The 57,671-nt window shown below is 57.6% G+C and carries 43 protein-coding genes (2 of these 43 running past the window's edge); 24 read left to right on the forward strand and 19 right to left on the reverse strand.

All coding sequences use genetic code 11. The annotated features are described in order from the left end of the window. A protein-coding gene (locus G359_RS07835) for a ParA family protein (RefSeq protein ID WP_045835661.1) crosses the window boundary here: on the reverse strand, nucleotides 1-442 show its 5' portion. Its footprint begins 221 nt before the window's first position; 442 of the gene's 663 nt are visible here — the first part of the coding sequence; its start codon is at nucleotides 440-442; its stop codon lies off the left edge, out of view. Nucleotides 443-869: 427 nt separating this feature from the next. On the opposite strand from G359_RS07835, the gene G359_RS07840 reads away from it, so the two are divergent. The 6 genes from G359_RS07840 (at nucleotide 870) to G359_RS07865 (ending at nucleotide 8,645) form a co-directional block, all read left to right on the forward strand. Next, complete coding sequence (locus G359_RS07840) at nucleotides 870-2,129, forward strand: hypothetical protein (RefSeq protein WP_156150706.1); 1,260 nt, start codon at nucleotides 870-872, stop codon at nucleotides 2,127-2,129. Between the two features lie 71 nt (nucleotides 2,130-2,200). Continuing rightward, the gene (locus G359_RS07845) at nucleotides 2,201-3,358 is read left to right on the forward strand and encodes an NAD(P)/FAD-dependent oxidoreductase (protein ID WP_045835663.1); all 1,158 of its coding nucleotides are present in this window, start codon (nucleotides 2,201-2,203) and stop codon (nucleotides 3,356-3,358) included. A gap of 547 nt (nucleotides 3,359-3,905) precedes the next feature. Beyond that, on the forward strand, nucleotides 3,906-5,423 hold the full coding sequence (locus G359_RS07850; RefSeq protein WP_045835664.1) for a polysaccharide biosynthesis/export family protein: 1,518 nt from the start codon (nucleotides 3,906-3,908) through the stop codon (nucleotides 5,421-5,423). A gap of 247 nt (nucleotides 5,424-5,670) precedes the next feature. Next, the gene (locus G359_RS07855) at nucleotides 5,671-6,801 is read left to right on the forward strand and encodes a UDP-galactopyranose mutase (RefSeq protein WP_245280120.1); all 1,131 of its coding nucleotides are present in this window, start codon (nucleotides 5,671-5,673) and stop codon (nucleotides 6,799-6,801) included. Beyond that, a complete protein-coding gene (locus G359_RS07860) occupies nucleotides 6,770-7,654 on the forward strand; it encodes a DUF707 domain-containing protein (RefSeq protein ID WP_052699252.1) in 885 nt (294 codons plus the stop codon). Before G359_RS07855 ends, G359_RS07860 begins: the two co-directional genes overlap by 32 nt. Nucleotides 7,655-7,910: 256 nt before the next feature. Then, nucleotides 7,911-8,645: a glycoside hydrolase family 16 protein gene (locus G359_RS07865; RefSeq protein WP_052699253.1), complete on the forward strand. Its 735-nt coding sequence runs from the start codon at nucleotides 7,911-7,913 to the stop codon at nucleotides 8,643-8,645. Nucleotides 8,646-8,720: 75 nt separating this feature from the next. On the opposite strand, the gene G359_RS20905 is transcribed toward G359_RS07865, so the two are convergent. Continuing rightward, on the reverse strand, nucleotides 8,721-9,422 hold the full coding sequence (locus G359_RS20905; protein WP_245279959.1) for a glycosyltransferase: 702 nt from the start codon (nucleotides 9,420-9,422) through the stop codon (nucleotides 8,721-8,723). A gap of 766 nt (nucleotides 9,423-10,188) precedes the next feature. Next, the gene (locus G359_RS07875) at nucleotides 10,189-11,106 is read right to left on the reverse strand and encodes a glycosyltransferase family 8 protein (RefSeq protein WP_045835666.1); all 918 of its coding nucleotides are present in this window, start codon (nucleotides 11,104-11,106) and stop codon (nucleotides 10,189-10,191) included. Between the two features lie 517 nt (nucleotides 11,107-11,623). On the opposite strand from G359_RS07875, the gene G359_RS07880 reads away from it, so the two are divergent. The 4 genes from G359_RS07880 to G359_RS07895 all read left to right on the forward strand — a co-directional run bounded on the left by G359_RS07880 (nucleotide 11,624) and on the right by G359_RS07895 (nucleotide 18,005). Continuing rightward, nucleotides 11,624-13,060 (forward strand): lipopolysaccharide biosynthesis protein, encoded by a 1,437-nt coding sequence (locus tag G359_RS07880; RefSeq protein WP_045835667.1) that lies wholly within the window; start codon nucleotides 11,624-11,626, stop codon nucleotides 13,058-13,060. A 381-nt stretch (nucleotides 13,061-13,441) separates the two neighbouring features. Next, nucleotides 13,442-14,659 (forward strand): glycosyltransferase, encoded by a 1,218-nt coding sequence (locus G359_RS07885; RefSeq protein WP_082072867.1) that lies wholly within the window; start codon nucleotides 13,442-13,444, stop codon nucleotides 14,657-14,659. Nucleotides 14,660-14,670: 11 nt separating this feature from the next. Continuing rightward, nucleotides 14,671-16,485: an exopolysaccharide transport family protein gene (locus G359_RS07890; RefSeq protein WP_197077550.1), complete on the forward strand. Its 1,815-nt coding sequence runs from the start codon at nucleotides 14,671-14,673 to the stop codon at nucleotides 16,483-16,485. A gap of 155 nt (nucleotides 16,486-16,640) precedes the next feature. Then, nucleotides 16,641-18,005: a hypothetical protein gene (locus tag G359_RS07895; RefSeq protein WP_156150707.1), complete on the forward strand. Its 1,365-nt coding sequence runs from the start codon at nucleotides 16,641-16,643 to the stop codon at nucleotides 18,003-18,005. Nucleotides 18,006-18,019: 14 nt separating this feature from the next. On the opposite strand, the gene G359_RS07900 is transcribed toward G359_RS07895, so the two are convergent. The 5 genes from G359_RS07900 to G359_RS07920 all read right to left on the reverse strand — a co-directional run bounded on the left by G359_RS07900 (nucleotide 18,020) and on the right by G359_RS07920 (nucleotide 22,966). Beyond that, entirely contained in the window at nucleotides 18,020-19,102 is a 1,083-nt protein-coding gene (locus G359_RS07900) for a glycosyltransferase family 4 protein (RefSeq protein ID WP_082072868.1), read from the reverse strand. Between the two features lie 80 nt (nucleotides 19,103-19,182). Beyond that, nucleotides 19,183-20,034, reverse strand: coding sequence for a glycosyltransferase family 2 protein (locus tag G359_RS07905; RefSeq protein WP_197077551.1), 852 nt, complete (start codon nucleotides 20,032-20,034; stop codon nucleotides 19,183-19,185). Between the two features lie 171 nt (nucleotides 20,035-20,205). Beyond that, nucleotides 20,206-20,871 (reverse strand): PIG-L deacetylase family protein, encoded by a 666-nt coding sequence (locus G359_RS07910; protein WP_045835671.1) that lies wholly within the window; start codon nucleotides 20,869-20,871, stop codon nucleotides 20,206-20,208. After that, on the reverse strand, nucleotides 20,868-21,674 hold the full coding sequence (locus G359_RS07915; protein ID WP_045835672.1) for a glucose-1-phosphate cytidylyltransferase: 807 nt from the start codon (nucleotides 21,672-21,674) through the stop codon (nucleotides 20,868-20,870). Before G359_RS07915 ends, G359_RS07910 begins: the two co-directional genes overlap by 4 nt. Next, nucleotides 21,671-22,966 carry a class I SAM-dependent methyltransferase gene (locus G359_RS07920; protein ID WP_045835673.1) on the reverse strand — a complete coding sequence of 432 codons (1,296 nt, stop codon included), beginning with the start codon at nucleotides 22,964-22,966 and terminating at the stop codon, nucleotides 21,671-21,673. The genes G359_RS07915 and G359_RS07920 overlap by 4 nt, the downstream gene beginning before the upstream one ends. Nucleotides 22,967-23,448: 482 nt before the next feature. Between G359_RS07920 and G359_RS07925 the strand changes: the two genes are divergently transcribed. The 5 genes from G359_RS07925 to G359_RS07945 all read left to right on the forward strand — a co-directional run bounded on the left by G359_RS07925 (nucleotide 23,449) and on the right by G359_RS07945 (nucleotide 29,643). Further along, a complete protein-coding gene (locus G359_RS07925) occupies nucleotides 23,449-24,282 on the forward strand; it encodes a sugar transferase (RefSeq protein WP_305809677.1) in 834 nt (277 codons plus the stop codon). Nucleotides 24,283-24,989: 707 nt separating this feature from the next. Then, entirely contained in the window at nucleotides 24,990-25,583 is a 594-nt protein-coding gene (locus G359_RS07930; RefSeq protein WP_052699256.1) for a response regulator transcription factor, read from the forward strand. A gap of 434 nt (nucleotides 25,584-26,017) precedes the next feature. After that, nucleotides 26,018-26,971, forward strand: a complete 954-nt coding sequence (locus tag G359_RS07935; RefSeq protein WP_045835674.1) for a glycosyltransferase family 2 protein — start codon at nucleotides 26,018-26,020, stop codon at nucleotides 26,969-26,971. Nucleotides 26,972-27,193: 222 nt separating this feature from the next. After that, nucleotides 27,194-28,306, forward strand: a complete 1,113-nt coding sequence (locus tag G359_RS07940) for an NAD-dependent epimerase/dehydratase family protein (RefSeq protein WP_082072871.1) — start codon at nucleotides 27,194-27,196, stop codon at nucleotides 28,304-28,306. Nucleotides 28,307-28,656: 350 nt separating this feature from the next. Next, entirely contained in the window at nucleotides 28,657-29,643 is a 987-nt protein-coding gene (locus tag G359_RS07945; protein WP_045835675.1) for a class I SAM-dependent methyltransferase, read from the forward strand. Between the two features lie 42 nt (nucleotides 29,644-29,685). Here G359_RS07945 and G359_RS07950 read toward each other — a convergent pair whose 3' ends face one another. The 5 genes from G359_RS07950 to sfsA form a co-directional block, all read right to left on the reverse strand. Next, nucleotides 29,686-32,805: an efflux RND transporter permease subunit gene (locus tag G359_RS07950; RefSeq protein WP_045835676.1), complete on the reverse strand. Its 3,120-nt coding sequence runs from the start codon at nucleotides 32,803-32,805 to the stop codon at nucleotides 29,686-29,688. Between the two features lie 3 nt (nucleotides 32,806-32,808). Continuing rightward, nucleotides 32,809-35,949 (reverse strand): efflux RND transporter permease subunit, encoded by a 3,141-nt coding sequence (locus G359_RS07955; protein WP_045835677.1) that lies wholly within the window; start codon nucleotides 35,947-35,949, stop codon nucleotides 32,809-32,811. Continuing rightward, a complete protein-coding gene (locus G359_RS07960; protein WP_045835678.1) occupies nucleotides 35,946-37,292 on the reverse strand; it encodes an efflux RND transporter periplasmic adaptor subunit in 1,347 nt (448 codons plus the stop codon). The genes G359_RS07955 and G359_RS07960 overlap by 4 nt, the downstream gene beginning before the upstream one ends. Before the next feature lie 631 nt (nucleotides 37,293-37,923). Continuing rightward, nucleotides 37,924-38,424: a peptide-methionine (R)-S-oxide reductase MsrB gene (msrB, locus tag G359_RS07965; protein WP_045835679.1), complete on the reverse strand. Its 501-nt coding sequence runs from the start codon at nucleotides 38,422-38,424 to the stop codon at nucleotides 37,924-37,926. A gap of 105 nt (nucleotides 38,425-38,529) precedes the next feature. Next, nucleotides 38,530-39,252, reverse strand: a complete 723-nt coding sequence (sfsA, locus tag G359_RS07970; RefSeq protein WP_045835680.1) for a DNA/RNA nuclease SfsA — start codon at nucleotides 39,250-39,252, stop codon at nucleotides 38,530-38,532. A 78-nt stretch (nucleotides 39,253-39,330) separates the two neighbouring features. Between sfsA and G359_RS07975 the strand changes: the two genes are divergently transcribed. Further along, a complete protein-coding gene (locus G359_RS07975) occupies nucleotides 39,331-40,086 on the forward strand; it encodes a competence/damage-inducible protein A (RefSeq protein WP_045835681.1) in 756 nt (251 codons plus the stop codon). A 61-nt stretch (nucleotides 40,087-40,147) separates the two neighbouring features. Here G359_RS07975 and G359_RS07980 read toward each other — a convergent pair whose 3' ends face one another. The 3 genes from G359_RS07980 to G359_RS07990 all read right to left on the reverse strand — a co-directional run bounded on the left by G359_RS07980 (nucleotide 40,148) and on the right by G359_RS07990 (nucleotide 43,795). Next, complete coding sequence (locus G359_RS07980) at nucleotides 40,148-40,762, reverse strand: hypothetical protein (protein ID WP_045835682.1); 615 nt, start codon at nucleotides 40,760-40,762, stop codon at nucleotides 40,148-40,150. Between the two features lie 274 nt (nucleotides 40,763-41,036). Beyond that, a complete protein-coding gene (locus G359_RS07985) occupies nucleotides 41,037-41,972 on the reverse strand; it encodes a hypothetical protein (protein WP_045835683.1) in 936 nt (311 codons plus the stop codon). Between the two features lie 197 nt (nucleotides 41,973-42,169). Further along, complete coding sequence (locus G359_RS07990; protein WP_045835684.1) at nucleotides 42,170-43,795, reverse strand: inorganic phosphate transporter; 1,626 nt, start codon at nucleotides 43,793-43,795, stop codon at nucleotides 42,170-42,172. Between the two features lie 304 nt (nucleotides 43,796-44,099). On the opposite strand from G359_RS07990, the gene G359_RS07995 reads away from it, so the two are divergent. Together G359_RS07995 and G359_RS08000 are read left to right on the forward strand one after the other, a co-directional pair. Further along, on the forward strand, nucleotides 44,100-44,366 hold the full coding sequence (locus G359_RS07995; protein WP_045835685.1) for a hypothetical protein: 267 nt from the start codon (nucleotides 44,100-44,102) through the stop codon (nucleotides 44,364-44,366). A gap of 227 nt (nucleotides 44,367-44,593) precedes the next feature. Beyond that, nucleotides 44,594-44,932 carry a GIY-YIG nuclease family protein gene (locus tag G359_RS08000; RefSeq protein ID WP_045835686.1) on the forward strand — a complete coding sequence of 113 codons (339 nt, stop codon included), beginning with the start codon at nucleotides 44,594-44,596 and terminating at the stop codon, nucleotides 44,930-44,932. 314 nt (nucleotides 44,933-45,246) lie between these two features. Here the strand turns inward: G359_RS08000 and G359_RS08005 are convergent, their stop codons facing one another. Further along, a complete protein-coding gene (locus G359_RS08005) occupies nucleotides 45,247-49,008 on the reverse strand; it encodes a vitamin B12-dependent ribonucleotide reductase (protein WP_045835687.1) in 3,762 nt (1,253 codons plus the stop codon). A 685-nt stretch (nucleotides 49,009-49,693) separates the two neighbouring features. On the opposite strand from G359_RS08005, the gene G359_RS08010 reads away from it, so the two are divergent. Beyond that, nucleotides 49,694-50,092, forward strand: a complete 399-nt coding sequence (locus tag G359_RS08010) for an NADH:ubiquinone oxidoreductase subunit NDUFA12 (protein ID WP_045835688.1) — start codon at nucleotides 49,694-49,696, stop codon at nucleotides 50,090-50,092. A 159-nt stretch (nucleotides 50,093-50,251) separates the two neighbouring features. Continuing rightward, the gene (locus tag G359_RS08015; RefSeq protein WP_045837800.1) at nucleotides 50,252-50,773 is read left to right on the forward strand and encodes a DUF2155 domain-containing protein; all 522 of its coding nucleotides are present in this window, start codon (nucleotides 50,252-50,254) and stop codon (nucleotides 50,771-50,773) included. A gap of 158 nt (nucleotides 50,774-50,931) precedes the next feature. On the opposite strand, the gene hemB is transcribed toward G359_RS08015, so the two are convergent. Together hemB and G359_RS08025 are read right to left on the reverse strand one after the other, a co-directional pair. Continuing rightward, nucleotides 50,932-51,987 carry a porphobilinogen synthase gene (hemB, locus tag G359_RS08020; RefSeq protein ID WP_045835689.1) on the reverse strand — a complete coding sequence of 352 codons (1,056 nt, stop codon included), beginning with the start codon at nucleotides 51,985-51,987 and terminating at the stop codon, nucleotides 50,932-50,934. Nucleotides 51,988-52,155: 168 nt separating this feature from the next. Beyond that, nucleotides 52,156-53,361 (reverse strand): extensin family protein, encoded by a 1,206-nt coding sequence (locus G359_RS08025; RefSeq protein WP_245279960.1) that lies wholly within the window; start codon nucleotides 53,359-53,361, stop codon nucleotides 52,156-52,158. A gap of 269 nt (nucleotides 53,362-53,630) precedes the next feature. Here G359_RS08025 and G359_RS08030 point away from each other — a divergent pair, with 269 nt between their 5' ends. From G359_RS08030 to hemA, 4 genes are all read left to right on the forward strand, one after another. Beyond that, the gene (locus G359_RS08030) at nucleotides 53,631-54,746 is read left to right on the forward strand and encodes an enoyl-CoA hydratase/isomerase family protein (RefSeq protein WP_052699258.1); all 1,116 of its coding nucleotides are present in this window, start codon (nucleotides 53,631-53,633) and stop codon (nucleotides 54,744-54,746) included. A 215-nt stretch (nucleotides 54,747-54,961) separates the two neighbouring features. Further along, nucleotides 54,962-55,471, forward strand: a complete 510-nt coding sequence (gene ldtR, locus G359_RS08035; RefSeq protein ID WP_045835690.1) for a transcriptional regulator LdtR — start codon at nucleotides 54,962-54,964, stop codon at nucleotides 55,469-55,471. 200 nt (nucleotides 55,472-55,671) lie between these two features. Continuing rightward, nucleotides 55,672-57,012: a L,D-transpeptidase family protein gene (locus G359_RS08040; protein WP_245279961.1), complete on the forward strand. Its 1,341-nt coding sequence runs from the start codon at nucleotides 55,672-55,674 to the stop codon at nucleotides 57,010-57,012. A 223-nt stretch (nucleotides 57,013-57,235) separates the two neighbouring features. Further along, nucleotides 57,236-57,671, forward strand: partial view of a 5-aminolevulinate synthase gene (hemA, locus tag G359_RS08045; RefSeq protein ID WP_045835691.1) — the 5' end (the start) only. 797 nt of this gene lie beyond the right edge of the window; 436 of the gene's 1,233 nt are visible here — the first part of the coding sequence; its start codon is at nucleotides 57,236-57,238; its stop codon lies off the right edge, out of view.

Consider the following 57,671-nt stretch of genomic DNA (forward strand, 5'->3'; position numbering starts at 1 on the left):
CACTCGGCTCCAATACGCGGCAGAGCACAACAGCCAACCGGCTTCGAGTAATGCCTATCTCCTCGAGAGCATGGAGCAAGAGAACAGTCGGATACAGATCATCTATGGTCGGGCTCGTAGGCACCACGACGACGTGCGATGCGCGCGCGACTCTCCCCGTCGAGGGGCTCGTATGGCCGGGCATATCGACGATGATGAGATCGAATGCTTCACTGTCGTCGAGTGCGTCTTCGAACGAACGGAAGGCTCCGACTTCCACGTAGGAAGCCGACGCTCTCTGCTTACGCGCCTTTCCCCATCTGACGGCCGTCTGCTGTTGGATATCGAGGTCCGCGAGCTTGACCTTCAACTTGCCCGTGGCGCCGACCGCGGCAAGCGCCCGAGCGAGCGTGCTTTTGCCGACGCCGCCTTTCTGACTGACGAATGAAACGATCAACGGCATTCGCGCTCCCTGGCGTGCGCTTTTTTTTGATCCGTCTTTTTTCTGAACGTGTGATGGACCGTTACATCATGAGACGCAAGGAGTGTTCGGAAAGGCACTGATCCTTTGGGGGGGCCGAAACCCAATGTCCTACGATCAAGAGCAACAATGCACTCGCGTGCCGGCAAGCGAGAACTGTCCTCCGTCGCTGACTTTTAGGGAGAGAGCTTCACATCAATGGCCGCATAAATATGCCGCGCTTTCGATACCTCATGCCCTGCAGAGCGCTGAACATATCGTCCGTTAAACAATTTCCCAACCTGTGCTCGATTGGTTGACCCTCGATAATTTAAAAGGAACTTTAATTGCATCCTTTCTGTAAGGACGGCATTTGATGTCCTGTCATCGTAGCAGCTACCGAAAGACCGCGCTTTGGGCGTCAGGCGTCATGCTATCCGCAGTAGTGGCCGCGATCGCGTTGCTCAATTCAACCGACGCAATCACACATTTTCGTCTGCTGCCGGATCTACTCGCACTGCCATTGCTTCTGGTGTCAGTGCTGGCAGGGCTTGTCGCCTTGGGCGGATGGATCGGCCTACATCGCGACTCACTTGAAACGAGCGGGATACCTTATTTTGCAACCGGACCTCGCGAACGGTCGCCCGGGGCTTTTACCCGCGTGCGCCGACTTCTGCTCAATATGCTCCCCGGTTCCGCAAGGAGATTGCGGCTGCACGCTGGTGAGTGGGTTCGCGTCCGACCGCTGGCTGAAATATATGCGTCGCTTGATGCAGACGGGCGGTTGGACGGGCTGCCATTCATGCCGGAGATGGCGCGCTATTGCGGCAAGCATTTTAAAGTCTTTCGACGAGTGGAGAGGATCCACTATTACTTTGATCCGGCGGGGGCCCACTTGCGCCGCATGCATGATGCGGTCTTGCTGGATGAATTGCGTTGCGACGGCGGAGCCCACGGTGGATGTCAGGCAGCCTGCCAAATCATTTGGAAGGAAGCGTGGCTCTCTATCGATAATGGTGTGCGGACAGCTGAAAATCCAACGGTTCTTGCTGACGCAATGAAGTTGGAAGCGCTCGATCAGCTCACCCGCGTCAAATCATCGGACGGTGACACACGTTACGTCTGCCAAATGACCACGCTTCCCGACGCGACAGTCCGGACGCGTTGGAGCGATCCTCGTCATTTTTTGACTGACTTGTGGTCAGGCAATATCCGTTTCGATTTATTCGTTACCGCCATTTCGCTTGCTTTGTTCAATATGGTGCAACGAAGGATGGGCGGAGCGTTGACGCCTTATCGTGAAAATGACCTTCCCAAAGTGCCCCCCGCAGAGCCGCTTAACTTGCAACCCGGCGAACTCGTGCGTGTAAAGAGTAGGCCAGAGATCGAGCGCACTTTGACGAAGTCAAGAAATCGGGGCTTGTGGTTCGATGTCGAAATGCACAGGTTCTGCGGCGGCGAGTTCAGGGTCGCGAGCCGAGTGACAACGATGGTGGAAGAGGCGACTGGCCGGATATTATCACTAAAGAATCCGTGCCTCATCCTTGAGGGGGTTGCCGCGACAGGGGAGTATCAATCGCTTTGTCCGCAAAACGAGCTTATTTATTGGCGCGAAGCGTGGCTAACGCGTGTGGGAAACCCTGACGTCGGCGAAGTTCAGCGGAGCCAAGTCGAGCCCTGCGAAGGTTGAAGGCGGCGCGCTTCATCGGCTAATGATCGATGATTAAGTCGGAGCTCAAGCCGATATGATGCCCATTCCAAATGTTGAATAACGTTGATGTCCAAACGGCCGTCATCGGGGCCGGTGTCGTTGGCCTTGCGATCGCCGCGGAGCTTGCAGGAAAAGGACAGGACGTGCTCGTCGTCGAGCGACGCCACGCTTTTGGTACCGAAACTTCTTCAAGAAATTCGGAAGTAGTGCATGCCGGCATTTATTATCCGGAAGGATCTCTCAAAGCGAAGCTGTGCGTCGAGGGCCGTGAGCGTCTCTATGCGTTTGCCGAAGAATATAAGGTGCCGTTCAACCGTTGTGGCAAACTTCTTGTCGCGACGAACGAACTGGAGGTCGATCAGCTTGCCGCTATAGAAGCGAAGGCGGCGCGAAATGGAGTGAATGATCTCGCGCGCCTGACGGCGGAAGAAGTTCACCTACTCGAGCCTGAGGTTCGCTGCGTCGCTGCTACATTGTCGCCTTCGACGGGGGTCATCGACAGTCATCTTTTCATGGCCGCTCTCGAAGCTCGTATTATCGACGCTCGAGGGCAGGTAGCCTTTAATTCTGAAGTGGTCGGCATATCACGCCATTCGACTGGTGGATTTCTGTTATCCGTTTTATCCGGAGGCGAAATCACCGATCTGTTATGCGCCCGCGTAATCAATGCCGCGGGGCTCGGCGCTTCGCGCATCGGGCGAATGCTTGCGCCTGAAAAGCCCGGATACGTGGTTCCCGCCTTGTATCCCGCGAAAGGGCATTATTTCTCACTGTCGGCACGGGCTCCGTTCAAACATCTTATCTATCCGATGCCATCGGCGGATGCCCTTGGTGTCCACGTCACGCTCGATGCCTCAGGTGCGGCAAGGTTCGGACCGGACATCCACTGGCAGGAAGAACTCGATTATACGTTCGTCGATCCCGATGCCCGCCGGGAGGTCTTTGCGAAGGAGATCCGACGCTATTGGCCTGCGCTGCCGAAAGAAGCTCTTGTCCCTGCCTACACAGGCATCCGGCCGAAAATCTATTCGCAGGGGATGCCGCCCGCGGACTTCGCCATCCACGGCGAAGAGCAACATGGGATACCTGCCTTCATCGCGCTCTACGGGATTGAAAGTCCCGGCTTGACCTCTGCACTCGCCATCGGCGCGTATGTTGCGGAAATGATTGAGCGCGGTCGCGCGCCCGTAAGCAGCTCCGGAATTTAAGCCTAATATTGAATTTTCGCAGAGGGGCCGAGCGCGCCGCAAAACAGCGCCAAGTGGTAAATCCTGAATGGCCTTAATCTTGTCGCCGCGACAGTGCTGGAGAATAGGCTCATCCTCCCAGCGGATTTTATTCTGGATTTGACTAGATTTTGCCGACCGGCCGGTCGCCGACCGCTGCGGAAAGAGGGATTCGACACCGAAGGCGGACAAGATATTCGGATACCCAGCCACAACACGCCTTACGCATTTTGTATTAGGCGGGTGTACGCCTTTTTGAGGTTCGAAACCGTTTGCGGCCGCGAAAGAGTAGCTCCCCTCGGCAAATTAGATTGCTTGGGTGCAACGCCCATTATGGTACGGTCATTTATGTTTTTCTTGTCCGTTTTTATCTGATCTGACGGGCGTTTGCCGAACGCAAAGCGACCGAAGAGCAGGAGAGTCAGAGGCTATGACCAATCCAATCCGCTATAGCGTGTCCGGTTCGTTTAGCCGCGGAAATAACGCCCCGCCCCCCCGCTTCATTGCCCGTTTTCGAGTTCAAAGAAAAATGTTCGGCAAAAGCAGGACCATTGGCGGCCGTTTCGGGACCTCCGCCCTGACCTTGGGAATGCTTGCCTTTGCGGGAGTTGGCATAGGGATTCCGGCTGCAATCACCCACGCCGATACGCGTCAGGAGACTTATCGCCAAGTTAATTCGCCTACGCTTTCCGAGTACCGATTGAATGTGCGCGATCGCCTGCGCATTCAAGTAATCGAATGGCGGCCTTCTCGCGACGAGGTCTACACCTGGACGGCGATCAATCAAGTCTACACCGTCGATCCGGCAGGCAAAATCTCTCTACCGCTGGCAGGAGAGGTTGCGGCCGCTGGCTTCACGACTGCCGAGTTGGAGCAAGTGATTTCGCGACAGTTGGCCAAGCGCTTGAACTTGGCGACGTTGCCCGATACCACCATCGAAGTTACGGATTTCCGGCCCATCTACGTTACGGGTGCCGTCGAAAAATCCGGTGAATATTCCTACACTGGCGGCATGAGCGTGCTGCAGGGCGTGAGTCTCGCGGGCGGTATATTCAGAAATTCGGCAGCAGGCGGGTTGAGGCTCGAACGTGAGTGGGTGACGACCGCAGGCAACTACCAGAGTCTCGCGAGAGAGCGTCAACGGCTTCTTGCGCATAAAGCGCGGATCGACGCCGAACTGGCATCAGCCGATTTTATCGCATTCCCTCAAGAACTGCAGTCGGTGAGCGGACGGACAGCAATCGAATATACCGCTTCTGTCATGAGCAAAGAGCAGAGCGTTTTCGATTTGCGCCGGAACGCCAACAACACGCAGGTTGTCGCGCTCAATCAGTTGCAGAAGTCCCTGGAGTCCGAGGTCGACTCCTTGACCAAGCGCATAGCGTCCCAGCAAACGCAGATCGATCTGCTGAAGTCGGAATTGGGCGGTATCAAAGCTTTGAGCGACAAGGGACTCGCGACTCAGCCGCGGCTCCTTGGACTGCAGCGTAATCTTGCGGAGCTCGAGGGTCAGAAGCTCACGATAGAGAGCAATCGGACGCGGGTCGAACAGGAAGTGAATCGGACCAAGCTTTCGAAAATCGAGTATGAGAATAAGCGCGCCAATGATCTGACCGTCGAACTTCAGACCACAGAGGCTCGGCTGCAGCAGATCGTTCAAGAGGCGACCATCGATGAGCGCCTGCTCGCCGAAACGAGAACCCAGGCTGTGGCCTCGCCACTGAGGCTCGCTGTTTCCACTTCCGACAGCAATTCGGCGAATGGAGGTCGACCCGCGCTTCACTACACCATCGCTCGCCAGATTGGTGCAGATACGATTGAAATCGAGGCCACGGAAAAGACCCTCTTGCAACCCGGTGATACGGTGAAGGTCGAGATGACCATGCCGGCCACCGAAGCTAACGACGAACTTGATGCGCTGTTCGAGGGTATGCCGGCGTCCAAACCGGCTACGCCGATCTTGGATGATGACACCTTCCGCCGCTCGACACCCGCGCCAACGCACGCTTCAATTGAAGTTTCGACAACGCCAACATTGCGACCCTAATAGAATCTGAGGCCGTGTTTATTTCAACTTCTGAGCGGTCGTTAGCTTGGTCGAGCAGGGAGGCAATTTTTTGCGTCTCCCTGGCTCGACATTGATCGCGAAGTCGGCGGCATTGTGATTCATCACGGGGAGCGGACCAACGAAGCATGAGAATTCATTGAACCCATTAGAAGTTTGATCTTCCGGCCTTTGCCAGACCAATCATGCTTCCGAGCTAATGGTACGGTGCAACTTGAGTCGAATATTGGTGGTAGGAGCCGGTTTTGCCGGCGCGGTTCATGCCCGAGAATTGGCCGAGGCGGGATTCGAAGTTGATGTAATCGATAAACGTTCCCATATCGCAGGCAATTGCTACGACTACGTTCATAGCTGTGGGGTCAGGGTACACAAATATGGCCCCCATCTTTTTCATACTTCCAATCAAAAAGTTATCGACTGGCTATCGCGATTTACCGGGTGGCTACCGTACGAGCATCGAGTGGCGGCGCGGCTTCCGGATGAGAGGTTGGCGCCACTGCCTGTCAACCTCGATACCGTGAATATCGTGTTCCGTGAAAGCCTATCCACGCCAGAGGAAGTGGCGAGCCTCCTTGCTTCAAAGGTTCTGAACCGAAATCCGATTTTAAGCGCAGAGGACCATCTTTATACTCATATCGGTCCCGATCTCACCAATCTGTTTTTTCGCCCCTATAGTTTGAAGATGTGGGCAATGGACTTGAGCGAAACCGATGCGTCGGTCGTTCGTCGCCTTGAAATTCGCATGGACCGAGACGACCGATATTTTCCGAACGATACCTTTCAAGCTATGCCGAGCGAAGGCTTTACCCGGCTATTTGAACGCATATTGGACCACGATCGGATTCATGTCCGGCTGGGAGAGAGCTTCTCCGCAGATGTCGCTGACGCGTACGATGAATGCTTCAACAGCATGCCGATCGATGAATTCTTCGGATTTGATCTAGGCGAGCTGCCTTACCGTTCGATCCGCTTTCATCTGAATGAGCATGCAGCCGAAGTCACATCGGCGCCGTATGCAGTCATCAACTATACGGATCATGGACCTTTTACGCGCGAAACATGGTGGCACAGGATCTCCGGGCATCACGTCCGGCCCGGTCCCACCGTACTGCGCACGGTGGAGGAGCCGTGCGATTATCGCGATAACGGATATGAGCGCTATTACCCCGTCAAAACGCGCGACGGCCGCTATGACGCCCTATATCGGCAGTATGCGGAGCGCATATCTAGCGATAAGCGAATGCATTTTATCGGCCGGTGTGGCACCTACCAATACTTAGACATGCACCAGGTGATCAACCAATCGCTCGCGCACGTCGGTAAATGGCTTGAACGGGCTCGACATGACACCGTGGCGTAAGGCGACTCTTGCAGTTGTTCGTTGCGGCGACGCCAGTCTTCACAGGAGCTGGTCCGGCCCTGACCGGGCGTTCGACGTTGGCGTCAGCTACTTCGGCAACAACCCTGCTAAAGCCTTTCCTGAAGCGCGCTTCGTTCACCGCTATAAGGGCGGCAAGTGGGACGGACTGTTTGATTTCTTTCTTAAGTTTCCCGATGCCTTGGACGCGTACGATTATTTTTGGTTTCCGGATGATGATATCGCAGCCACCGCCAACGACATTAATCGGCTCGTCGAGATTGGAACTGCATACGGCCTAGAAGTATTCCAGCCGGCACTCGACGATGAATCGTACTATTCGCACGTAATCACCCTTAGACATCCGAGCTTCAATCTAAGGTACACCAACTTCGTTGAGATCATGGCGCCCGTAATAAGCAGGGCGGTGCTGACGAGAACGCTGCCGATGCTCGACGCCAATCGAAGCGGCTTCGGAATTGATTTCGTATGGCCGGAAATGGCTGCCGACATAAGTGGCGAGCCGATCAAGAGTACGGCGATCGTCGACAGCGTCACAGTCCGTCACACGCGCCCTGTCGGCGGGAGTCTTCATAAATTTATGAACGAAGCAGGTGGCGTCAGTGCGGTGGAGGAAATGGCGAAAGCGCTGAGTATTGTGAAGGGACCGCGAAACTCGTCGATAAAGGGCGTTCCTACTCCCCGAATAACCATTCGCTCCGGCATGGACCGGGCTGGAAACTACCTTCAAGGTTATGCCTTGGTCTCGCGTGTCCTTCTTGATCTACTGCTTCGCCATACGAATAGGGCTCAACCGGTTAAGTTTCGGCGCGTAATAAAACTTGCCTTTGCCTGATCAAGGCTAACGTTTCTTTTTCTTGCACGAGCCCGTTCTTGTTTGTCGCCGAGTGGGCCGATGATGTAACGCAGCGGTCATCGCTGGCAAGTCATGGTCCTGTCCTTGGATGCCTGACGCGTTCTCCAGAAGGGAGGCCATGATGGGTGCTTTATCAGTTCGCTGTTTCGGAATTACTTGTGCCTTGCTCATCCCAAGCACGGTCGGAAGCGTGGAAATACCAGGGCCTTCGAAATCATGTGAATTACGGCCGATAATGCAGGAAGACTTCAATGAAGAAAGCATCGCGGCCCATCGCATCGGCCCAGCTCGTTGGACCGCTCACACTCCCTGGAACGGTGATTTCGGAGACGCCGGATTTGCAAACCCAGGACCGGGTGGTCCGTTCAGTGTCAAAGATGGGGTTCTCTCGATCACGGCTGCAAAGGGAAAAGATGGGCGATGGAGCTCAGGGCTCATTGCTGCTGCCGACGCCTCGGGGGCGGGATTTGGAACGCGTTACGGATATTTTGAAGCGCGCATGAAGATGCCTCCAGGGCCAGGGACTTGGCCTGCATTTTGGCTAGCAGCGCTAAAGCCGGTCGGCAGCTCGGATGGGAGCTTGGAAATCGACGTCGTAGAGTACTATGGCCAGTTTACAGCGTCCTACCAAGCCACCGTTCAGGTCTGGTACAAAGACCAAGAGAAACATAGAGCCGAAAGCAAACAGATCGACGTAGCGGACAATTCTCTGGTCGGTGACTTTCATACCTTCGGCGTGGACTTGTCCCCCCAAGCGATAATCTTCTTCCTCGACGGAAAGCAAGTCTGGACCCAGCCAACGCCGCCTGAACTTACCACTCCCATGTATCCGCTCGTCAATCTTGCACTCGGAAGCGGCTGGCCGATTGATCGGACTCCAAATCCGTCGACGCTTCTTGTTGACTACGTGCATGTCTACGGAAGGGACGCTGGTCCGCCGGAAGGCTGCACGCCCGGCCTTCCTCACTGACGCTATCATCGCGCAACGTTGGCATCCTCATTGATATCGGAATGAGCGCCGGCCAAAGTTCTGCCCAGCGATCAATTAAATGGCGGAGTATTGTTTCAGCGAATTGGCCGAAGAAAGGCCCGTGCGCGGGGCTCCCACTAACAGCTTTTCACTGAGTTCGACGTGGCGTGCAATGTAGGCCTGAAGATTTAAGCCCCCTTTTTCGATGCGATCCTGGGCGCGCCTGACCTGCTCAGAGGCTCTCTCGCCATTCGATGCTACGAAAGCAACCGCAGAGCGTAGCGCGGCGGCATCTTCCGGCGGAACAAAAGTAATTTCGTCGTCGCTAAAATAGGACCGTAGTCCGCCCACGTCCGCTGCGATCACGGGAACGCCGGCAAGCACTGCCTCTTGTATGGCGGTGATTCCGCTGGCGTGGAAATTGGGTAGAAGCGGAACGACCGCAACGGTGGCTCTCGCATACGCGCTAGACAATTCGAGATTAGTCCGCGCACTGCGAAGCGAAACGTTAGATGTCCCGTGCAGTAACGTGCGCGGCGCTCTGCCCGACAATATTTCTAGCTCGACGTCCGTCATGGGGGAGAGTGCGCTGACAAGCGTACTCCAATCTCGATGGACATCGTTGCCGACCGCTACCACGCGTATGGGCTTGGCGCTACGCACCGAAGGAGCAATCGGATTTTCGGACGGAATTCCGAAATTCACCACTTCGACCTTCGTATCCGGAAATAGATTTCGGGCGATCTCCGCGTTAAGCGGGGAAAGAGTGGTTAGCACGTCAACTCGCTTGATGAGACGGCGGATAAGGGCCCTGTGAACGAGCGCCAATCGATGCCAGCGGTCAAACAGCCAAACGGCTTGACCGATCAGCTTCGGTCCGGTGGCGCGCCGCCGAAGCAGCCATGCAACCGCTAGAAACTGCGACTCAGTGTGGGTCCAAACGACATCGGAGGCAAATATAGACTCGCGCTGACGGAGGGCGTGTAAGAGGTCAAACCCGAGCGCAACGCGAATGCCAAGTCGCAGGACTTTCGCAAGGATGCCCTCTGGATATGACCGCGAAAATTGGACGTCACACCCCATCGAGGCAGCTCGACCGTAACCATATGGCGTTTCATCGTTGCGGCCGACGAGCGTTCCCGCCTCACGAGCGGCGCGCCACGCTTGAGCATCCTTATCGTAAGCCAAATGAACGAACACCCGTATGCGATCAGACCGGCGCTCTCCTAAAGAGGCTGTCGCCGTGGCTCCGTCGGGCGAGAATGAGGAGGCATTGGAGCCGGGCACGCTGGTGTTCATGTTAGCCCTTCGACCGTATTGATTGGCCGACCAAAGTTTAACCAAGGTCGGAGGTTGATAACGCTAGACACGGATGAGCACGGAGGCGCGCAAATTTCAGCGTCGAAGGCTCGATCTAAATCATCAAAATGCTGAATGCCTGAGCCGATTTTATACCGTTTTTGGCTGATCGCCTCGTGTAACAAACAGGTGTCGGACGAAGTGACACGGGGAGCCTCATTCGATCTCCAGGGACGAATAGCGATCACAATGGAAAAGATTCTTCTAGGAATAATTTTTTGATGTTTTTCTGCAATCTCTTATTTTCCACTTGAGAAAGCAGACTCGAAATACTCTCTCTAATAGATCTGAATTTATACGCTACCAACCTCGCCAGGGATATTTTCGGAAGATAGTCCTTTAGAAAAGGATGCTTGGACAGAACCTCTCGGTATATTTGATGCTGAGCCTTGCCCCACGGGAAGAAAACACCGTCCCACGGCTTCGGATGGGCGGTGAAATGAATAATTGCCGGGCGATTGTCGCTAAGCAGATGTAGAAACTGCTTCGGGAAATTCCACCTATTTGAAATAAGTACCAGCGAGGCGGCGGCCACCGCGTTCAGGGCGCCTTGATCGTGTAAATTTACGGAAGAGCCGTTTAATCTATAGTACTCAAAAGCTTCGGGCCCTATCCATCCTTCTCGATTAAATTTCAAAACTCCCGAGTTGAAATATACTGAAAACGATCTATCGAAAAGAATGTCGCTTATCGCAACGTAGTCAAGCGACGCCAAAAACTTTCCGGGAGGAACCTTGTAATCTTCTAATTCATTGAGGGAGGCAACTATTTGTGTGTCGCCGTCTAAATATATGACTTGCTCGTATTTATTTGGGAGTATTTCTCCCAATAGCAATCGTCCCATGGCGGTCGCAGGGATGCGACCAGCAAATGCACTCTCGTTGAGATCGCGCAATCGAGCATCTAGGACGTCGCTCGCGTCCAATATACCTATGTTATATTCTTTGCAGGCGTCGAGTAATTGGCTGTCTTTGGGCTTCTCGCTCAAAACAATTACGACGTCAGTTTCTGGGCGTGAAAATGATCGGGCCTGTAGCGCGGAAACGAACGTGGGTACAAGATAGTTAAGATCGCTAACGTAGGCTATGCAATTCCGGCCCATAATTACTCCATGTCGGCAGCGAGTGGCTCGCCGGCAAACGCTTCTCACACAAACGACAAGGTTTCATTCTGGGTCAAAACCTCGGTAAGGACCTTCTCGGTCCTTGGACTGAATATCTACGACCTTGGTCAGTTGCGCAATTCTCAGCGCCGGTTTTGCGAGGTTTACGCGCGTTACCCATTAATGCGGAGTGGGACTACCACTGAGCGAAGAGTGGCACTGATTGTGCATTCCAACGCACACGCACCGGCCGAAGACCGCGGTCGATCCAAAGTTGGTGTTGTTGGCCTGATGTCCGCTTTGACTTGAAATTGCATTGGGCAAACCAGTTGCACGCGTCGTCTTGGCTAGGGGTATCGTGCCAATTCGCTGAAATTGGCCGGAATTAAAATGTAGTGATGCCGGCATACCGATGGCGTGCCTGCAGCGCCTAAACACGCAGTCCCGACGGAAGTGCACACGGTAATGCCGGAGCAACGACGCGATACCATCATTCGGTAAGGAAGAAGATTTCCGTATGCTTGCGATGAAGGCTGTCAAAGGCGGAGGGTGGCTCGTCTTCTCACGCTTCCTTGGTCGAGCGATCGATCTGCTGACGCTCCTGGTCTTGGCCCGGATACTCACTCCCGCCGATTTCGGAATCGCAGCTATCGCCACGTCGCTCGTCGCGATCGTGGACACGGTCCTGGAACTTCCAGTAATGCAGCTGCTCATGCGGCTCAGGGAGGTTGACAAGTCGCACGTCGATACCGGGTTTACTCTGAGCTTTCTTCGCAGCGCTTTGATAGCGATGCTCTTCATAGTGACGGCGCACCCATTGTCTCAACTATACGGCGATCCTCGTTTGGCGCCCGTGTTGATGACGATGGCGATCGGACCCATCGCCAAGGGCCTGGCCAGTCCAAATATGGTGGCCTTCGGTCGCGAACTCAGCTTTCAGCCGATATTCGCAGGTGAATTTGTTGCGAAACTGACGGGGGCAGCGTTTGCAATCGCGACTGTATTTTTGGGTGGAGGATATTGGGCAATCGTTGTCAATTCAGTGGCGGCGTCGGTAGCAGGCGTCATCGCATCCTATGTGCTTGCACCATACAGACCCCACCTCTCGCTTGCGAAATTCGGTGATTTCTCCGGCTTCATAGGGTGGTTCAGCGGCTCCCAGATTTTATCGGCGTTTATCTGGCAGTTCGACCGCATCCTGCTCGGAAAATTTGTCGATAAAGCAACGCTCGGGCAGTACACTTTGGCCAGCGACTTATCCAATTTCCCCGCGCAGAGCTTGATCGGACCGGCTACTCAGCCGCTGATTGTGGCGTTCGCGAAGATCAGTCTCGATCCCGAGAGATTGAGGATCGCCTTCCTTAAAGCTACGCGCTTCGCGATGTTAATCTCGGCACCGATATGTATGGGAATTTCGCAAACGGCGGATCTATCCGTCGCACTGCTCCTTGGTCCCCAATGGCACGATGCTGCGCCATTGCTCCAAATATTGGCGCCGACGTTTCTGGCGATCCCCTATAACCAAACGCTGAGTGCGTTCAGTCTTGCGGTCAATAAGCCCGTCATCGTGTTCTACGTAAATGTGATCGATATCGTGGCACGGATTATACTGATCCCGCTTGGACTCTATTTGTACTCGGTCCACGGCGTAACCGCGGCACGCGGACTGATCGCGGCAATCATGTTTGTCGTATATCTGATTTATTCCCGTCGTGTGTCGGGGATCAGCGTGGCGGATCAGTTGAAAAACTTATGGAAGATCGCTGTCGCTTTAGCAGCAATGGCTGCTACGGTGTTCATCTTCCGCGGCTCCGTCGGGCCGCTTCACCTCAACATCTTCGTCGAACTCGTTTCAACCGCATTAATCGGCGCGTCGGTTTATATCGGTGTTCTCTACGCGTGCGGATTGAGGCTTGCTGCGGGGAAAAACCACCTTCAATTGGTCGACGTCTAGTAGCGATAATCTTCAGTCTCGGGCGCAATAGCACGCCAGCGATGCGCTCTATTGCAGATTGAAAAGTCATAATCAGGTAGGGCCTAATCACGATGTCGCCGCAAAGAAGTTTCCGGTTAAGATTACGAACGGGATCGTGCGCCGCGTGGATGGTTTTCTCCGGTAAGCTAAATTGCTTTGTTCACTTGTGAATAGGTTGTCGCCGCCGATAATGAATAACACTCAGCATGCCGCATGCGAGTTCGGAGCGCCGGCCGGCCAGTCACCGTGCTTGGCAGCTGGTGTCGTAGAGGCTGCCGAAGCGGGATATGGATTGCGGTATTTCATATGGCGCGATGACTTTTTCAGTGATTTTCAAATGCTGTTATCGATGAGGAATTCATGAAGGTCGCGCTAGTGCACTACTGGCTCGTCGGGATGCGAGGCGGCGAGAAAGTGCTCGAGGCGCTGTGCGATATCTTCCCAGACGCCGATATTTTTACGCACGTCGTTGCGCCCGACGCGATTTCGGAGAAGCTGAAGCGCCACACCATCAAAACGAGCTTTATCGCCGACCTTCCGTACGCGCGTAGGTTTTACAAGTCCTACCTGCCGCTTATGCCGATGGCGCTCGAGAATCTTGATATGCGCGATTACGACCTCGTGATCAGCAGTGAGTCCGGGCCGGCGAAAGGCATTATCCCGTCACCGGATTCGTTGCACGTATGTTATTGCCATTCGCCGATGCGCTATATCTGGAACATGTATCCCGACTACCGCGCTTCTGCCGGCGCTTTAGCACGCATCAGTATGCCGTTGCTCACACACTACCTTCGCACTTGGGATGAAAGCGCAGCGCATCGCGTGGACGCCTTCCTCGCCAACTCGCACAACGTCGCGTCTCGGATAAAGAAATACTATCGCCGCGACGCCCAGGTCATATATCCGCCGGTCGAAGTCGCCAACTTTGAACGCGTCCCGGCCGAATCCGTCGAAGACTATTATTTGATGGTGGGCGAGCTCCTCCGCTACAAGCGTCCCGATCTCGCCGTCCGGGCCTTCAACAAAAGCGGTATGAAGCTCGTCGTCATCGGTGGCGGCGAAATGCTCGGCGAAATCCGCGAGCTTGCGAAGCCGAACGTAAAGGTTCTTGGGGCGCAACCCTTCTCTGTGCTTCGTCATCACTACGCGCGGTGCCGTGCACTCATTTTTCCGAATGAAGAAGATTTCGGCATCGTCCCCGTGGAGGCAATGGCGAGTGGAAGCCCTGTCGTTGCCTATGGCCGCGGGGGTGCGCTGGAAACGGTAATTGATGGACGGACGGGAACGTTCTTTCACGATCACGATGTCGACGCCCTGATTGATGCTGTTGACCGCATCGAAACGATGTCTTTTGACCGCAACGCTATCATCGCGCACGCGGAAACGTTCAGTGTCGACCGTTTCAGGCGCGAGACCATCGCCGCGATCGATGCGGCGCTCGTTGAAAACCGCATGGCCCGAACACGCCACTCCGGAGGCCATCTGGAGACGGATAACCGGATTGCTGAATTCTCGACAAGCAAAGTGGCACGGCGCGTGGGGTTACGCAGTCTGGACCCGAAGGAAAGCGGCGCCTAATGGATGACGTGATGACGAGTTCGTCAGAATTTCCAAACAATGCCCGCAACGCGTCCAATTATCCGGCTAGACCGCCGGAAGCCGGGTTTTCTCCGGACGCCAATAATCCAACGGCGATGCACGCGATTAGCGCGCGGGACATCTTCCGGTTTATCGAACGAAACTGGCGGATGTTCGCGCTGTTTAGTGCAGCGGCGATATTTTTGGCGATCGTCGGGACGTCTATGGTGTCTCCGAGCTTCACGGCAAGTGCGACGGTGATGTTTGAGCCGAATGCTAATTCGGCCTTGGTCAATGAAGATCGTGGGCAAACCGTCGAAACGAGCGCACGAATTGACAGCCAAGTTGAGATCATCAAATCCGGAAGAGTAGCCACGGCGGTTGTTCAGTCTCTTTCGCTCGATAAGGATCCTTCTTTCGTCGGGCGGCAGGGGACGGCGGCTTCGCAGGACCAGCAGGCAAACATCGAGAAGGCGGTCGTTGCGCTGACGAACAAGTTGAATGTCAGGCGGATCGGCCAGTCGACGGCACTGGAAATATCATTTGCGTCAGGTAGCGCCGAGAAAGCCGCACTGATCGCCAACGCCGTAGCGCAGGGCTACATTGACGTCGCTCTTCAGGACAAGTCGGGTGCGGCCCAGAAGGGGGCTAGCTGGCTGGAAAAGCGCTTGGACTATCTTCGCGGCCAAGCCTTCAACGCGCTCCAGGAGGTCGAGAACTTCAAATCGGTAGGCAGTGGATCGCCGGCTGACTCACGTGTCAAGCTCGCAGAGCTTGAAAGCGTCGCGCAGAGCTATCGGCAGATGTACGATAGTTTCCTTTTGAAGTATTTCCAGACCGAGCAGCTCGTCTCGTATCCGGTTGCGGATGCTCGGCTTCTTTCCTCCGCAACGCCAGGTTTGGCGGAGAAGTCTCCGAAGAAAGCGGCAATCATCGTTTTTGCCGCGTTCGCGGGAGCACTTGCAGGGGGCGCTCTGGCGCTGTTACGTCAGTCGCTCAACCATACCATCCGATCGCCAGCGTTTCTTCTTTCCGATGAGCGCGCGAGGTATTGTGGCGCCGTCATACACGCCGGGAAGATGAAAACGCTGTCGAGCGCGCGCGGCAAGGGCCGAATCTTGCGCATCCTGACTGCTATCAAAGCATATGCGTTGAGCCCTCCCCAACGAGAGGATCTGCGGCTTGACGCTTTAATCAATCTCCCGCCGCTGCGCGTGAGCAACGATCTGAGGCGCGTGCGATCGGCAATTTTTTCGGCATTGCCTCCTACGAAGGCCAGAATTATTGGGGTCTCGTCGATCGAGCGCGGCGAAGGGAAAACGGCAATAGCAGCGAACTTCTCAGCGCTTTGCGCCGCAAGCGGATATCGCACGCTACTCATTGATGCATGCGCCTACAATCCGAGTGCGAGCCGGATTCTTGCCCCGGACGCATCGCTCGGATTGTACGATGCAGTGCGAGCTCATCAGAGCCCGCAAAGATTTGCGATTACGGGTCTTCCGCAAGGATTCTCCTTTTTACCGATCGGTGCTTTGACGACTTCGCAAAGTCTCGCCGACTTGGTTGATGGCGGCCGCGATCGTTTAGGTCTCGATGAGCTGCGGTCCGCATACGACATCGTCGTTATCGATCTGCCGACACTGTCGGAGAGCTCCGACGCCGTTTCACTCTCCCGATGGCTTGATGGCATCATTCTGGTGGTGCAGCACGCGCACACGCGCCAGGATAAATACCGGGAAGAACTTGGCTGGTTGGCTTCGGCGGGAACTCCGTATGTGGGCTGCGTCATGAACAAAGCTGATCCTGACCTCGGCAAGGATGCATGATGGCGAGAAAACGCCAGAAATTGAAGCTAGTGAAGTTGCGTGCTGACCGAAGGCTTGCACACTCATTTCGATGCGTGGGCAAAACGCGCTTCGCTGCTTTCCTAGACTTTTTTTAGGGGACGGTAAGCGTGACGCTTTTCGGCCTCGTCACGATCGTGCTGGGCGTCGCCTGTTTGTCGGCGCGACCGAGCTTCGCCGTCTATCTGCTGATGTCCTTTTCCATCGCCAACGCGGCAGGAACTTTCTCCGTCGGGGGCGCCAGCATTCCGCCAGTCAATCTGTTTGCGCTGTTTTTCTGCTTACGCGCGGCGATTTTGCCTGGCGGGATTTCAACTTCTCTCTCAAGTCTAGCCCCGCCTCGACCGGGGTTCCTGCTTGCGATTCTTGCAATATACGCTGTGCTTTCAGCGATATTTTTTCCTCAGATGCTGAAGGGCGCCACGTACGTTCTGTATGCTGATCGCGGAATTTCTGAACAGGAGGGGCTGTCCGCGCGGCCTCTGGCAAGTGGTAGCGGGAACATCACGCAATCGCTTTATATTCTGCAGGGGTTGGCAATATTCGCCGTTGCCCACGCGTACGTCCGTCTCGTTAGCCCCAATATTTTTGTTCGTTCCTTTCAGTTTCTGGCTCTCCTTAACATAGCATTCGCGTTTGCCGATGTTGTCACTTACAGCTTGGGGACGACGTTCCTGCTGGAGCCATTCCGTTCCGGGGGCTACGATATTCACATCGGACAAGCTGCTGGCGGCATCCGCCGTATCGTCGGAACGTTTCCGGAGCCGAGCGCGTTTGCGTCTTTCTCATTCCAAATGTTCGTCGGCATGTTCGTGATATGGCAAGCTGGATCGAGACAGCGCGGAACATTTGCGCTCATGTTCGGAAATCTGGCTTTGGTGATTATATCGACATCGACAACGGGATACGGCGCCTTGGGAGTCTTTACTCTCATTATCTTGAGCTGGCTGACCTTTGCTCTGCTAACGTCAGGATGGTCGCCGAGGCAGCAGATTGCGGTGGCTGGAGTTTTGGTGGGTATTCTTCTCGTCGGCGCGATGTATGCCTTCGATATGGTTCCAGCAACGGTATCCGATATTCTTCAAGCGACACTGAATAAGAGCCAATCGGATTCGGGTATCGAGCGAGCAGCGATGAACGTTCGTGCCTGGGGCAATTTTACGGATACCTTCGGTATCGGCGCGGGGCTTGGCAGCGCGCGCGCCAGTAGCTTTCTGCTTGTTCTTCTTTCTAACCTTGGTGTCATAGGCGTCGTGTTGTTCTTCGCATTCGCAGGCAGGCTGTTGCGTAGGTCTGCAAGAATGGAGCATTCGCAATTTTTGCTCTCGGCATTGGCGAAGAGCCAGATCGTGGCGATTCTGATCTGCGGTCTACTGTCTTCCGGTGTGTTCGACTTGGGGGTGACGTTCTACTTCTGGTGCGGCGTTGCATCCGCAGTTTCCTACGTCGGAGTGCCGTTCAGCCGGCAGCATTACGAACCGCAACGAGGGCTGCCAACCTGAGGTAGAGTAGTTGATCAACTCAGTGATCGCATCAGCCCGAGGTAGCCTGCTGCCGACTGGCGCCAAGAAAAGCGGCGCACATGAAGTCGGCCTCTCGAGCTAAGTTCCCCTTGAAGTGACTTTGAGTCGAGAAGCGTTTTGATTTGACGTCGCCAAGAAGAAGGGTCCGTCGGATCCGCGAACAACGCGGCGTCGCCGCAAATTTCGGGCATGCACGCAGAGTTTGAGGATATTACCGGACATCCAAGCGCCATCGCTTCCACAAGTGGCAGCCCGAAGCCCTCCGTCAGCGAGGGAAAAGCCAAGCATAAAGCATTCGACAACAGCGCCGCGAGGTCGTCATCAGATACGTATCCGAGCAAACGAACGTTGGCCTGTTTCCTATTCGCATCATCGGCAAAAATGCCGCCGCTTCCGCCAGCGACGGCGAGATCCACTCCCATATCATCGAGCGCGTCGGCAAGCCCCATGAGCATCCCGATGTTCTTGTGCTTCGCCTGACTTCCAATGGTGAGAACGAAAGGACGATCAAATCGAAACCTTCGCATGATATCGGAGTTTGCGGCGCGCCAGCGGAAGGCGTGCTCGTGTCCGTTGTACAGCACGGTTATCCGCTCTCGGGGGATGTCGAAACGTGTGCTGAGCTCGTCGGCCGAGTAGCTCGATACCGTCGTCAATCGTGACGCCCTGCGCGCAAAAAACGGAAGCAAGGCTTTGTAGAAAAGGCGAAACTGGCGGCTGTAGCTCTCTGGGCAGGTGAAGACGTTCGTATCGTGTATGCATATTGTCTGTTGCTTCGCTGCGATTATCCCGCGGTTACACAGATTGAGTATTGGCTTCGATGTTGAGCGCGGCAATTGCCACTGCTCCCATATCTGATTTGCCGACTGGCCTACGGCACAGAGTTCAATACTATTGAGAGCGATAGGCGCCGGCGCGCTGTTCGCGATGAACATCGTTGCTTCGCCGGGCCTGAGATCGTCGAGCGTGTCGATCGCGGCAACGATCTCCGATGCGTAGCGCTGCACCCCAGTTGTTTTTTGGCTGAAGAACCGGCCATTAATTGACCACTCGGAGGCACCAGCTTGGTGGGACATCTGCCTTTTACAATTGATTTGCGTTTCGAGACGTGATCGCTCGGCGGGACTCGCGAGTTTTTCTGTGGGCTGAGTTTCTATCACAATGCCGCCGCGCGTTCCGGCGTAATTCGGCCTCGAGCTAAATCGCAAAAGGCAATAGCGTTACCCCGAAGACGTCCGATCCTGTCGATGTAGGGTTCAGGGCGGAATGAACGGACGATGTTGGCTATCATATTCCCGCCGACGTGACTGAGGACGTCGAAGGTCGACATCGTCCCCTTTTGCCAAAGATAGAAAGGGTTGATGACTTGCGAATAGCCGAGCTTCACTCCTGAAATGCGCGCTTTCTTTAAACCGAGATGAACGCCTTTGGCCGCGCCAATCTTAACTAGATTGCCATGTTTGGCCACGCGTGCGCCGAAATCGCGGTCCTCTTGCCATGCATACAGGACGAGGCGTTCGTCGAAAAATTCGGAGCGAATGGCGCTTCTTCTGAACGCCATATTGCAGCCGTATGGACTATAACCCGGAAGGGCCAAAGAGTTATTGGAAGGCTCGTTCGATTCAATCAGCCGTAGGGCATCATCGAAAGTCAGTCCGCGGCCGTTGATACCGTCGGCGATCAACGCGCCGGTCAGGCAAGCGACGTCGGCATGTGCTGCGAAATAATTTTCGGCGGCCTCGATCCAATGGAAGTCGGGCACGAAATCATCGTCGAAAAAAACCACGATATCAGATTCCGCGGATACGCTTCGCAGACCGGCATTGCGTTGTCTGGTGAGGCCGGCGGCGCCCTTCACGATTTTCACTTTGAGGTGAGGTGGAATCGCGCCGACGTCGGAATCGCTGACGCAGGAAATAATAAATTCGTGGGCCTGAACGGTTTGCCGCTCGAGGATCGCTAAGGTCTTTGAAACAACATCGGGACGTCCCGATGTTGCGATTATCACGCTCGTTAACATCCTACTAACCCGCATAATCAGCAAACACTACAAGCGTCACTCCACTGCCAATTCCTGTCAACTTGGTCAGAGGTTGATGCATTAACGAGGCGCACCGCCGTCGTGCCAGGGCGTGCCCGTTTGGGAGCCGTACGCGAGCCAGCGCAATCCAATCTCCCGTCAAAAGGCGTTTGGGCCAAAGCTTAGCTTGCGAGCAACAAAAGCCTCCGCGTAGCGCTCTTCGGCACGGCACTCCATTCCTCTAAGACGCGCCAGCCCGCGGAAGGTCTCGGCGTCAAACCAATCCTTCGAGCGCTGAGTGCCGAAATGCCTGTTGAGCAGCTCGATCTTGCGATCGAGATCAGCAGCGCGGATTGGGACATAAAAGTTCGGCTGGCCGAGATCGCCATCCCACTTGGGGATTTCGTATTCGACGATGACATGATCGCGAAACGTGTTCCAAGTCAGCTGACATAACTCGCGGTGATCTTGGTGCGCGTCATCTCTCCGATGCGTAAAAATAACATCTGGGGAGACCCGGCTTTTTAAGTCTTCAAACCAGTTCTTTAAGTCGGCGTTCTGATGGGGAAAGAAGCCGTCCTTGAATTCTCTAAGTTCGATGGTGGTCGAGCGCGCGCCGGCAAGAAAGGCTGCTGCGGAGTTCTCTGCTTCTTCTTTCCGCGCACCGGCGGCGCTTGCGACGCACCAGTGAACGTCGAGCTTCGCGTACGCGTTGATCCAATTGAGAAGCGCGCCGCCAAGCCCGATCTCAATATCGTCAGAATGTGCGCCAAGGCAGAGTACCGAGAGAGGCTTTTCGGAATGAGCGAATTTCAGACCTTTCATTCGCAAGCCGCTTTTGAAGTACGGATTGTCGGCGGGTCTTCTGCCCACGGCATCGAGCCCCTCTCCGCCATGTCCTCGAGAACTTGGCGGTCTTTCAAGGTATCCATGGGGCGCCAGAATCCCTCATGTTTGTAGGCAAGCAGCTGATCGGCTTTGATCAATCGCTCAAATGGCTTGTGCACGAGTTCGTCGCCTGGTTCCATGTAGTCGAAGATCTCGCGCCGCATAACGAAGAAGCCGCCGTTGATCCAGATATCGGATGCGTCGGAAGGCCGAAGCTGCTTGACCTGCCCCTCGGACGTCATGTCGACAAGGTGGAACGTGAGTGGCGGCCGAACCGCCATGAAGCACGCGACTTTTCCGCTCGCTTTGAACGTTTCGATAACGTCATCGAGGTTGACGTTGCTCAGGCCATCGCTGTAGTTCGCGAGGAAGATTTCGTCTTTCTCAACGTGAGAGCGCACAGCCCACAAGCGTTCGCCGATGTTACGCCATATGCCCGTATCGATAAGCGATACGTTCCAATCTTTCGGGAGCTCGTTGAGATACTCGACTTTTGAGCCGTGATGGGAAACAACGCAATCGGTGTAGACCTGCGGCCGGTAATTGAGAAAAAATTCCTTGATGATGTTGGCTTTATAGCCAAGGCAGAGGATAAAATCCCGATGCCCGTAACGGCTGTAATACTGCATGAGATGCCACAGGATTGGCTGTTGCCCAACCGGGATCATCGGCTTCGGAATATTTTCGGAATATTCGCGAATGCGCGTCCCCAGACCGCCGCAAAATAAAACGACCTTCACAGACTGAACTCCCTTGGGTCGACGACAGTGACTTCAGGAATTGGAACAACGAACTTACCGCCCCACTCTCCGATGTGCCGCATCTGAGCGATGATCTCTTGCTTGAGATTCCAGGGCAGGATGAGCACGAGATCCGGCTTGATGGCATCGATGGCGTCGATGGAACGGATCGGGATGCGCGTACCGGGGGTAAGGCGGCCAAGCTTATAGGGGTTGCGGTCGACGGTGAATTCGAGGAAGTCGAGGCCAATTCCGCAATAGTTCAAAAGTGTATTGCCCTTTCCGGGCGCGCCATATCCGCAAATCGTTTTGCCTTCTTCCTTGGCCTTGATCAGGAAGGATAGCAGCCGCCGTTTGGTTCGGGTCACCTGCTCGCCGAAGGAGGAGTATGTGTCGAGGTCGCGAAACCCAAGACTTTCTTCGCGCTGAAGCAGCGCCTCCACAGACTTGGTTGGCTTCTGGTTCGATTGCTCATGCGCCAGGTAAACGCGCAACGACCCGCCATGCGTCGATAGCTCTTCGACATCGACCAGTTTCAGTTGGTGGCGCGCCGCCATTTTCTCGATAGTGAGGAGAGAGAAGTAGGAAAAGTGCTCGTGGTAGATCGTGTCGAACTGGTTTTCCTCCATCAGGCGCTGCAAATGCGGAAACTCGAGGGTGACGATCCCTTCGGGTTTCAGGAGCACACGGATGCCGGCCACGAAGTCATTGAGATCCGGAACCTGCGCGAGCACGTTGTTTCCCGCGATGAGATCCGCTTGGCCGAAGCGGCGTGCGAGATCCTGGGCAACGCGTACGCCGAAGAAATCGACTTCTGTTGGAATGCCCTTCCGGATCGCAGTCTGTGCGACGTTCGCGGCTGGCTCAACGCCGAGCACTGGTATGCCGAAAGGTAGAAAATGCTGGAGGAGATATCCATCGTTGCTTGCGAGTTCGACCGCTAAGCTCTCGCTGCCAAGACTCAGTCGTTCGATGATCATCTCGGTATAGGCTTTGGCGTGGCTCACCCAAGACGTCGAATAGGAAGAGAAGTAGGCATACTCTTCAAAGATATTTTCGGGGCTGACGTACTCTTTCAGCTGCACGAGAAAGCATTCGCCGCAGACGAGCGCATGCAGCGGATAGAACGGCTCCATGTCATCCGCGCGATTCGGAGGAACAAAGCTTTCGCACAGCGGGGACATGCCGAGATCGACAAAAGTGCGTTCGACCTTGCTGCCGCATAGGCGACAGCGATGCGGTGTGATTTCTTGAGCCTCGGCCCGATAATCGCTGGCGGTTTCCTGATTCATATTAAGCCCCGCACTTTTGTCGCCTTCGGTCCCAAACGCTGATCGAAACGTTAGTAAATTACACGCTTTCCAACTGCGCCATCTCGCACAGCCCGTCGTTCGTGATACCGCCGAATCCCACGCAATATTGAAGAGTGCCGACCGGCGCTTCGGACAATCTCTCGAAGTTCGATAAAAATCTACAATTCTGGGGCGATCTGGTTACCAGCTACGTCCTTAGGAGTAGGCATTGTCCCCAATCCATCGGTGGCCCGCACAAAAGCGTATTTAATCGCTTCAGAGACGCACCGCTGCTCGTTACTCCCGTCCAAAAAAACCGCCGTGTGGCACAGCAAAAGAAACGATGGCCGACGCATAATGCCTTCGGCTGATTTCGTTCGCCTTTTGCTACATCCTTTTACCGCTATTGAATTTTTTGGCCTTCCGCCGACAATAAAGTCCTAAAATATTGTTTGCTTCTGTTTTAGTGCGGGACTTCTGAGTTGATAGAGTCTGCTTTTTCTTCCGCCGATTTCACGGCGGCCGGACGCATCGTCAGCGCCCGAAACGATAGCTCGAACAGACAAAGCCGAGCCGAGGGCGTCCGCGGATCCGATCAGGCTTTACATTGCAAGGCCCCACCCTCGGGAGAGGCTGTACTACGGGAAAATGACGAAGGCCGCGCGATATATCTCCCAGCTCCTGCAAGGACCAGGGTCCCACCCATCGGAGGTACGTGGAAGCGTACTCTCGACTTCATCATAGCGGCAACGGCATTAGTTGCCCTTGCGCCGTTGCTGATTTTAGTCGTCGCCGCCGTGAAGCTGAGCATGGGCGGGGCAGTACTCTATCGGCACAAGCGGATTGGATTTAATGGAACTCCATTTTATTGCCTGAAATTTCGAACGATGATTGCCTACAGCGAGGCTGACTTCCAACATTTTCTCGAGAACAATACTGCTGCCGCAGACGAATGGCGAAAGAGGCGCAAGCTGGAAAATGATCCGCGTGTAACGCGTATAGGTCGTTTTTTGCGAAAGTCGAGCCTCGACGAATTACCGCAGTTGATTAACGTGCTACGGGGCGAAATGAGCCTGGTCGGGCCGCGACCTGTGGTTTTCCAAGAGCTTGAACGTTACGGATCTTCAGCCGGTGATTACATGCGTGCGCGCCCGGGAGTAACGGGATTGTGGCAGGTCAGTGGTAGAAGCTCGCTCTCATTCGAGCAGAGAATCGAGATGGATTCGGCCTATGTCCGCAATTGGACATTGACAAAAGACGTACTCATCATCGTTCAAACCGTTCCAGCGATCTTCAATACAATCCACGCAGTTTAGTTCGATCTTTGTTCGTCGCGATCGAAGCGTCGACCATCATATTCAGCTTTTATGTCGGCCGCTCGCAAAGGGGGTCGCTTTCTTTCAAAAGCATTCCTGGGCATGAGATGGATGGTCCATTCCTTCTGTCATCGTCGCTTCTGGATCTCCGAATGTGCGAGGGGAGTTGCAGGGCTCCCTGACGTAGATGGCGCGGCTCAGCAAAGACCTTTCCACTTATGGAGACCCTCGCCCGCGCCGGTACGCGGAGAGGCCTTGGGGTCATGACGCGCAAGTGTCGTCAACCGCATCAATGAGAGTTCTCTTTTGCAGGGGGGCCTGTTGCGACAATTAATACTAAGCGAAAAATTTAATCAAAAGCGTTGGGTTTGCGCCGAAAGGGCGCTAACAAGTAATTGGTACACATATTAAAACAAATCAAAATAGGCCGAATATCACTATGGGGAGGGGGCTTGTGGGCTTGATCAAGAGGAAGCGCCGAGGTCAAGGCACGTCGATAGCAGTAATGCGAGTAATGCGTAACCGGAGCGCGGGTAATGGTCATCTCTTCCAATGGGCTAGATAATAGTTGGCGGACCCTAAAAAGTAGGACTGACAAGGACGCAAGCTCTGCCGAGGCACCTTCCGCTGCAGCAGAAGCCGCAAAGCGACAAGATGCGGCATCAGTCATCGTAATTGAGAGCCGATCGTTTGTTCGCAACTGCATTTTGACAAATCTGTCTGAGGCAACAGCGCTTCGAGGCGTCGGCGTTTCAACGGCCGATGAATACCTGGCGAAGGCCGGTAAATTGCAAGCGGCCATAATTGTTATTTGTGCGATGGGCGTCGACGAGAGAGACGCGCTTTCTCAGCTCACGAAATTGAAAGAAGGCGGATGCGTCGCGCCGATCGTTGTCATGTCGGACGCGGATAAATTCGATTTTATTCTCGCGATCATGGAAGCCGGCGCGAATGGCTTCATGCCGGCGGATATTTCGCTCGAACTAGCAGCTCATGCGCTGCGCCTGATACTCGCCGGAGGCCAGTACTTCCCAATCAACACTTTGCTCGCCGCGCGCCACGCGATAAGCGAAGCGCAGCGCCCAGAGGCGAGCCACAAAAAAATATTCACGAAGCGCCAGATTGCCGTGATCGATGCGCTACGAAAAGGCAAGGCGAATAAGATCATCGCCTATGAGCTCAATATGTGTGAGAGCACCGTTAAGGTTCACGTGCGAAATATTATGAAGAAGCTCAACGCGAAGAACAGAACCGAAGTGGCCTACCTCGCCAACGAGCTTTTGCAAGAGCATCGGGCTTAGTTCGCCGCCGTTTGATTTCCTCCGAAGGAATAGCGTTGTCCAGTCAAATGGCCCGCGAGATGAGACGTGGGCTAATGGTGTCAGGCAGCGATTCAAAAATATAAGAACCCCTCATTGAACGAGAATGAGCAGAGGCGCTGGCCTTTGATCGACCGCTGGCCATCGTGTGCTTTGTTGTTTTCAGAAGGCCGGGGTCGACTTGCCGAAAAAAGAAAGAACCTGGTCATTCCTGGCAAGCTTGACGGGCATTTGACGGAGTTACCGGACCGAACCGCTGACCAAAATTAGCCCTATCTCGATTAAGGGGCTTGTTAGGCCGAAACTCCTGCGCAACAAATTCTCAGTTCTAGCGCGCAAGCAATTCAGAAAAATGTAGCGGCGCGAACTAAGCTTGTTTTTCGATCTGGTAGCATGATTGCGAGAGGTATCTGGTTTTGGCCCCGCTCGTCTCCTTGGCCCTGCCTGTCTATAACGGTGAAAAATTTCTCGCCGAAGCGGGCCGTTCGATTTTGAGTCAGGAGTTTTCTGACTTCGAATTGATCATCACCGACAACGCATCGACGGACCGGACGCAAGAGATATGCGAAGAACTAGCAGCCTCCGACAAACGCGTCCGATATTTTCGCAACGAGCGCAATTTAGGAGCGTCTGAAAACTTCAATTTGGGCTTTCGGCTGAGCACGGGCAAATATTTCAAATGGTGCGCCCACGACGATTACATAAGCCCAACTTTTGTTGGGTCTTGTGCGAGCGCGCTGGATGCAGATCCTGATGCAGTCTTGGCTTATGGCGAGACGCAATGCATTGATGGTCAAGGAAAGTTGATCCCCTTGGTTGGGACCATGATGCCGAGTATCGTGGACACGGACCCTGTTCGTCGGTTCGCCACTGTTGTGACAGGCCAATTCACCTGCTTCGAAATGTTTGGAGTCTTCCGCAGTGAGGCCCTCCGGGCCAGCACAATGCATCGCTCATATTACGGCTCTGACCGCGCGCTCCTTGCGGAGATGGCTCTGATGGGAAAATTCATCCGTGTTCGCGACGCCGTTTTATATAATAGGGAGCACGCGTCGCGATCAATTCACATTGACAAAAAGGCTCGCGGAGCTTGGCAGAACACATCCGCCGATCGATGGGCGGGCATGGAACATTGGCTGTTAATTCGTCACTTAACCGCCATTGCCCTTCGTCATCGGCGAACCGTCTCGCCGGTCAAGACTCTTTACCGACTGATGGTCTGGGCGATGACCCCAATGCAACTCGCTCGATATAGCCTCGAGTTGATCGGTGCCGTGGCGCCAAGCGCCTATGCCCCCTTGCGAAGGGGCAGCTGGCAAGCTGTTAGCGCGGTGCGCAGGTCGTTCGGTGGTCAAGACCACCAAGTATAAACACGTAACTTAAATGGCCGTGAATTGGAAATCGTTTGAGCGATGATATCGACGGTAATGGAGTGATGGACGCGACGGGTAGATCGAGCAGCCCGTAGTTTTTGCGAGCTTCTGAGCCCCGAGCGCTATGGCGGTCGTGAACATCAGCGTGAAAAGCAGAATCTTAGGCACTTGTTACAATTGGCGATTGGCCCTTGGGGCAGAATGGGAGCAATAAAGGCAATGCGGATTTTCCTGACCGGCCATCTGGGCTATATCGGTACTATCCTAACGCCCATGCTGATGGACGCCGGTCACGAAGTGGTCGGGTGTGACAGCGATTTGTACGAACGCTGCACATTCGCGCCAGGGGGCACAATTCGCCAAACGAACACCCTCAGAAAAGATGTGCGCGATGTCGAGCTGGAGGATCTCCGCGGCTGCGACGCTGTAGTGCACCTTGCGGCCCTGTCGAACGATCCGCTAGGCAATTTCAATTCACAAACAACGTTTGATATCAATCACCGAGCTTCCGTCAGACTTGCTCGTCTAGCTAAAGAAGCGGGCGTTGGACGCTTCGTCTATGCATCTTCCTGCAGCAGCTACGGACAGGCGGGCGACGACTTCGTCGAGGAAACGGGTGCGCTTAATCCCGTTACTCCCTATGGGCAATCGAAAGTCGATACTGAGCGTGACCTCGCCACGCTTGCCGATTCACGCTTTTGTCCAACCTATATACGCGCAGCCACCGTCTATGGCGTCTCGCCGCGTATGCGTTTCGATCTCGTACTTAACAACCTCGTCGCCTGGGCGGTAACGACAGGACGTATCCACCTCAAATCTGATGGTACGCCGTGGCGGCCAATCGTCCATATCGAGGATCTTTCGCGTGCTTATCTGACCGTCCTAACTGCGCCGGAAGAGAAGGTCTTCAATGAAGCCTTCAACGTTGGACATACGGAACACAACTACCGGATCCGGGAACTCGCCGACATTGTCGCGGAGACAGTCCCGAACTGCGAGTTGAGTTTTGCCGATGAAGCCGGACCCGATACTCGCTGCTACCGGGTTAGCTGCGACAAGATAAAAGCGGCGCTGAATTTCGCACCGAAATGGGATGCCCGAAAAGGCGCCGCACAAATTTTCAATGCGTATCGGTCGAGCAATCTCACGCTCGAGGAATTTGAAGGTCCTCGCTATCAGCGCGTCGGTCATATTCGCGAGCTGATCACCAGAGGCGTTTTAGACGAAACGCTTCGTCACAAATCATCCATAGCGCGTACGTCGCACGAAGGGAGCGAAGAGGCAGAATGGCGGACTGTGGAACGGCGCCAAGGGCACTCTGCGGCTCAATGAACTGAGGTTCGTCGACGGCTCGACGGAGTATCGCCGACAAGAATATCCGCCATCAGGAGACAGGGAATGGGGCAGACTTATCGTTCCCATTCCGAATTTACATGTCGTGTAGTGACTAACACCCATTGGCAATCATGCGTGATAACACCGGCTTGGTTCGATCTAACACTTGCCCCTGCTGCGGCGAGGAAGCGAGCCAGACGATCTACCGCTTGCCCGCGATCCCAATTCACAGCTGCATACTTCTCGACTCTGCAGATGCGGCGCTAAGTTATCCTCGGTTGGCTCTAGACCTCGCATTCTGCGGGGCCTGTGGCTTCGTATTTAATCGGGCGTTTGACGCATCCGTTATGGACTACACGGCGGATTTCGAGCAGTCGCAGCACTTCTCAGGGACATTTAACGCCTTTGCTAGAAAGTTTGCCGCCGAGATTGCCGAGCGTTTCGATATCTCCGGCAAGCGCGTGCTTGAAATTGGGTGTGGCAAAGGCGAGTTCCTGATTGAACTTTGCAAAGGGCACGACGCGATCGGCCTGGGGATCGATCCGGGCTATAGAGCGGATGACGGACGCGGCAAAACCGTCGAAGGCCTGGAATTCATTGTCGACAACTTCGGGCCCAAATATGAGAACCTAGAGGCGGATCTCATCCTGTGCCGCCATACCCTCGAGCATATTTTTCCAGTTTCGACATTCTTGCGCTCGGTCAGCGAGATTGCCAAAAAATGCAAGGATTTATCCGTCGTTTTCGAGACGCCCGATGGGATGCGCGTCCTTGAGGAAGGAGCGTTCTGGGATATCTACTACGAACACTGCTGCTACTTCAGCCCTGGCGCGCTTGCCCGCGCCTTTCGCAACGCGGACCTCGATGTCACACATTTGGAGTTGGCGTACGGTGATCAATACATCATCCAGTATGCGCGGGCGCTCGGAGATCGCACAACGCCGCCGCTTCCCATCGAGAACGATCTTCACAAGATGCGCAAGCTGGCGGCCGACTTTGGAGAGCGAGTCGCAGCAGTTCGGCAGGTATGGAATAGCCTCATCCGCTCGGCGTCGGCAGCCGGAAAGCGGATCGTATTGTGGGGCGGGAGTTCGAAAGCTGTGGCCTTCCTGACGACACTCAATTTGCAGGACGAGGTTATCGCAGTTGTCGACGTCAACCCTTACAAGCAGGGGAAATTCCTTCCCGGCACCGGACATCGTGTGGTCGAGCCGCAGGCTCTTTCAAACATCCGGCCGGACCTTGTTGTCGTCATGAACCCTATCTACGTGGAGGAAATCGCGGCCACTTTGGAAGCGATGTCATTGACGCCGGAGATTGTGGCTTTGACTTGAGGCCTTGGCGCAATTCCGGCCGCCAGAGTCGGCCGTTGCGTTTCATGACTCCGCTTCGATTCCCAAACTCTTGTTCATGTTGTCCCCCCCCGAAAGCCTCTGCTTCAGCTTCTCGAGCATGAGATAAATCACCGGGGTCGTGTAAAGCGTCAGAATTTGCGAGACGACGAGGCCGCCGATGATCGTGATGCCGAGCGGACGGCGCAATTCCGATCCTGGGCCGATCGCGACTGCGAGGGGAATGGCGCCGAGCAACGCCGCGAGCGTCGTCATCAGAATGGGTCGGAAGCGCTGCAGGCAGGCATCGTAAATCGCATCATGCGGTGAGAGTCCGCGCTCGCGCTCCGCGCTCAATGCGAAATCGACGAGCATGATGCCGTTCTTCTTCACTATACCGATCAGCAAAATGACGCCGATGAGCGCGATGACCGAGAGATCCATGCTTGCCGTCTGCAACGCGAGCAGGGCACCGAGGCCTGCGGAAGGCAGCGTCGAGATGATCGTCAGCGGATGCGCAAGGCTTTCGTAGAGAATGCCGAGAACGATATAGATCGCGACGAGGGCCGCCAGGATAAGCAGCGTCTGCATGCGCGCCTGTTCGAGAAACGCTTTGGCGTCGCCTGCCGCTTCGCCGTGGATCGTCTCAGGCAAATGCAATTTTTGAAGCGCCTGATCGATGCCTTTGAGACTCGTATCCAGGCTAACGCCAGGACGCAGATTGTAGTTGATCGTCACGGCAGGGAAGGGACCCTGATGGTTGACGACGAGCGGCGCGATGCCTTCGCTCACCGAAACGAAGCTCGTAAGCGGGATCTGCTGGGTGCGGTCGATGGTGGGCACGTAAATCCGCGACAGATCCTTGGGATGAACCTGTAGCTTCGGATCGATTTCGAGAATGACCTTGTACTGGTTGCGGTCGCCGTAGATCGTCGAGAACTGCGTCTGCGCGAAGGCATTGGAGAGCGCATTGTCGATGTCGGCAATCGCCACGTTCAGCCGCGACGCGTCATCGCGATTGATGTTGACGTTGAGCTGAAGCCCGCCCGCCTCACGGTCCGACGTGACGTCCGCAAGTCCGGGCACGGCGCGCACCGCTTCGATGACCTTCGGCACCCACTGGTAAAGGTCGTCTGCGTTGAGCGACCACAGCGTATATTGATAGTCCGCCTTGCCCGCGCGGGCCCCGGCGCGAATGTCCCGCGACGGCATCAGCCTCGTCGCGAGGCCGACGATCTTGCCGAGCGGTGCGCGCAGCCGATCGATCACAGCCGCCGTCGAAACGCCGCCCCGCTCCTCGATCGGCTTCAGGCTGATGAACATGCGGCCTTGGTTCTGCGTCGGATTGGGACCACCCGCTCCGATCGATGAACCAACGTTATCGACGGCCGGATCGGCGAGGATGATATCGAGCGATTGCTTCTGGAGCCTGCTCATTTCGGCGAACGAGACGTCGGTGTTGGCTTCCGTTGCGGCAATGATCAGCCCCGTGTCGTCGTCCGGCAGATAGCCTTTCGGCAGCACGGTATAGAAATGGATCGTCAACAGGATCGTCGCGACGAAAACCGCGAGCATGACGAGCTGATTGCGCAGCGCAATTCTGAGCGTGAAGGCATACGCCCTGACGACGAGCGCGAGCGCGCCTTCGAAAATGCGGTCGGCGAGGTTCTTGTGCTCTTCCGAGCCGGCCTTGATGAAGTGCGCGCAGATCATCGGCGTCACCGTCAGCGAGACGATTGCCGAAATGACGATCGCGAACGTCAACGTCAGCGCGAACTCGTGCAGCAGCCGGCCGACGATGCCCGTCATGAACAGCACCGGAATGAACGCGGCGATGAGCGATACCGAGATTGAAATGACGGTGAAGCCGATCTGGTGCGAACCCGCGAGCGCCGCCGCGTAGGGCTTCATGCCCTTTTCCATGTTGCGGTAGACGTTCTCGATCATCACGATTGCATCATCGACGACAAATCCGACGGCGACCGCGAGTGCCATCAGCGTCAGGTTGTTGATCGAAAAGCCCGCCGCCCACATCGCGGCACACGTGCCGGCGAGCGATAGCGGAACCGTGATTCCGGCCGCGATCGTCGGCGTCGTGCGCCGGAGGAAAACGAACACGACGGACATCACGAGCAGGATCGTCAAGCCGAGCGTGAACTGCATGTCATGCACTGACGCGCGTATCGTCGTCGTCCGGTCGGTCAGGATCGAAATGTCTATGCCCGCTGGGATCCATTCCTTGAGCTGTGGCAGCAGATCCTTCACGCGGTCGACCGTATCGATGACGTTCGCCTCGGGCGTCTTCGTGATGATCAGAAGGACCGCGGGGTCATGACCGAAACGCGCCGACGATCGCGCGTTCCGCGTCGCCTTGATGACTTTCGCGACGTCGCCGACCTTGACGATGTCGCCGTTCGGCATGTTCTTCACGACGATGTCTTTGTACTCGTCGGGATCGGTCATCTGCGCGTTGGATTGCAGGATGATCGTCTGCCGATCGCCGTCCACGGCGCCGATCGATGAAAGATCATTGGCGTTGGAGACGGCGTTCTTCACATCATCGAAGCTCACCCCCATCGCAGCGACGAGCGTGGGATCGACCTGAATGCGCGTCGCGGGTTGATCGGCGCCGCTCACAGTCACATCCGCGACGCCCTGGACTTGCGATATGCGCTGCCCGATGACCGTATCCGCCGTGTCGTAGATGTCGCTGGTCGTCATCGTCTTCGACGTCAGCGCCAGAATGAGGATCGGCGACGCGGAAGGGTTGGCTTTGCGGAATGTCGGCACCTGGGGCAGGTCGCCCGGAAGATCGGCAGTCGCCGCGTTCAAGGCCGCTTGCACGTCGCGTCCGGCGCCATCGATATTGCGGTTGAGGTCGAACTGCATCGCGATCGTCGTCGATCCGAGCGAGTTCGTGGAGGTCATCTCGGTGACGCCCGCGATCTCGCCGAGCCGCCGTTCGAGAGGCGAGGCGACGCTCGATGCCATGGTGACCGGATCGGCGCCGGGACGGCTGGCCATGATGCGCACGGTCGGGAAGTCGATTGCCGGCATGCTGGCGACAGGCAGCAGACCGTAGGCAACGGCGCCCGCGAGGAACAAGCCGATGGCGAGCAGCGCTGTTCCGATGGGCCTCTCGATGAAGATGCGCGAGACGTTCATCGCCTACTCCGCGGCCTCCGAAAGGCTACGTGATCTTGCGGTCAATTCGGCTGTTGCGGGTTCTTCGCCCGTGTCGACGATCCGGCCGGTGAGGCGCGCGCGAAGGCGTTCCATCGTGAGGTAGATGACCGGCGTCGTGTAGAGCGTCAGCAACTGGCTCAAGAGCAAACCGCCGACGATCGTGATGCCGAGCGGATTTCTGAGTTCCGAACCCGTCCCGCTTTCAAGCGCCAACGGGAGCGCGCCGAATAGCGCCGCAAGCGTCGTCATCATGATCGGCCGGAAACGAAGCAGCGCGGCTTCCTTGATGGAATCCCGGGGCGAGAGTCCGCGCTCACGTTCAGCCTCGAGCGCGAAGTCGATCATCATGATCGCGTTCTTCTTCACGATGCCCATGAGCAGAATGATGCCGATGAGCGCGACGAACGAGAGATCGTTGCCGGTGAGTTCCAGCGCCAACGCCGCGCCGATGCCGGCCGACGGTAGCGTCGTCAAAATCGTGAACGGATGGATGAGACTTTCGTAGAGAACGCCGAGTACGATGTAGATTGTGACGATGGCGGCGAGGATCAGCCAGGGCTGGTTTTCGAGCGACTTCGAGAATTCAGCCGCATCGCCATAGAATGTGCCCGTGACAGATGCCGGAAGATTGACCTCTTTCTTCGCAGTATCGATCGCCGCAAGCGCATCACTCAGCGACGCATTGGGCGCGAGGTTGAAGCTGATGGTGATAGCCGGGAACTGATCCTGGTGGCTGATCGCGAGCGGCGCGGTCTCATACTTCACTGTCGCGACGGACTTCAGCAGAACCTGCGTGCCCGTCGTGCTCGAGGGCACATAGAGCCGGTCCAGCCGCGATGGATCGCTCCGGTATTCGGGCGCCGCCTCGAGGACGACGCGATACTGGTTGGCCTGCTCGTAGATCGTCGAGACCTGACGCTGGCCAAAAGCGTTGCTCAGCGCATCGTTCACGGCCTGCATCGTGACGCCGAGGCGACCGGCGGTGACGCGATCGACATCGACCCGCGCGATCAAGCCGCCGTCGACCTCTTCGGAAGCAACATTGCGAAGGAACGGCGACGCATGAAGCGCGGCGGCCATCTTCTTCGACCACTCGGAAACCTCGTCTACGTCGGTGCTCGCGAGCGTGTACTGGTAGCGCGCGCGGCTTGTCTGCGTCGAAATTTGCACGTCCTGCACGGGCTGGAAGTAGACGATCGTGCCAGCCGTCGGTCTGACGGCGTGCTTCAGCCGCTGGATCACCTGCACGACATTGGACTTTCGCTCGTCGCGCGGCTTCAGCATGATCTTGAGGCTGCCGACATTCTGCGTGGCGTTGAGCTGGCCGATCCCGACGATCGAGGCGACGCCCGAGACATCCGGGTCGGCCGCGGCGATGGCCGCCACCTCCTGTTGCAGGCGCGTCATCTCAGTAAATGAAATCTGGGGGCCGCCTTCGACCACGGCCGTGATCGCGCCGGTATCCTGATCCGGCAGGAAACCCTTCGGCATGATGACGTAGAGCCAGACGGTGACGACAACGGTCAGGAGCGCCACCAGAAGCGTTGCGCCCTGATGCCGGAATATAAATTCCAGGGAACGGCCATAAGCGCTGATCACGCGCTCGAAGAAGCGGCCGATCACGCCCTCTTTTTCGTCATGGCCGCCGGCACGCAGAAGTCTGGAGCACATCATCGGCGTCAGCGTCAGCGATACGACGGCCGAGACGACGACAGCGATCGTCAGCGTCATTGCGAATTCGCGGAACATGCGTCCGACGAGACCCGTCATGAAAAGCAACGGTATGAAAACGGCGATCAGCGACAGCGTCAGCGATATGACCGTGAAGCCAATTTCGCGCGCACCGTCGAGCGCGGCCTTCATCGGCTTTTCGCCCTTCTCGATGTGGCGCACGACGTTCTCGATCATCACGATCGCATCGTCGACGACGAAGCCGGTGCCGATCGTCAACGCCATCAGCGACAGATTGTCGAGACTGAAGCCGCAGAAATACATGACGCCGAACGTGGCGATCAGCGACACCGGCAACGCGACGCCCGCGATGATCGTTGCCCGGATCGAACGCAGGAACAAGAGCACGACCATGATGACGAGCCCGACGCTCAAAACGAGCGTGAACTGCACGTCGTTGACGGAAGCCTTGATCGTGCCGGTGCGATCGCTGACGATCTGCAGATTGACGCCCGCCGGCATGCTGCTTTCAACACGCGGCAACTCTTGCTTGATGCGCGAAACCGTATCGAGGACGTTGGCGCCCGGCTGCCTTTGCACGTCGACGATGACGGCAGGCTTGCCATTGTACCAGCCGCCGACGCGCGTGTTTTCCAAGCCTTCGTAGACTCGTGCCACATCCTTGATGCGAACAGGCGCGCTGTTGCGATAGGCGATGATGACGTCTTCGTAGACGTGCGCCTGATCGATCTGGTCGTTCGCGGCGATCGTGTAAGATTGCTTTGCGCCGTCGAGCGAACCCTTGGGGCCGGCGACGTTTGCGCTCGAAATGGCGGTGCTGAGATCGGCCATGCTGAGGCCGTAGCTCGCGAGACGCGACACGTCTGCTTCGACGCGCACGGCAGGCTTGATGCCGCCCTCGATCGCCACGTGACCGACGCCCGATACCGAGGAAAGCCGTTGCGCCAGCAGCGTATCGGCAAGATCCGAAAGCGAACGCAGCGATTGAGTATCCGACGTCAACGCTAGCGTGACGATGGGCGTGTCGGCGGGATTAACCTTCGAATAGGTCGGAGGATAGGGAAGGTTCCGTGGCAACGTCGAACCGGCGGCGTTGATGGCCGCTTGCACGTCCTGAGCCGCGGCGTCGATATCGCGGTCGAGATTGAATTGCAGGGTGATGCGGCTCAATCCGAACGAACTCGTCGATGACATCGACGCAAGCGATTGGATCTGGCCGAACTGACGTTCGAGCGACGCCGTGACGAGCGTCGACATCGTCTCTGGGCTTGCACCCGGAAGCTCGGTCGTCACTTCGACGGTTGGAAAATCGACCTGCGGCAGCGACGATATCGGCAACGAGACGTAGCCGAGGATACCGCCGAGGATGGTCGCGACCGCGAGAAGGAACGTCGCGATCGGCCGCTCGATGAAGGGCCGGGAAACGCTCATGGCGATGCGCCGTTATCCCGGTGTGAATGACGATGTTTGTCCGAATTCTTTTTGTCTTCGCTCGTCGAGCCCGTGACGAGAGCGGCGTCCGGTGCGGCCGGAGCCGTCGCCTGTGCTGATTGCACGCCAACGTTTGCTGCGTCACCCACGCGGGCGGCCTTTTTGCCGTCGGCTGATTTTTTCGATAGCGCCGGCGGGCTCTGTTCGGGCGCTTTGCCATCGCTGACCGAGACAGTCGCGCCGTCCTTGAGGCGGCCAAAGCCGCTCGTGACGACTTTCTCGCCCTCGGTCAGGCCATCGGCGATGACGGCGAATTTTTCGTCCTGGCGCGAAATCTTGACCGGCCGCATCTCAGCCGTGTTATCGGCGCCGACGACATAGACGTAGGTGCCGTCGGGTCCCCGCTGCACGGCTTCCGTCGGCGCGACGATGACGCCTTTGAGCGTATCGACGAGCAGGCGAACGTTGACGAACTGCCCGGGCCAAAGCTGGCGTTTTTCGTTGGGAAAATCGGCCTTGAGACGGATCGTGCCGGTTTGCTGATCGACCTGATTGTCGATGACCTTGAGCGTGCCCGTATCGAGTTCGGTCTGGCCGTCCGTCGACAATGCGTAGGCGGTCAGCTTCCCTTCGGCGCTTGATTTGGTCAGCATCGGCAATTGCTGCTGCGGCAGGGTGAATAAAACCGAGATCGGCTGCACCTGCGTCATCACCACGATGCCGCCTGCATCGCCGGAATGGACGAGATTACCCTCATCGACGAGCCGGATGCCGGTTCGCCCATCGAATGGCGCCACGATCGTCGTGTAGCCGAGGATCGCGGTTGCGTTCTCGATCGAGGCGGCATCGGACTTGATCTGAGCTTCCTGCTGCTTGACGAGCGCGAGCTGCGTATCGATCTGCTGCTGCGAGATGGCAAGCGTGCCCACCTTCTGGAAACGCTCGAGATCCTTTTTGGTATTGGCGAGCAGCGCTTCGTCCAAAGCCTTCTTCGCGATGGCTTGATCGAGCTGCGCCTGGTAGGTCACCGGATCGATTTTCGCCAGCACGTCGCCCTTCTTGACATCCTGGCCTTCATTGAAATTGACGCTCAGAAGGCGGCCGTCGACCTGGGCGCGCACGGTCGCCGTGTTGAGCGCTTTGACCGAGCCGACACCTTCAAGATAGATCGGCACATCGGCCCGATCGGTGTTCTTCGCAATGACAGCCACGGGGCCGCCCATCCCGGCGCCTCGCCGGCTGGCGCTAACGCTGTCAGGCGCTTGCCCGTGCATCATATAGTAAACGCCGCCGGCGATAGCGCCGACGATCACAACTGTAGAAACCCACCGCAGAAGCGTCATCGCCGCTCTTTTCCGATTTGAACCCCGTCGGATGCCGTGAAAACACGGCATACATCGGCTTTTCGTCCTATCACCCGGACATGAAACGCACTGTTTGGCTGAATCCGTTGCCCTGCCAAATGTGAATTCTATATACCGTCGTCCCAAACTGCGACATGCAACGCATGTCGGGAGCAAGGCGCTCCCGATTATCCGGCCAATCTCCTCGAGAAAAGACCTAGATCCGCGGCAGCTTTATGCTCGCACGCCCCCCGCGCCGATGGCGCGCTAGCTTAATAGCATGAAATTAAAGCATTTTTTAAAGGCTCGCAGCCGCACTGCGTCGGTGGCACCCCAACCGCGAGGATAATGGGTGGGCGAAACCCAACCCACCGTCATCCCGGCGAAGGCCGGGATCCAGTCAAACGTCCGCGAGCGCGCTGCTGCGGGCCGCGCCGACCGTGAAGCACCTCGAGACAAGGTTCTGCTGAGACTTGTCTGGGTGCCGGCCTCCGCCGGCATGACGGAGTGGGTGGCTGGGGCGACGGTCCAATCACCAACTGACGCACAGCCAGAAACGCAAAAGCCGTCGCGAAATTTCGCGACGGCCTTGACGGCCTTGAAGTGTGCGCCTGACCTCAGAGGAGAGCGATTACCCCGCCACCTTCGGTTCGAATTTCAAAGCCACGCCGTTCATGCAGTAGCGGAGTCCAGTGGGCTTGGGTCCATCGTCGAAAACGTGGCCGAGATGACCGCCACAGCGGCGGCAATGAACTTCGGTTCGCGTCATGAAGTAACTTTTGTCGACCGTCGTCGCGACGGCGTTATCGAGCGGCTTCCAAAAGCTTGGCCAGCCCGTGCCGCTGTGGAACTTCGTGTCGGAGGAAAAGAGCGCCAAAGTGCAACCTGCACAGAGATAAGTGCCCGCGGCATCATTCTGATCGAGAGGCGAAGTCCCGGCGCGCTCCGTGCCTTGCTTGCGCAGAACATCGAACTGCTCCGGCGTCAGCTCCTTCTTCCACTCGTCGTCGGACTTCGTGATCTCGAAGGTTTCTGCGTGCGCTTCAGCGGCAAACCCCGAAGCGGCCTTGAGCGTTGCGAAGCCCCCGGCCAGGGCTATCCCCAGCCTCGAAAAATCGCGCCGTGAATACATGGCTCGTCACCTTGGTTTCGTTTCCTCTGCCGGCGCCCTAAACGCCGTCTTGTTGGAGAGTACGTTGCCTCTCTCTTTTTCGTTTCAGCCGTTGGCCGGCTTTTCTTATCTAAGATCTGCAATCTCAAGCCGCTTCTCGACCGTGATTTCCGAAGGGCTGAGCCGGCACCTATAGCAGAGCATTTCCACGCCGGAAGCAGCCGCAGTCTGAAATTCTGCGGCATAAGCGGGGTCGATGTCGGCGGCGAGCGAGAATTTCTCGGCGTCGCTGCGCTGCACAAGAAAAACCATGACCGCCCGATGGCCCTCGTCAACCATGCTGGCGAGCTCGCGCAAGTGCTTCGCACCCCGCTCGGTTTTGCTATCGGGGAATTCGGCTTCCCCGGCGCTGCGCATCAGGTGCACGTTTTTCACCTCGACGTAGCAATCGCGAGGCTCCGTGCCCCCTGAAAGAAGAACGTCGATCCGGCTGTTGATCCCGTACTTCACTTCGCGCCGCAGCGACGCGTAACCGGCGAGTTCCGGGATCAGACCTGATTGAATGGCTTCCGTCACCAGCCCGTTCGGACGCCCCGAATTGATGCCGACGAGATGAGCCCCTTGGCCGAGATCGGCCTCGATCATTTCCCAGGTATGGCGATATTTGCGCGTCGGGCTGTCGCTTTCAGAGAGCCACACGCGCGAGCCCGGGGTTGTGAGCCCGAGCATCGAGCCCGTATTCGGACAGCTGGCCGTAATCGTAACGCCGTCCGCGGTCGTCACGTCCGCGAGGAAGCGCTTATAGCGTTGAACGAGAATGCCGGGAACGAGAGGATGTGAGAATTTCATCGCCACGCCATATCGGCCAATGGGACACGCGAGCAAGTGTTTTCGTGCTGGGACTTCAGGTGCTAAGACGAACGGGCAATGCAGACATCGGCGAGCGGAACCTTGGCTGAAGAACGGATCGTGACGGCAGCACTGCTCGTCATCGGCGACGAAATTCTTTCCGGACGAACGAAGGATCGCAATATCGGCGCGGTGGCCGAGCATCTGACGAATATTGGCATCAGGCTCCGCGAAGTGCGCATCGTGCCCGACGATGAAGCCGACATTATCGCCGCCGTGGATGCCCTCCGGCGCCGGTACGATTATCTCTTCACGACCGGCGGCATCGGCCCGACCCACGATGACATCACGGCGGATACCGTCGCCAAGGCATTCGGCGTGCCGATTGGCATCGACGCGAGAGCCGAGAAAATTCTTCGCGATTACTATGCGGCCAAGGGCCTGGACATGACGCCCGCGCGCCTTCGTATGGCGCGGATTCCTTCAGGGGCGGACTTGATCGAAAATCCGGTTTCCGGCGCACCGGGCTTTCGCATCGGCAATGTCTTCGTGATGGCTGGCGTGCCATCCATTGCAGAGGCGATGCTGCAAAGCGTGACGCCGGATCTCGAAACCGGCGCCAAGCTTTTGTCGATCACCATTCCGGTCAATCGTCCGGAAAGCGAGATCGCTGAAGTGTTTTCCGCTCACCAGCAGCTCTATCGCGACGTGCAGATGGGAAGCTATCCCTTGCTCCGCGACGGCCGCCCCGCATCTGATCTGGTGTTGCGCTGCGCTGACGAAGCCCGCCTCGCCGAAGCCGCAGACACGCTCAAAGCCGCTTTGCAGCTGTAGCGAAAACGTCGCGAGCATTCATCTCGAACGCCCGCGGAACGGTGCGAAACGTGGGCTCCGCTCAGTTCAGCGGCGCGCGCTCGCTGTCGTCGAAGTCGGCGGCGCGGGCAGTCGACGTGGTTGGCGCGTCTCCGCCGAAAAGATCGTACTGGACGTCGAGGGCATCGAGGAAAGCCGCAGCCATATCGAGAAGCGGCCCAAGCGCGATGCGCTTGGCGACGAGGAAATTGTCGTCGATCGTCAAATCCGAAGCGACGCGTACAGCCGGTGCGTCCGGCGCGATGAGGCCGCGGCTGCGGACATAGGCGACAATGCCGTCGGCGGTGTCGAAATCCGTGCTCCGCGCATCGCCACTCTCTTCCACCGCGTCGAGCAGGATGGCCGTGCCGGAAACGAACAGCTTCGCGATGACGCGGAACCGGTCGTCGCATTCGGCGAGCGAGCTTGCGTGATTGCGGGCCTTCAGAACGCGGGCGACGAGCATGAGCTCGAGGCTGCGAACCTCTTCCGCGATCGCGCGCTGCCGCATGATGAAGTCGCTCGGATCGGCAGGCGTCTCCGCCAGTGCCCGCCAGTCGCCACCGCGAGCCATCAGATCTTCGCCCGCCGCCAGCGCGGCATCGAGATGATCGGCGAGCATGTAAACCGACAAGGGTGCCCGCACTTGCTGTGCCATCTCTAACTCCGCATTTCCAAGAATGATCTGGCCGGAAAATGCCCTGATTCGTCAGGGTCTAACCAGCTCCATGCGAATCGCTTGTCAGACAATGGGGAGAGATGAGGATAAGGTGTGGACTGTGTCGGAGCGGTTATAACGAACGCGATAAAAACCGCGAAAAACCAGGCATTCCTTGGTGGTCGGAAGGAATCGCGTTTGAGAAAAAGCCACGCTGATTGGGCTTCTGAAGCGAAGATCGGCGGCGCTTAATCAGCCACAGTCGCCGCGATATTCACAACTCAGTCGTCGCGAGGATGCGATAACCTCGTTGCGGCACCCCTACAACCCGGGTTTGAGCCTGCGTCGATGCGAGAATAGTCTCTGCAACTACCTTACGACCCACACGCCGGACGGGTGCCTTTTCCGGCTCGATCCGCGGTGCCAGAACTTTCATTTCCTTCGCGACGTGTTTCTCGGGCGGCTTACGGAGAGCCTTCGGAACCACAATGACTTTGCGGTTGCGCGTTTCTTTCAGCCGAATGTCGAGCCTCGGAGCAACCTCGCCGAGCTTCCACGCACGAAGCGCCACAGAACGCGGCGTGGCCGGACGCTGCGTGAGGGGAGCGTCAGTCGCGAGAGGCTCACGCGCCACCGGATCTTCGATGGCTTCGGACGCCGTCGGATCAGCCTCGGCGGTTATGGGATCGGATGGCGTCGACGCGACAACGGGCGATTCCAAACGCGGTGTGACGGGCTCTGGCGGCAGCGTGGCGGCGATGCTTGCCTTCAGCGGTATTTTTGGGGGAAGCGTCGCGGCAATGCTTGGCTTCAACGCCGGGCACACTGACGGTGCATTGTCTGCCTCAATGGCGCCCGACCGTAAAATTCCAACTGAAATCGGCTCTTGGACGCTCGACGACGCAGGCTGCGTGTCGGACGCTTGCGCCGCGTAATGACGGGCAGGCGCGGGTCTCGGTACGTTTGCGGACGCGCTGGGAGGAGGGGCCGGGCGCGGCGCATCGACGACCGGAGCAGCAGCCGGCGGTGCGGAAACGGCAAGCGGGGCCGCCGGCTTTGGAACGACCGCATCTTCCGTCCTCTGCCGCACGACGTCCGGCGAATGCCGGGCCCGAGAGCGGCGGCGAAGCCAGGAAAAGAAGCGATAGACGACACCGCTGCCGACGACGAAGAGCAGGGCCCAGCTGAGGGCGAGAACTTCTGGCGGCAAGGGGAACCTCCAACGGCAACGCGACGCCCGCCAACGTCCCCAAAACACCGCCGCGCGTCAACTATCAGCACGAAAATTATTCGTAGGCCCTCGTTGGAGGATTTCAGCGCAATGAAGAAAAGGCGCGGCCTACGGGCGCGCGCCTTTTCAAACTTGTTCTGATGTCTGCCGAAGCCCGCCGTCGCGGGGTTTGCGGATCAGAACACTTTCGAGAAGATGACGTAGAGCGACCCGGCGAGAACGATCGAGACCGGAAGCGTCAGCACCCAAGCCATGAGCAGGTTGCGCACGGTCGACCACTGTAGTCCCGAGCCGTTGGCAGCCATTGTTCCCGCCACACCCGACGACAAGACGTGGGTTGTCGAAACCGGCAAGCCGTATGCGTCGGCCGCTCCAATGGTTGCCATGGCGATGAGCTCAGCAGAAGCACCTTGCGCGTAGGTCAGATGCGTCTTGCCGATCTTCTCGCCCACCGTCACGACGATGCGCTTCCAGCCGATCATCGTGCCGAGGCCGAGAGCTATCGCGACCGCCACCTTGACCCAGAGCGGGATAAAGCGCGTGGCCTTGTCGAGCGAGCCCTTGAACGCCGTGATCGATTTGACGTCGTCGGCCTTCAGGTTGTTGGCTTTGTCCTTGAGCAGGAAGCGGAGCGCTTCCGACGCCAAGTACATGTCGTTACGAACGTTCGAGACGGCGGCCGCCGGGACCTTGTCGAGCGCACCGTACGTTTCGACCTGCTGAGAGATCTCACGAACCAAAGCGGCGAGGCTCGGATACGTGCCCTCGTTGATCGTGCGCGACGAGATGTACGATTCAACGGCCGGACGCGGGTTGCCCAGAACGTTATAGCCCGAAGCCTGCTTCTCGATCACCGCAGCGGCACTCGCGGCGTTCGCCTTGAACTCGACGATCTGCGACGGGCCCGGCGTCCGGTTCAGAGCGTAGGCCATCGGGACGGTACCGATGAGGATGAGCATAATGAGGCCCATGCCCTTCTGTCCGTCGTTCGAACCGTGCGCGAACGAAACGCCGGTGCAGGTGAGGATCAGAAGGCCACGGATCCACCACGGCGGCGGCTGGGTGCCTGCGGGCTCCTTGTAAAGGGCGGGATTGCGGATGATGAATTTCAGGATGAGAAGCAGAGCCGCCGCGCAGGTGAAGCCGACGACCGGCGATACCAGCAGCGAGGTGCCGATTTCCTGAGCTTTGCCCCAATCGACGCCCGAGGTGCCGTTGCCGCCGTGCAGCAATGAGTTCGCGACGCCGACGCCGATGATCGAGCCGATCAGCGTGTGCGACGACGATGACGGCAGGCCAAGCCACCAGGTGCCGAGGTTCCAGATGATGGCGGCAATCAACAGCGCGAACACCATCGCGAAGCCGGCGCTCGATCCGACCTGCAGGATGAGTTCGACGGGAAGCAATGAGATGATGCCGAAGGCGACGGCGCCGGTCGAAAGCAGCACGCCGAGGAAGTTGAAGAAGCCGGACCAGAGCACAGCAACGTTGGCCGGCATTGAGTGCGTGTAGATGACAGTCGCGACGGCGTTGGCGGTGTCGTGGAAGCCGTTGACGAATTCGAAGCCGAGAGCGATCAGCAGCGCAACGCCCAGCAACAGGAAAGGCAGCCACGTCGTGACCGGAACGTTTGCGGCTTCGATATCCTGATAGAGACTGTAGGCAGTGAAGAACAGGCCGCCGGCCAACAGCGCCAGGAAGATGAGCACCGTAATCGGGCTCGTGCCGTGATCGAGTTTGGGCTTGCTACTTGGTGTGCCGGCCGCCCCGGCGAGTGCCCCGCTCAACGCCACGTCAGACATGTTCTCCTGCCCCCAGAATATGCATTTCGAGGGACCTAACGCCGCTTTTATTGCAGTGTAGTGACAATTGCTCGAGGGGAAGGAGACAACGCCATACAGCCATTTCGCGGGGAGAAATCTTTTGGCGCGCTGCGCTTCTCGCGAACGCCCCATTTGAACCCCGCTAGCAAAAAAGACGGCGCTCTTTACCGAAAATTCCTGCTGAGCATTTCACTTAATCTTCGTTCGCTTTTCGGGAACCCCTTCGTAGCGTAGCGGAGCAGCTCAGGACCGGCTGTGACCACCTCTCGGGGAGAGAAGAAGAATGAAGATCGCGAAATTGATTTTGCTTGGAGTGTTCGCTCTGGGCGCGAGCGCATCGGCGGAAGCTGCAACTTCGGCGCCGAAGCTGCACGCACCGGGGGTAGCGACCTCCGTTAAGGCTTCGAAGGACGAGAAGAAAAAGCCCGCGCATGCGCACCGCGCGCACAAGCATAAGCACAAGGTCGCGCAAGCGACTGCGAAGCCCAAGCCGCACAAGCCGGCCGTGCACAAGGCTCACGCGAAGAAGGTCAAGAAGGACAAGCACTAACCCTGATCGCGTTCCGGCCGGGGGGCGGGATAGCGTCATCAGCCGCCAAAGGGCACTTTCCGTTTCGCGTTCGGAAAGTGCCCTTGGCGGGTTTGTTTTTTTAAGGGGCCCATATCTGCAAAGTTCGTCATCCCGGCGCGGGCCGGGATCCCGTCAACGCGCAACACGAAGACTTGCTCGGTCTGCGACCGATGCTGCACTGTCTCGCACCGTAAGAGGGTGGTCCGGTGCGCAGCAAATCACCGTGCGTCTACATATTGGCGAGCGGCCAAAACGGCACGCTCTACATCGGCGTCACGAGCGATCTTCACGCGCGTATGGCCCAACACACCCAGAAGCTGATACCGGGTTTTACCGAACGATATGACGTGTCGCATCTCGTCTACTTCGAGTTCCATCCGACGCTCGAGCAGGCCATCGGACGCGAGAAGCAACTGAAGGAATGGCGGCGACAGTGGAAACTGCGCTTGATCGAGCAAATGAACCCGCAATGGCTTAACTTGTTCGACCCGCAAACCGGCGAGATCAGCGCTGGCCCGTTTGATAGGTCGGAGCAGAGTACCTGACTAAATGCCAGCTGACGCCTGTCTGGGTGCCGACCTTCGTCGGCATGACGGTGGGTGAGGGGACGCCTCGGCTCATACCCGTCCATCTCACTACGTGAAAATTACTTCCCATCGTCATGTCACCCGACCGAAAGCCTCCCCACTCCCGTCATCCCGGCGCAGGCCGGGATCCAGCCAAGCCAGAAACAAACAAGGCGCCCCTTGCGGAAGCGCCTTGAAGAATACGGTCGTCTTCGACGAGTCTAGCGCTGGATCCCCGAACACGATCCCCCGGATCAAGTCCGGGGTCACGCGTTCGAGGACGACGAGTTAGATCAAGAACACCCACTCGTGCTTCCGCACGTGTCGCACTTCAGGCAGGTGCCGTTACGCACCATCGTGAAGTTGTGGCACTCGCTGCACGAGACGCCTTCGTAACCGCGCAATTTCGCTTCCGAGACGCGCTGCTTGAAGATCTCCGATTTCGTCAGCATCGGCGATGAAGAAGCAACCGCGTGAACAGTTTCGGTCACTGAAGCGAGAGCGTTGGCGCCGTGCGTCAGCGTCTGCTCCACATACCGCGAACTGACGTCGTAGCTTCCCGTGCTCTGAACGGCGGCGGCGCCAAGCGATGAAGCTTTCTGTCCGCTTGTCGTCGTGCTGCTGGCAAGCCGGACGATCGGATTGCCGCGAACAAGACCCTTCGACACGTTCTTCAGAACGGCTTCCGGCAGATCGAGCGCCAGTTGCTCGTCCGTCGTGTCATCGCTCGAGCCGAGACCCGTCTCGCCGACGATCTCGCGCGGATCAACGTGCGCAAGATCATGACGGCCGAGGTACGACACAGCGAGTTCGCGGAAGATGTAGTCGAGGATGGACGTCGCATTCTTGATCGTCTCGTTGCCCTGCACGAGGCCGGCCGGTTCGAAGCGCGTGAAGGTGAAGGCTTCCACGTACTCTTCGAGCGGCACGCCGTACTGCAGACCGAGCGAGATGGCGATGGCGAAGTTGTTCATCAACGAGCGGAAGGCGGCGCCTTCCTTGTGCATGTCGATGAAGATCTCGCCGAGACGCCCGTCGTCGTATTCGCCGGTTCTGAGGTACACCTTGTGGCCGCCGACGGCTGCCTTCTGCGTGTAACCCTTGCGCCGGCCCGGAAGCTTGGCGCGATCCTGCGCTGCTGCTTCCTCTTTCACGTAAACGATGCGTTCGACGATTTTCTCGACGATCTTTTCCGTAACCGCTGCCGTGCGCGCTGCCATCGGTTGAGACATCAGCGCGTCCGCGGCTTCCTCGGCATCCTCGACGTCATCGCCGAGGATCTGGCTGTTCAACGGTTGCGAGAGCTTCGAGCCGTCGCGGTAGAGCGCGTTGGCCTTGAGCGCCAGCTTCCACGACAGCATGTAGGACTGCTTGCAATCCTCAACCGTCGCGTCGTTCGGCATGTTGATCGTCTTCGAGATCGCGCCCGAGATGAACGGCTGTGACGCCGCCATCATGCGGATGTGGCTCTCGACGGACAGGTAACGCTTGCCTTTCTTGCCGCACGGATTGGCGCAATCGAAGACCGCCAGATGTTCGGGCTTCAGGTGCGGTGCGCCTTCGAGCGTCATCGCTCCGCAGACGTGCTCGTTCGCAGCGTCCACGTCCTTCTTCGTGAAGCCGAGGTGCGCGAAGAGATCGAACGACGGATCGTTGAGCTTGTCGGCCGGAACGCCGAGCGTCTCGGTCAGGAAGGTATCGCCGAGCGTCCAGCGGTTGAACACGAACTTGATGTCGAACGCAGTGCCGAGACCCTTTTCGATCTTGGCGAGCGCTTCATCCGTGAAGCCGCGGGCTTTGAGCGACTGCGTGTTGATCGCAGGCGCTTGAGCGAGCGACCCGTGGCCGACGGCGTAGACTTCCATCTCCGCGATCTGGCTTGGACGATAGCCGAGTGCGCGCAACGCTTCCGGAACCGACTGGTTGATGATCTTGAAGTAGCCGCCGCCTGCGAGCTTCTTGAACTTGACGAGCGCGAAGTCGGGTTCGATGCCGGTCGTATCGCAGTCCATCACGAGGCCGATCGTGCCGGTGGGTGCGACAACGGTTGCCTGCGCGTTGCGATAACCGTGCTCCTGGCCGAGTTCGAGTGCGCTATCCCAGGCGCGCTTTGCAGCCTCGCCAAGGCGTTCGTCCTTCAACGACGCATGGTCGAGCGGAACGGGCGCCGTTGCGAGCTTCTCGTAGAACTCCGATTCACCGTGAGCGGCGCGGCGATGGTTGCGCATCACGCGCAGCATGTCCTGCGCGTTCGGCCCGTATCCCGGGAACGGCCCGAGTTCCGCCGACATTTCCGCACTCGTCGCATAGGCGACGCCGGTCATGATCGCGGAAATCGCGCCGCAGATCGCACGTCCCTCAGCCGAGTCGTAGGGAATGCCCGACGACATCAGCAAGCCGCCGATGTTCGCAAAGCCAAGGCCGAGCGTGCGGTAACGGTAGGAAAGCTCGGCAATCTGACGCGACGGGAACTGCGCCATCAGAACCGAGATCTCGAGCACGATCGTCCAGAGGCGGCAGCCGTGCTCGTAGGCTTCGATGTCGAACGACGTATCTTCGCGACGGAAGCGCAAGAGATTGAGCGACGCGAGATTGCACGCCGTATCGTCGAGGAACATGTATTCCGAGCACGGATTCGAGGCGCGGATCGGTCCCGACTGCGGGCACGTGTGCCAGTCGTTGATCGTCGTGTGGAACTGGATGCCGGGATCGGCCGAAGCCCACGCCGCAAAACCGATCTGCTCCCAGAGATCCTGAGCGCGGATCGTCTTCGTGACTTTGTCGTTGAGACGGGCGCGGAGATTCCAGTCCTTGTCGTCGGCGACAGCATTCAGGAATTCATCGGTGACGCGAACCGAGTTGTTCGAGTTCTGGCCGGCGACCGTCAGATAGGCTTCGCTGTCCCAATCCGTATCGTAGGTGTCGAACGAGATTTCCTTGTAGCCCTGCTTGGCGAACTGAACGACGCGGAGAATGTAGTTCTGCGGAACGCCGTCGCGCTTGGCTTCGCGGATCGCGATCTTGAGCTTCGGATTTTTCGTCGGCTCGAAGCAGGCGTCACCCTCGGCTTCGCAATTGACGCAAGCCTTCATGACGGCCTTGAGCCGCTTCTGACAGATCTTGGAACCGGTGACGAGGGCTGCAACCTTCTGCTCCTCGCGCACCTTCCAGGTGATGTATTCCTCGATATCGGGATGATCGACATCGACAACGACCATCTTGGCCGCGCGACGCGTCGTGCCGCCCGACTTGATGGCGCCCGCCGCACGGTCGCCGATCTTCAGGAAGCTCATCAGGCCCGACGAGCGTCCGCCGCCCGATAGCTTTTCATTGGCGCCACGGAGCGAGGAGAAGTTCGAGCCCGTGCCGGAACCGTATTTGAAGAGACGCGCTTCGCGGACCCAGAGATCCATGATGCCGCCCTCGTTGACGAGGTCGTCGGCAACCGACTGGATGAAGCACGCATGCGGCTGCGGGTGCTCGTAAGCGGACGTCGAGTTGACGAGCTCGCCCGTCTGATAATCGACGTACATATGGCCCTGGCCCGGGCCGTCGATGCCATAGGCCCAGTGCAGGCCGGTGTTGAACCACTGCGGCGAGTTCGGAGCCGCCATCTGCATCGCGAGCATGTAGCGAAGCTCGTCGAAGAAGGCCTGCGCATCGCCTTCGGACGTGAAGTAGCCGCCCTTCCAACCCCAATAGGTCCACGTGCCGGCGAGGCGGTCGAAGACCTGCCGCGCGTCCGTCTCGCCGCCGAAGCGCTCATTCTCGGGGAGTTCAGCAAGTGCGGCTTCGTCGGGCGCCGAGCGCCAGAGCCACGAGGGAACCTGCGTTTCTTCGCAACGGCGGAGGCGGCGCGCGACGCCCGCCTTGCGGAAGTACTTCTGCGCCAGAATGTCTGCTGCGACCTGACTGAAGTGCTCGGGAACGTCGAAGCCATCGAGCTTGAAAACGATAGAACCATCGGGATTCTTGATTTCGGACGTCGCACGCCGGAACGGGATCGAGGCATAAGGCGAAAGTCCGGCTTCAGTGAAACGCCGTGTAATCTTCATATGTAGGTGCCCCCGAGATTTCGCGGCAGACGGACATTCGCCCGCTTGCCGTATGGAATGATTGCCTCGCGCCGGACCCTGCTTTCCGACGCTTAGACGGGATGACAAACGCATTACTGACGCACACAACGGCCGAGTTCAGAGCGCACATCTCCGCACCAGCGACGACGGTCGGTGACCGCGATCTGCCGGCGTTTGCCGACCACAAAGGTGTTTGATGGCGACGAGGTGCTCGTGCGCTACTCTGGACGCGACTGGAAACTACGCTTGGAAACTGTTGCCCTCAACTTGGCGATAGCCCGATCCACGCTTCCCTCATCGGACCGTCGCACGTTCGCCGTACAGTCACAAAGCTAGGACGATTCGAGCCGCTCGTCACGCTTTCTAGGATATATATTGGGGTGGCAGCGGCAACAAAGCACTACATCTAGTGGTGTTAACAACTTCCAGCGGGTTGCCGTGTTTCCGGCCCAAACCCCTATGTTTCACCTTGATAAAATCAGGTTCAGCATGTGGACGAACGTGAATAGACACCATTTTGCTCAGCCCACGACCAAGAAGCTTAGTGCGATTCCGCACCTTGTCTGTTGCGCCACTGCATCGCCTCCCTACAGTCTGGACATCTGCACCGCGGAGCAGCTAAGTCGACACGACAAGCGGCGGCGGGAAAAAGGACCCTAAGGACATGAGCTTACTCAGCGAGATCTTCAGCTGGTGGGGCGGCAACACCTGGGGCACGAGATTATTCACGTGGCGTAAGGGCAAGCTCGTCGGCCAAGACGAGTTCGGAAATCGCTATTTCGTGCAGAAGAGCGGCGTCGGCCCGCTTGGCGTGCCGGCCAGATGGGTCATTTATCCGAAGCTCTCGGAGGCTAGCCAGGTGCCGCCGGATTGGCACGGCTGGCTCCATTACACGGTCGATACACCGCCGACTGAGGAGCGTTATCATCCCCGCCACTGGCAGAAGCCGCATCAGATGAACCTGACCGGCACGCCGCAGGCATATCGCCCGAAAGGCTCGATCCTGGGCAAAGGCGAGCGCGCCAAGTCGACGAGCGATTATAAGGCCTGGAAGCCGCACTAATCGCGCCAATCGAAAAATCGCCCGCTTTGAGGCTCAAGCGAAGGCCTTGCTGGGCAAGCGCGCTCCACTGGATGCCCCTGACTGGATTTTGAATTGAGAAAGCCGTTGCTTTTGAATCTCGCGCCGAGCGTAGGGCCACTCCGGCGCGGAACCGCCGCTATGTCGCTGCCGCTTGTGCTCGCCGCCGTCATGGCCGCCGTGGTGACGCCCGCTCGTGCCGATCGTATCGAAAATCAGGTCGCGGTTTTTTCCGCGCTCGATAAGGTTACGGCGCACATCTCGAAATTCGAGGTGACGATCGGACAAACGGCGACTTTTGGTGCTTTGAAGGTCACGCCGCACGCCTGCTATTCGCGGCCGCCAACGGAAGAGCCCAAAACGACGACATTCGTCGAGATCGACGAAACGCAGCTCGACGGTTCGGAAAAACGAATTTTCACCGGATGGATGTTCGCCGAGAGCCCCGGCATCTACGGCCTGGAACATCCGACGTATGACGTCTGGCTGACGGAATGCAACAAGCCGATTAGAACCATCGCCGAGCAGGCGCCGGGCGCCACTCCGGGAGCCGTCACCGAGGCGCCGCCGGACGCCCCGGGTCAAGCAGCGCCGGAAAGTGGCTATCAGGACAACGGCGACGCTGCATCCGACCAGGATTTCCGCCGCCGCGTTCGCCGCTAGTTTGCCGTCATCCTCGGACGAGCGCGGCAAAACCGCGTCGAAGTCCGGGGATCCAGCGTCAAGAGGGTCGAAGACGCAATATCGCGCCTCCAGCGAGTCTAACGTTGGAGTCCCGATCGGCCTCGCGTCGCTCGTCCGCTCGAGAATGACGAATGCTGCTAGTCGGCGAGCAGCCGCGCAGCCTTCGGTGCGAAATAGGTGAGAACGCCCGAAGCCCCTGCGCGCTTGAACGCAAGCAGGCTCTCGAGCATCGTCTTGTCCGGATCGAGCCAGCCCTTGTCAAATGCCGCCGCGAGCATCGCGTACTCGCCGGACACCTGATAGGCGAAGGTCGGCACGCCGAAGGTGTCTGATACGCGGCGCACGATGTCGAGATACGGCATGCCGGGTTTCACCATCACCATGTCCGCGCCTTCTTCGAGATCGATGGCGACTTCGCGCAGCGCTTCCTCGCTGTTCGCCGGATTCATCTGATAGGTGCGCTTGTCGCCCTTCAATAGACCTGACGAGCCAACGGCTTCGCGGAATGGGCCGTAGAACGCGCTCGCGTACTTGGCCGCGTAGGACATGATCTGTGTGTTCTTGTGACCCGCAGACTCAAGCGCGCTGCGAATGATGCCGATGCGCCCGTCCATCATGTCGGACGGCGCGAGAACGTCCGCGCCCGCTTCCGCCTGCACCAGCGCCTGCTTGACGAGCGCCACGTTCGTTTCGTCGTTCGCGATCTCCTCGCCGATCAGCAAGCCGTCATGTCCGTGGCTGGTATAGGGATCGAGCGCGACGTCGAGGATGACGCCCAGATCGAGGTTCGCTGCTTTGATCGCGCGCGTTGCCCGGCAAACGAGATTGTCCGGATTGAACGCCTCGAGCGCATCCTCGCTACGCTTCTTCGGATCGGTGAACGGAAAGAGCGCGATCGCAGGAATGCCGAGATCGACGGCGTGCTTCGCGGCGTCGACGATGAGGTCGACGCTCAAGCGCTCGACGCCCGGCATGGACGCGACGGGTGTGCGCTGGGCTGTGCCATCGATGACGAACATCGGCCAGATCAAATCGCTGACCGACAGCTCATGCTCGGCGACGAGCCGGCGCGACCAGGGTGTCTTGCGGTTGCGGCGCATGCGAATTGCGGGAAATCCGCCCGAAAGAAATTCGGGATTGCCGGCGCTGCCGTTATCGGCGCTGCGGGCGAGGGGGCGCGTGCGAGAGGACATGATCAAGGTTCCTGGGCAGAAGGCGGCGATTCCACACCGCCTAAGTTCGCGGCATGAATTTTGGCCGACATTGGACACGAGCCGCGTCCCGGCGCAAGCCGCCCGATGCAGGGCAGAAATGCCGCCGAGTCATCGAGGGCTGATCGTATCCGATCCGGGCTTGCGCGGCTAATCGCAGATTTTGGTAAACTTCCGCTCCGCCATGTCGACGTGGAAGTGGTTGCGGTGATCGTCGTTGGCTTCCGGCCCGAGCGTCGTTCCGAAAACCCGGCAGGCAGATTTATGCGCCTCGCGCAGGAAGGCCTGCACTTGGGCGTCGGGAGCAGGGCTCGAAGCCAGCGCAACTTGCGCCGTTTTTTGTGCAAGCGCGCCCTTTTTGCCGGTCTTCACCACGGGTCCGCCCAATCGGTTTGGAATGGTCGTGTCTGACGTCGCCACGAGAGCGGCGCCACCAGCTGCGTGAGCCCCTTCGATGATCGTCGAGCGCGCGAGTTCGACGCCAGCCGCTCCCGCGGTCGATGGCACAGCCGCGGGCAATGTGGCTTGCACCGTATTGGCGGCGATGCCTGTTCCCGCTGTCTTGGCGGCGGCTTCGTCTGCAGCACGCTGCTGCGCCTCGGCTTCAGCCAGGATTTCCCGCTGCGGTTTTCCCCAGTCCTGCAGCACCTCGGCCGTCTTCGTCGATGCGGTTATGAAGCCGCCGATATCGAGCGCATTCGCCAAGCCATGTTCGCTAAGCTTCGCTTTCTTGCGGCCGTACGCGTTGCGGCACGAATAGGAACTCATCGTCTCGATCGTGACGATCTCTGATTTGAGATGTTTGCGCGCGAGCGGCTGCACGTCTTTTTCGAACCAGCCAGTGAGCGCTTCCGCGAGATCGCACGTCACGATGGCCGGCGGCGACAACGCGACCTGCGGTTTCTCGCCGATGCTGATGAGTTCGATGGGAGCAGGCGCACCGCATGCGCCTTCCTTGATCGGTTCGTGCGGTATGACAACGGCGTGGATGCGCTTCAATACGAGGGCGCAATGCGCCTTGGCTTCCGCGATCTCGATGTCTGACCACGCGGGTGGCTTCGGATCAGCAACCGCGGCTGCCTTTGAGTCGGTATTTGTCGGCGAAACGACGTCGCTCTTCTGTGCGGGCTGAGCGGCCTTCGCTGGGTCCGCAGCGCTTTGAGGAGGAGTGGCGACAGGAGCATCGGCCTTGTCGACGGGCTGCGCTGACGCTGCTGGAACAGCCGACTTCTGCTTCGCATGAGCATCCAGAGACATGCCGCCTGCGAGTAATGACAGAACCAAGATGGCCGTTGTCATGACGTGCGGAAAGCGGAAGCGGTTGGCGCTGTCGTCTGCGCGAGCGCATGTCGTCATTTCAGCCTGTACTTCCTTGGCGAGCGCTCTAAAAACCGCAACGGCAAGCCCATTGGTTAATACGTTAAATATTGCAGAATTCGTGTTGCAGGCCAAGGTGCTGCGGGTGGTCCGCCTTGGATAGGATCGTGGCGCGGGGCATATTTGCGGAGGGTAAGATGCGTTCTATAGCCGCAAAATGTGGCGGGCTCATATGAAACACGCCATAGCTTCGCATCAGTCATTCGAATCGCCGCCAAAATCGTCCTGGCGATAATTGCGAGCATGCAGTGAACGAACATAACATCGACCTGAGAACTGCGGCGTCGGAACAGCCGTTGAAGATCGTTACGGCTCAATCGCGGGCGCTGCAGACGTTCACGCTCGACCGGCCGAACGTTCTCAACGCGCTCGATGACGAAATGTGCCGGACGCTGGCGACCGCTCTGCCGCGCGTTGCTCGCAATCCCGACGTCTATATCGTGGCGCTTCTCTCGAACCATCCGCGGGCATTCTGCGCGGGTGGTGATGTCCGCGCGCTGTCGGCCGCCGCCAAGAACGACATCGAAACCGCGAAGACATACCTCCGCACCGAGTATTCGCTGAACTGGCTCCTCGAATGCTTTTCGAAGCCGACAGTCTCGTTCATCAACGGGCTGTGCATGGGATCTGGCGCTGGATTGGCAGCGTACAACACGCATCGGATCGCCGGCGAAAGTTTCAAATGGGCGATGCCCGAAACGAAGATCGGACTTTTCCCCGACGTCGGCATCGCGCGCGTTCTCGCGAAGATGCCGTGGCCCATCGGTGTCTATCTGGGATTGACCGGCCGCATGATAGGCCGCGCCGACGCGCTATGGCTCGGCCTCGTCACCCACTGCATTTCGTCAACGCATTTTTCGGGCATACTCGACAAGTTGAAAGAAGCCGAGCCGGTCGATCCGATGCTCGATGGCTTGCATGAAATTCAACAGCCCGGCGAATTGCAGAAAGACAAGGGCCATATTCTCGAGCATTTTTCCGAACCGACGCTCGAACGCATCCTGCGATCGCTCACAAATGCGGAAGCCAAGGGATCGGAGTGGGCGCGAAAAACGTTGGCCGATTTAGGCAAGTGCTCGCCATTATCGCTGGCGATTACGATCCGCCATATTCAATCGGCACTTTCGTTTGATATACGTCAAACCCTCATCGAAGATTATCGGTTAGCAGTGAGATGTCTTGAGAATCATGACTTCCACGAGGGCGTTCGTGCGCTACTTATTGACAAAGATGGAAAACCGGCGTGGAAACCCGAACGCTACGATGATAGTATGGCAAGTGTAGTCGATGATTATTTTTCGCCATTGCCAGATGGTGATCTGGAATTGCCGACAAGATCAGAAATGCAAGCGGCGCGAGTTTAGTTTTTCTGGCGATATTATTTAAAATTCTCGACGTTGCGTTAGGAAGAAAGTTACTAATCCCGAAGTTTCGCCTGAATATTGGTTAAAAATTCATTCCAAAGACACCCTCCTACTATTCTTTTACTATATCTATTTAGCCGAAATTCAGGCCTCCGAGTTATCAATTTGTCAAAACCCGGGCAAACCGGGTGGCGTCAAACATTGTGAGGCAGGTTATGAGTTTAGCGTATGATATGGCGCGTCACCGCGCGCCGGCCCAGGAAGAAGGGTTCCGCGGTGAGTATCTGCAGGCTCTGCGACTGATCGAGCGTCTCCATCGTCTTCTTCTCGACGTCATCAAGGACGAGTTTGACCGTCGCGGCGGAGCAGAGCTCAATAGCGTGCAAGCATTGCTCCTCTACAACATTGGCGAGAGCGAGCTGACAGCCGGCGAGTTGAAGACGCGGGGCTACTACCTCGGGTCGAACGTGTCCTACAATCTCAAGAAGCTCGTCGACATGGGCTACATCCACTACAAGCGTTCCGATACGGATCGCCGGTCGGTGCGTGTGAGCTTGACCGACAAGGGCCGCGAAGCGCGGGACATCGTCAGCAAGCTTTATCTCCGTCAGCTTGGATCGGTGCAGACTGTCGGCGAAGTTTCCAATGAGGACGTCAAGAGCCTGAACAAGGCATTGGTTCGCCTCGAGCGCTTCTGGTCGGATCAGATCCGCTACCGCCTCTAATATTGGTCGACGCCAATAATCTGCTCGAAAGCGCGGTCGCCGGATCGGCGCCGGGGACTTCTTTGCGCACGCAGAGAAGTCCTTTTTCGTTTGCGCGTGTCCAAGACGCCCAAAGCCGCCAGCTACCACATGTCAAATGCTCGAAACTCAGATAGTCTAGGGGCAACCAACATCACAGTCGCAAGCGTCGGGGGACGGACGTGCACCGGGGGAAGCAGAATTCTGAGGTAGGGACCGGCCGAGCGCGCCGGAGCCTGTTCAACATCCTGAGCATTGGTTTCGTTGCGCTATCAGCCGCTGGTGGCCTCCGCGGCGACGCATTCGCTCAAAGCTTCGGCTGGCTCAATTTCGGCCCGACCGGCAACGACAATCCCTCATATTCGACCAACCGCGCGGATCCGGATTTCGTCCGCGAATGGGAAGCCAACCCGCCGAAGGGGTATGCGACGCTCGCCAAGGCCAATATCGAAGCGACCAAGATGGCGGTCCGCCAGTACACGATGATCGTGGGGAAGGGCGGCTGGCCCCAAATCCCCGAGCCACCACCCAAGACGCCTCGTGACAGTCTCATGCAGTTAGGGACAACAGATCCCACCGTCGCATTGCTGCGCGCCCGACTGGCGGCCTCGGGAGATCTGCGTAGCGCCAATACAACCTCAAACTATTTCGATAACGACGTCGAAAAGGCGCTTCAGCGGTTCCAAGCATCGAACGGGCTGACGCCGACGGGCATCGCCGACAAGCGAACGATCGTCGCCCTGAACGTGCCCGCGGACGCCCGCCTGAAGCAATTGAAGATCAACCTGACGCGACTGCAGGAAGCCATCCCCACAACCTCGAAGCGATACGTCGTCGTCAACATTCCGGCGGCTCAAATCGAAGCCGTTGAGAACGGTGCGATCGTCGCCCGTTACGCAGGCGTCGTCGGCAAGCCTGAACGTCCGACTCCGCTTCTCCGCACGCCGATCACGGATCTCAACTTCAACCCCATGTGGCGGCTGCCACCGACGGTTGTCTCAGAAGATCTGATCCCACGCGGACGCGAGATGCAGAAGAAGGGGCAGAACGTTCTCGTGAAGTTCGGCATCGACGCCTATGCCGGCGGCAAGAAGGTCGATCCGCAAAGTATCAACTGGGAGAAGGTGACACCCGGCACCTACACGTACAGCCAGCAGCCGGGGAAAGAGAATCCGCTCGGGTTCCTGAAGATCAACTTCGATAGCGCCCACTCGGTCTACATGCACGACACGCCGTCGGATCGCATCTTCGGCCGCAACTTCCGCTCCGAAAGCTCGGGCTGCATCCGCGTCCATAACATCGAGAATTTGGCGGCGTGGCTGCTTGCCGATCAGCAGGGCTGGAACGCTGACCGCATCGCCCAAATCAAGGAGAAGGGCCAGCGGCTCGACGTTCGCCTTAAAAAGCCCGTTCAATTGCTGTTCGTCTACATCAGCGCCTGGGCGACGGAGGACGGCGTGGTTCAATTCCGGCGTGACATTTACCAGAAGGATGGTATCGGCGAGGTCGCATCATCCTATTAACTTCTCACTGGCAGCGTAGAGCTGGTATGCACTGACCTCAAAGCAGCTTGCGGCAGAGGTCTCCAACTGCCAAAAATAGGACGTTAGGCCGGTTGAAAGACCTCTCCGACCTGACCAAATTTTCATCCTCTGCGCGACGAAACGGCACTGGTCCTTTAACGTCCCCGGGTACATAAACGGACCAAAATAATGAACGCCGTGCTTATGGGAGCGGAATCGACTGATGAATTACGAGCAGATGCTCTCAGAGGCCCTCGATACCGTAAAGCGTGAGGGGCGTTATCGGGTTTTCGCCGATGTGAAGCGCCGTCGAGGTGCGTTCCCGAAAGCCGATGTTGTCAAAGGCGAAGCTGCAAAGCAGATAACCGTTTGGTGCTCGAACGATTATCTCGGCATGGGGCAGCACCCGAAAGTGCTCTCAGCCATGCACGAGGCACTCGATCTCGTCGGCGCCGGTTCGGGCGGCACGCGCAATATCGCCGGCACCACCCACTACCACGTCGAGCTGGAGCGCGAGCTTGCTGATCTCCACGGCAAGGAGATGGCGCTTCTCTTCACGTCCGCCTTCGTCGCCAACGAAGCGGCACTTTCGACGCTCGCCACGCTCTTTCCCGGCTGCGTGATCTTTTCCGACGAGAAGAATCACGCGTCGATGATCG

This window comes from Hyphomicrobium sp. 99, assembly GCF_000384335.2.
Classification (GTDB): Bacteria; Pseudomonadota; Alphaproteobacteria; order Rhizobiales; family Hyphomicrobiaceae; genus Hyphomicrobium_B.

What these genes read in the sequence shown, in the direction of transcription:
- msrB (WP_045835679.1), bottom strand. Translation starts at nt 38,424, where the DNA reads ATGTATTCACGGCGCGATTTTTCGAGGCTGGGGATAGCCCTGGCCGGG.
- G359_RS07995 (WP_045835685.1), top strand. Translation starts at nt 44,100, where the DNA reads ATGAAGATCGCGAAATTGATTTTGCTTGGAGTGTTCGCTCTGGGCGCG.
- G359_RS07845 (WP_045835663.1), top strand. Translation starts at nt 2,201, where the DNA reads ATGTTGAATAACGTTGATGTCCAAACGGCCGTCATCGGGGCCGGTGTC.
- G359_RS08010 (WP_045835688.1), top strand. Translation starts at nt 49,694, where the DNA reads ATGAGCTTACTCAGCGAGATCTTCAGCTGGTGGGGCGGCAACACCTGG.
- G359_RS07945 (WP_045835675.1), top strand. Translation starts at nt 28,657, where the DNA reads ATGGACTACACGGCGGATTTCGAGCAGTCGCAGCACTTCTCAGGGACA.
- G359_RS07950 (WP_045835676.1), bottom strand. Translation starts at nt 32,805, where the DNA reads ATGAACGTCTCGCGCATCTTCATCGAGAGGCCCATCGGAACAGCGCTG.
- G359_RS07980 (WP_045835682.1), bottom strand. Translation starts at nt 40,762, where the DNA reads ATGGCACAGCAAGTGCGGGCACCCTTGTCGGTTTACATGCTCGCCGAT.
- G359_RS08005 (WP_045835687.1), bottom strand. Translation starts at nt 49,008, where the DNA reads ATGAAGATTACACGGCGTTTCACTGAAGCCGGACTTTCGCCTTATGCC.
- hemB (WP_045835689.1), bottom strand. Translation starts at nt 51,987, where the DNA reads ATGTCCTCTCGCACGCGCCCCCTCGCCCGCAGCGCCGATAACGGCAGC.
- G359_RS07890 (WP_197077550.1), top strand. Translation starts at nt 14,671, where the DNA reads ATGACGAGTTCGTCAGAATTTCCAAACAATGCCCGCAACGCGTCCAAT.
- G359_RS07940 (WP_082072871.1), top strand. Translation starts at nt 27,194, where the DNA reads ATGCGGATTTTCCTGACCGGCCATCTGGGCTATATCGGTACTATCCTA.
- G359_RS07975 (WP_045835681.1), top strand. Translation starts at nt 39,331, where the DNA reads ATGCAGACATCGGCGAGCGGAACCTTGGCTGAAGAACGGATCGTGACG.
- G359_RS07865 (WP_052699253.1), top strand. Translation starts at nt 7,911, where the DNA reads ATGCAGGAAGACTTCAATGAAGAAAGCATCGCGGCCCATCGCATCGGC.
- G359_RS07990 (WP_045835684.1), bottom strand. Translation starts at nt 43,795, where the DNA reads ATGTCTGACGTGGCGTTGAGCGGGGCACTCGCCGGGGCGGCCGGCACA.
- G359_RS08025 (WP_245279960.1), bottom strand. Translation starts at nt 53,361, where the DNA reads ATGACGACATGCGCTCGCGCAGACGACAGCGCCAACCGCTTCCGCTTT.
- G359_RS08015 (WP_045837800.1), top strand. Translation starts at nt 50,252, where the DNA reads ATGTCGCTGCCGCTTGTGCTCGCCGCCGTCATGGCCGCCGTGGTGACG.
- G359_RS07850 (WP_045835664.1), top strand. Translation starts at nt 3,906, where the DNA reads ATGTTCGGCAAAAGCAGGACCATTGGCGGCCGTTTCGGGACCTCCGCC.
- G359_RS07875 (WP_045835666.1), bottom strand. Translation starts at nt 11,106, where the DNA reads ATGGGCCGGAATTGCATAGCCTACGTTAGCGATCTTAACTATCTTGTA.
- G359_RS07840 (WP_156150706.1), top strand. Translation starts at nt 870, where the DNA reads ATGCTATCCGCAGTAGTGGCCGCGATCGCGTTGCTCAATTCAACCGAC.
- G359_RS07920 (WP_045835673.1), bottom strand. Translation starts at nt 22,966, where the DNA reads ATGAATCAGGAAACCGCCAGCGATTATCGGGCCGAGGCTCAAGAAATC.
- G359_RS07900 (WP_082072868.1), bottom strand. Translation starts at nt 19,102, where the DNA reads ATGTCCCACCAAGCTGGTGCCTCCGAGTGGTCAATTAATGGCCGGTTC.
- G359_RS07960 (WP_045835678.1), bottom strand. Translation starts at nt 37,292, where the DNA reads ATGACGCTTCTGCGGTGGGTTTCTACAGTTGTGATCGTCGGCGCTATC.
- G359_RS07910 (WP_045835671.1), bottom strand. Translation starts at nt 20,871, where the DNA reads ATGAAAGGTCTGAAATTCGCTCATTCCGAAAAGCCTCTCTCGGTACTC.
- G359_RS07880 (WP_045835667.1), top strand. Translation starts at nt 11,624, where the DNA reads ATGCTTGCGATGAAGGCTGTCAAAGGCGGAGGGTGGCTCGTCTTCTCA.
- sfsA (WP_045835680.1), bottom strand. Translation starts at nt 39,252, where the DNA reads ATGAAATTCTCACATCCTCTCGTTCCCGGCATTCTCGTTCAACGCTAT.
- ldtR (WP_045835690.1), top strand. Translation starts at nt 54,962, where the DNA reads ATGAGTTTAGCGTATGATATGGCGCGTCACCGCGCGCCGGCCCAGGAA.
- G359_RS07955 (WP_045835677.1), bottom strand. Translation starts at nt 35,949, where the DNA reads ATGAGCGTTTCCCGGCCCTTCATCGAGCGGCCGATCGCGACGTTCCTT.
- G359_RS07885 (WP_082072867.1), top strand. Translation starts at nt 13,442, where the DNA reads ATGAAGGTCGCGCTAGTGCACTACTGGCTCGTCGGGATGCGAGGCGGC.